The organism is Paenibacillus agilis (assembly GCF_007786455.1).
GTDB classification, from domain to species: domain Bacteria; phylum Bacillota; class Bacilli; order Paenibacillales; family Paenibacillaceae; genus Paenibacillus_B; species Paenibacillus_B agilis.
The window spans coordinates 114733-172403 of record NZ_VNJK01000005.1 but is presented as its reverse complement, the minus strand read 5'-3'; the positions used below and the strand labels follow the sequence as shown (position 1 = coordinate 172403).

Sequence of the window (57671 nt, the reverse complement as noted above, 5' to 3'; positions counted from 1 at the left end):
TTCTTACCTGCAGAGAGAAAGTTATTGCTCAAATCAGTATCACTAACAGTCCGTGCAAGAATAAGAGAGCCGACCATGGAACTGAATAGTGAGCTGCCTTTGACTGTGTCAATTTCCGCTAGATTAGAAATAAAAGCAATCATCCGCTCCAACTCATAGGTGAATACTTGGCGAATTTCTTCTGAAGAACGGGATATCTCGCCAGAAAGGGCAGGAATAATACAACCCATCTCTGTGTTGTCGCGATGATACGGACTTAAATAATAGTCAATGACTGTATTGATCTTCGAGTTCTGTTTCTCCTGGTCAGCGTCAGCGGCTTGCTGCAAAAGCGCAATGGTGTCACTGATGGCATACCGGCATGCTTCGGCGACCAGCTGTTCTTTGTTGTCAAAGTGTGAATAAAACCCTCCATGAGTCAATCCGGCCCCTTTCATAATGAACGGAACACTTACATTGTGGATACCATGGGTGCGAAAAGCCTTGGCAGCACTTTCGACGATCTTATTCCGCACTTTTAGCTTATGTCCTTTGGGATACGGTATTGTAATCACTCCACAGCTTTATCATTCTATTTTTAAAATATTATAGGCGTCATAATAAAGCCTGTCAATTTAGCAATTCGGTAGTTGTTAGTTCAAGAAAGGCTAAACACAGATGTTGACGTTTATAAAATATGATGACTATAATATATTATGATCATCATATTTTAAAAGCAACTTCAACTGGAGGTATTAGGATATGAGTAAGCTTGAGTCCGTAGAAACATTGGTCATTGGATCTGGTCCGGGAGGCTATGTGGCAGCACTGCGATCTTCACAGCTTGGCATGAAGACGGCGATTGTTGAGCGCGGTCAGCTTGGTGGAGTATGTACGCATGTTGGGTGTATTCCATCCAAAGCATTAATTGCAGAATCGCATCGTTATAGTTTGCTCAGACAGTTCAATCATGAGGATCCGGCAGTGTCATTTAAGACAGCTCAGGATTTCAAGCAAGGGATCGTGAATAAGCAGGCTGGTGGGGTTCGTTATTTATTACAGACTGCTGGTGTAATCATTCTAGAAGGAGAGGCTGGTTTCGTTGATGAGCATACGGTTGTTATCGAACAAAATGGTCAGAAGCAAACCATTTCTTTTAAGCACGCCATACTGGCAACGGGATCTCGTCCCATTGAGCTGCAAGCATTTCCGGTTGGAGGGCGTATTTTGTCTTCGACAGAAGCATTGTCGCTCCCTGACGTTCCGACCAGCTTGGTCGTTATAGGTGGCGGATATATAGGGGTCGAGCTGGGGCAAATGTATGCGAAATTCGGAACAAAGGTAACGATTCTGGAGGGAGGCAATCAAGTGCTTCCAGGATTCGAGGCGAATATTATGGCCCCTGTTGTACGTCAGTTGAAAGCCGATGGTATTACTATTATTACCGAGGCAACGGCAGAAAAAGTAGTACAGAATGCGAATGAAATTACTCTGCATTATTTGAAAAACCAGGAGCGGCATCAGGTTACAGCAAAATATGCATTAGTCACTATCGGTAGAAAGCCAAACACAGACGGAAAGCTAGGGCTGGAGCGTATTGGCTTACGAGTAACGAGCAGGGGACTAATCGAGACAGACAAACAGTGTAGAACTGCTATCCCGCATATATTTGCGATTGGAGATGTTACGGCTGGTCCGGCTCTCGCTCACAAGGCGTCCTATGAAGCAAAGATTGCGGCAGAAGCTATTACAGGTCTTACCTCTGAGATTGATTACAAAGCTATTCCTCTTGTTGTCTTTTCTAATCCAGAGCTAGCCAGCGTTGGCTTAAGTGAAACGGAAGCAGAGGCGAAAGCTATCCCGATCGTTATAGGGAAAGCCTCTTTTGCGATTAACGGAAGAGCATTGGCGCTCGGGGAATCCGAAGGATTCGTCAAGATTGTGGCGGACCCGACCTCGGGCATCGTGATCGGTGCACAAATTGTTGGGGTAGAGGCATCAACACTTATATCGGAGCTTGCACTTGCTATCGAGATGGGCGCCACCGTAGAGGACTTGTCTATGACCATTCATCCTCATCCCACATTGGGTGAAGTAATTATGGAGGCTGCCGAAAACGCGGCAAGAAAAATGAAGTAGAGAATGGGAATAGAAGAGATGAAGTTGATAGATAGGCGAATAAAATGATATGTATATAGTATTGAGATTTAATAAACGATAGAGGTTCATCTTATGCCAAAAAACGATAATATGCTGGCCATTCTATGGATGTTGAATTCAGGCGGAAAAATAACTGCAAAACAAATAGCCGAAAAGCTAGAAATCAATATTAGGACCGTTTATCGGTATATCGATGCATTATGTGCTAGTGGAGTGCCTATCATATCCGACGCAGGTCATCATGGCGGGTATAGCTTGTTGAATCATTTTATTAAAGCGCCGCTGCTATTTGATATGGAAGAAAAAAAGGCTCTGCTTCATGCTGCTGTATTTGCAAATGAAGCGGGATACCCTTTGACTGAGGCATTAAATACCGCGACATCAAAATTGAAAATGTATTCGAATCAGGAGCAGGCAAGTAACCTTAGCCGTCAGTTAACTGGATTTGAAGTTATAAATCGGACGGCAGCTCCTCCTTCTGTTCAGCCGATATTGATGGAATTGGAGCAAGCTGTAGCGAACGAATATTCTGTTGAGATTGCATATCGAACAAGCCGTGAGGAGCAGTCCAAGAACAGGTTGGTAGATCCTTATGGAATGGTTTACTGGAATCATAAATGGTATACGGTTGCCTTTTGCCACCTTAGAAATGAGATTCGCTGCTTCCGAGTAGATCGGATTCTACAAATCAAGGGTACTCAACACCTATTTAAGCGTTCTGAAGATTTTTCGGCCCGTGCATTTTTTATGCAAAATCTGCTGCCCGATATAATAGGCAAAGACAGCTTAATTTCTGTAACTGTTGGAGGCAGGACAGAGGCATTAGATGATTTATGTCTGCATTGGTACTTGGGGCATCATCTGAAAGAGCGGACATCTGAGCACGCAATCTTTTTGCTAGAGGAAGAAGCCGTTCATGCCTATGTTCCTTATTTGCTCCTATCCTACGGAAAGTCCGTCCAAGTAATCGAACCCCAGAGTGTGAAGGATAAACTTGTTGCTATTGCATCGGAATTAATGGAACATTATCAACGTTAACAGCTTCACTGACAGCAGATGTCAGTGAAGCTGTTTTATTATGAAGATCAATCATTGAGTACTGATGAATGTGGTTGGCATCATCTAATGGATGTGAAAATAAGGGGGATTTAAAAATGAACAATACAGTATATCTTTATGTGTTTGACTCCATGGCGGATTGGGAAATTGGTTACGTAACTGCTGAGCTGAATTCGGGAAGATATTTTAAAAAGGGGCTGTCCCCGATAAAAATCGTTACGGTGGGCATTGATAAGACTCCTATAACTACAATGGGTGGATTAAAAATTCAGCCTGATATCAAATTAGATGAGTGCAGTATGGCTAGCATTGATGCATTGATTTTACCTGGAGGAGATACATGGACAGAAGCTATACACCAGCCCATTATAAAAATGGCAGAGGGTTGTTTAAAGGAAGGTATATTAGTTGCTGCAATTTGTGGCGCTACAATGGGACTTGCTCAAGCAGGAATACTAAATTCACGTTCGCATACTAGCAATGATCTAGAATACCTTAAAATGATCTGTCCTACTTACAAGGGCGAAGCGTATTACAAAATGGGGGCTGCTGTAACAGATGGATCACTGATTACCGCATCTGGAGTAGCTTCGTTGGAATTTTCCGTACATATTTTAAAAGCTCTAGGTGTGTTTTCATCTAAAAGTTTAGAAGCCTGGTATAGTCTTAATAAGACTCGTGAACCCCAGTATTACTATGAATTGATGGACTCCATTCAATGAAGGTATCCTCAAGAACGATAGTAAGAGGAGAAAAAGCAAGGGACGCAGTTGAACGTTGAGTTGAACGATGTGGATGATGAAAGGGTCGGAGAATTTTAGGGGCTAATGTTACCTTTAGATAGGCGAATGCATAGGATGGAGGTAAACGATTCATTCATGAGAGGAACATATACATGAGTATGAATTTGTACTGTAAGTCATGTAATGGCTATCAATGGCATAGCCCCGCGAGCCCTATCAACGGGAGTAACCATCATTCCATCTACAACTGGTATCCTCATCAATATAACTGGAACCATAATGAGCATGCTGCAGATAGACTTATTCAGCTAAAGGACTATGGACCAAATCCTTTTGTCGTGAATATTGATCAAGCTTCTGAGCAAAATCGCAATTATCGTACTGTTCTATGGACGGGGAAACATCTGCAAGTCGCTTTGATGAGCATTAATGTTGGAGATGATATCGGCTTAGAAGTCCATCCTAATACGGATCAATTCATACGAATTGAAGAAGGAGAAGGACTTGTACGAATGGGTGATAGAAAAGATAACTTAACAATTGAACAAAGGGTTGATGATGACTATGCCATTTTGGTCCCTGCTGGGACATGGCATAATGTAATAAATACAGGGAACAAACCACTCAAAGTATATACGATTTATGCCCCGCCAGAGCATCCGTTTGGTACCGTTCATGAAACGAAGGCCATTGCGATGGCTTCTGAGTAAGCGCCACAAGATTCTAACCGAAGCATGGCAAATTGGCAGGAAATCAAAAAGATAAAGAAAGAGGGTCATGGTGCGAGCATGACCTCTGATACAATAGCCGCTTTTAAGGGCGGTTGGCTTAACAAGATGATACTTCTATCTAAAGTAGACCGTATACCTTAGCACAAGGCGGTCTACTTTTTATTTCATATGTGCAATGTGTGGCAAGGAGCTAATCGACGATTAGTTTAGTTTTTCCAAATGTTAAAAGTAGGCCAACGTAGATGCGAAATGGCTTGTATTTATTCCGTGCTCAGTCGTTTATTTCGGCGTGGCAGGATGGTATGGACAAAAGTGCAGTTAATTTACTCGATCAGCCCCTATAAGGGGAAAAGAAACAAAAATAAATGCATTTTTGCCGATATTCTCCCTAAAAGGCCACTTTCAGCTTAAATAACTGCATAATTGTCACTAATCTAACTTGCTTCCACTAATGCAGCTTTGGCTGTGCCGAAATAGTACAGTCGCATGGTTTAACGCGAATGAAAATATAGTTAATGCAGAAGCAATTCGAAGTAGAGCAGCATACACTTTGTTAAGTTGATACATGGGAATGGTGACAGCAGGATGAAGAAAAACATTTACTTCAACCATGACGGTAGCGTTGATGATTTGACTTCGTTATTTTTGTTGCTGCAAATGGACAATGTGAATGTGACGGGGGTTTCGGTGATTCCAGCGGATTGCTACTTGGAACCAGCTATGATGGCAAGCCGTAAAATTATCGATCGTTTTGGTGATGGCATCAATCTGGCTGTGGCAGCATCTAATTCCCGGGGGAAAAATCCTTTTCCAAAGGATTGGCGTATGCATGCTTTCTATGTAGAAGCACTTCCGCTTCTTAATGAGTCTGGCAAAGTTGTTACTCCAGTAGCGAACAAGCCAGCACATCTACATCTTATTGACACGCTGCGTGCAAGGGAGGGTAAGACAACATTGTTATTTACAGGTCCGTTGACTGATCTTGCTCGCGCTTTAGATATCGATCCAACCCTAGAAGAAAAAATTGAGCGGCTTGTGTGGATGGGCGGAACGTTTCGTGAAGAAGGCAATGTGGAGGAGCCAGAGCATGATGGAACAGCTGAATGGAATGTTTATTGGGATCCTGAAGCTGCTGCGCGTGTATGGTCGAGTGGCATCGAGATTGTTCTTGTAGCATTGGAGAGCACGAATAAAGTACCGCTTACGTTAGATGTTCGCCAACGCTGGGCGAAGAAACGGAAGTATACGGGTGTAGATTTTCTTGGCCAATGCTACGCGATAGTGCCGCCACTTGTACATTTCACAACGAACTCTACGTACTTTTTATGGGATGTACTAACGACAGCGTTTATCGGCAAGACCGATCTAGTAAAGGTGCAAAAGGTAAACAGCATTGTCATAACAGAAGGTGCAAGCCAAGGTAGAACAGTTGCAACGGATGTAGGACGGTCGGTACATGTTGTTTATGACGTAGATCGGGATGCGTTTTTTGATTACATAACAGATTTGGCGAAAAAAGCGAAGTAACGAGTTTCCTCATAACCGAGAAAAAGTGAGTTATTTTCTTGAACAAGGTGCTGAATTGAATTATGTATGATGTTAGAAGCTATCGTCTGAAAAATAAAGTGGATAGGATTTCAGACTAGCTCTGATTCCTATCCACTTCTTTGCCGTGGGGAAGTAATAAGAAAGACAATGAGAATATTACCAACATGAATAATGAATAATAATGAAGCTGAATTGATTTAGTGAAATAAATAATGAAATGATTAACGCCCATGTTGAAAAGAGTTGAAATGGTAACAGGAACAGCATCTTGGAGTTTAACTCCGCAGGAAAGTAGGAACACACCACACCATGAAATTATTAGGTCTAGGCAATTTATTTTTGTACAGTATATTTATTGGCGGGATTACAGGACTTCTGACTTGGAGCTTTCTAGCTGTCGTTTCGGTTACAACTCATCTTATCTGGTCTGATATACCGAAGATGATGGATATGAAATACTGGACGATCCTCATTTGTTTAATTGGAGGAGTGTTGGTTGGCTTATGTCAAAAGTACTTTGGCAATTACCCCCGTACGATGGATCAGGTAATGGCGGAATTTAAGACGACTAAAAGAATCGATTACCGTTCTTTATATAAAAGTGTAATAACGGCTATATGTGTGCTTTCATTTGGGGCTAGTCTCGGTCCCGAGGCGGCTTTGGTTGGTATTGTTGGGGGACTTGCTACATGGTCAGGAGATGCTATTAAGTCATTTGTGAAGAAAAGAACGGTGCTAAAAGAACATGGTGAAATCGTAATCGAGTATAGTGTTGAAGCTGCTGTCGGTATGATTTTCAGATCACCGCTATTTGGAGCTTCTACATTATTGGAAGATAAAAAAGATTCCAAGCGCATGAAATGGATCAAGACGTTAGTCTATGCCGTTACAACGGCTGCGGGCTTTATTATTTTTATTTTGCTGTCCAAAATAGACAACAGACAGTTTACGTTAGCGGATTTTGGAGCGGCACATGTGGGTGTGAATGAATTAGTAGCGATCATCCCACTAATCCTACTAGGAGTACTGTTTGCAAAATTGTATGAGTGGTTTGGTCATATACTGCATAACGTTCTTAAACCGCTAGAACAGTACAAAGTAATAAAAGCGGTTATTGGCGGTTTGATGTTAGGGTTAATCGGAACGCTCCTTCCGATTACGATGTTTTCCGGGGAGCATGAGCTAACAGAATTAGCTGTAGAGTGGACGCATATGTCTGCTTATTTATTGTTGGGGATCGGTATCGTGAAGTTATTTTTGACTGAGTTTTGTTTAGCCTCGGGTTGGCGGGGAGGACATATTTTTCCCATTATTTTCGCGGGGGTAAGCATAGGGTATGGGATTGCGATGTTATTCCCTGTAGATCCGGTGACCTCTATTACGGTTGTTACGACTGCGTTATCTAGTGCCGTACTTCAAAAACCAATAGCGGTTGTATTACTATTTGTTATGCTATTCCCGATAAAGTTGATCGTATTGATCGTGCTAGCAGCATATTTACCGATGTTTGTGTTCAAATTGAAATGGCGAACACCCAAGGTCTCCTGATGCACGAATAAAATGAAGAAAGAGCCGTGCGTGAACACGACTCCTCGTGGTATCCGCTTAAAAAGAGGGCGACCGCAATAGTGATTATTAGTGATAGACCGTTTCCCTTGCATTGGGCGGTCTATTTTTTGTTTGTTAAGGACTTACACCAACACATGAAAATGTTTGCTAGCATCAAACGCAATAAACTCCTCACCTTGGCTCACTCGGCTTACTAAGTCTGGGTTGGCAAGGAAAGGGCGTCCGAATGCTGCTGCATCAATCGTTTCTGCTTCCACTGCCTGTTCTGCAAGCTCAGGATTTAAATTTCCAACGCCTATAATGATGCCATCCCAATATTTACGGGCAATCTCATGCAGGGTAAGACCGTCGGAAATGACTTGACTAAAGTCCATTGTCGAAGGATGAATCATCGTTAGTCCACTTTCTTTAAAAGCCTCCACAAACGTTTGAATAGCCGCATCGGGATCTTCCCACATATAGTCACGCACATCATCTTTTAAGGCGGAGAAGCGCATAATGGTCCGGTCGGCTCCTATTTCAGCAATGACAGCCTGCGAGACTTCTTTCATAAAGGTTAAGCGCTGGCGCAAGTCGCCGCCGTATTTGTCTTGTCGGTGATTGGATACGTCCGAATTGAACTGGTCAATTAGATAGCCGTGCGCGCCATGAATTTCAACACCGTCAAAGCCAGCGGTTATGGCATTTCGTGCTGCCGCCGCATACTGCTGAATGACTTCTTTGATATCAGCAATAGACATCTCTTCTGGGGTATCGTATGGCTTGCCGAGCCTATGAACATGACCGTCTGCCTGGATGGCAGAAGGTGCTTGCGGCGGAAGTCCGCCTGCAATCTCATGGCGCGTAAGTCTCCCAACATGCCATATTTGCGCAATTATCGTTCCGCCTACTTGATGGACCGCATCGGTGACCTTTTTCCAACTTTTTATTTGTTCCTCTGTATATAAACCAGGTAAACCAATCGTACCCTTTGCACGAGGACTGATCGTAATTCCTTCTGAAATAATGAGCCCAACACCATCTGCAGCTCTTTTGCGGTAATATTCGACCACGTCGGGGCCGACAACTCCTGTCTCATTATCGGCAAAGCAGCGTGTCATTGGTGCCATGACAATACGGTTGCGAAGATTCCATGCTCCCATTTGAATCGGCTGCAGTAATTGCATTTTTCCTATACGCATAAAGGTATCCCTCCGGTTTTATTATCGTCTTTTACGATTTATTTTCCTTACGATTTATGGTAAAGCATTAATACTTATTTTTACAGGTGACATTGAAGGAATTGTGCTATAGTGAACTTGAAATTCAAGTAATTAGGAAGATATTTCTTTTAAATTAAAGGAGTGCTTTCGAATGGACCAAGTGGATAAGGAAATTTTAATAATTTTGCAAGATCAGGCTCGGACGTCGATGACGGAATTGGGGAAAATGATTGGCTTGTCTCAACCCGCAGCTACAGAGAGGGTTCGCAGGATGGAGGAGAAAGGGATCATTAAACAGTATCGAGCTGTTGTTTCTCCAGAGAAGATGCATAAATGCATAAGTGCCTATCTACTTTTTCATACGAAGCGCTGTGAAAAGTTTGTTGAATTTTGCAAGGAATATCCCGATGTTCTGGAACTGCACAGAATAAGCGGACAATATAACTATTTGCTAAAAGTCGTCACGGATACGATGGAAACACTGGAGGCGTTTATTAATGCCAGTGGAGAGCATGGAGATTCTACCACATTGATCGTCATGTCGTCGTTAATTGATCAAAAAAATATCATTCCTTCGATCCAAGAGGATTAAGTTTGTGTAGAGGACGTATATTTTCATTTACCGAGCAAGTCCAGCCAGATAAACCAACATGAGTGAGGACGAGATTATGATACTTATAAATGAACGAAACGAGTGGTTGGCAAGTAAGCTAGTTACGAGTGAGAGCGACATGATGTTCGCAGGTGTTGTTGTTGGCAATAATCCCGGAGAAGTATGGGTGGATGATGCGTTGAACCCTTCATCCGCGTTAGTGTGGTCCAGCGGGTTGGGATGCTTTACGTTCATGGGCAATGCTAACAATAGGGCATTCAATCAGTCTTTGGCAAAGTTGATAGAGGATGAAGTTATTCCATTTTTGAAAAAGAAAGATACTTCTTACTTTGAGTTCTCGGTAGATTCGGAGGATTGGTACTCCACAATCTATCAACATATTGGTAATCGGAAGATAGATGAGAGCTATCAGTATGTATATAAGTCTATTATTTCGCAACATAGTCAGGTATCTTACGATGATAAGATAGGGTCATTTAAGGTTGTAGAGATTGATGAAGCGCTGATGCTTGAGCTGGATAAGCGAGAAATCAATAATGCAGATTTCTTAGTTAATTATATCAAGCAGTATTGGGGCACGGTGAGCAATTATATAGGCAAAGGTTATGGTTATGCCGCACTTACGGAATCTAACGAAGTAGCAAGCATAGCGGTTTCCTCTGCCAAGTTTCAATCGACACATACGATTGGCGTAGAGACACTGGAGTCTTATCGGAAGCAGGGATTGTCCAGCGGTTTGGTTACACGATTGCTGCAAACGTTCCGTGATCACCACATTGATGCATGGTGGGATTGTATGGATAGCAATCTTGCTTCGCAAAAAACAGCGGAGAAGGCAGGCTTAAAGCAAGCCCATCGCTATAAAATTAGTTGGTTTCATTTTTAGTTATGAACGAAATAAGTAGAATGCTAATTTGCGATACTCTTAATAGTAGACACGATCAAATAGTCCCTGTCCATAGAAAGAACGGGAACTATTTGTTGGCTGCGATGTGTTTTTCTTTATCTAATTGATTAATATACGGGGCTGGGAACATAGCATCCTGGAAATGGGTTGATGTCTTGGATCGCGGCAAATGGATATTGTTTCGCTGCAAATTGATTCTGATATAAGTACTCTTGAATCACGACCGTACCTCCGCTAATGCTGCATAAAAGTCCGCTTATACCTTGCCCATTCGCCAATGATACGCCTACTGGCTGACCTTGCAATTGAATCGCTTTTTGATACCAAGGTGGCATTTGTCTCACCTCCTTAGGCATTGTATGCAAATGATGCAGGCTGGTGCAGCAGTTTGAAGATGAAGATGTATGTAAACCTAAAATCGAATCTTCCTGCCTACATAATTGGATGGGCTTGGATTCCTTTATCCTATTTTTATTTGGCAGCAGCTCTGCTATGATCTTGGCGAGATTAGAAGCACTGCGGAGTAGGCGAGTTTAGGGTGGACAGGGGGATATTTTATGGTGAAGTGCAATTCGTCTGAACAGGATGAGAATGCGGAAGAACAAGCGGCATCCCATATGGACACGGTCAATCAGGAGAAAGATGCTAGTCATTCGGTAAAAACAGATAGACAATTTCGTACGCAGGTCGGTGTGGTGGGAGCAGGGCCTGCTGGTCTCGTTCTTGCACTCTTGTTGCAGCAAGCAGGTATTGCATGCATCGTTCTGGATCGCCAGACAAGGGAGTATGTGGAGACACGTGCGAGAGCTGGTTTCCTTGAGCATCGTATTGTGGAGTTTCTCCGCAGGAACGGATTTTCTAAAGGATTGGATCTACGAGGTGTACAGCATACAACATGCGAATTCCGATTAGAGGGTCGGCAGTACATCGTTCCGTATGGAGATATGGCAGGTTGTGCTCATACTGTCTATCCCCAGCAATTCGTGGTCAGTGATCTTATTGAGTTGTTTATTGCACGTGGTGGCACGATTTTGTTTTCTCATCCGGTGGTTAAGATCGAAGGGCTTGAGGATGATAAAGCGGTGATTCATTGTCATGCGCAAAATAATATCGATCATTCACCTGTTGTGAAACAGGTGGAGTGCGACTTTATTGCTGGCTGCGATGGGTTTCATGGTATTGCCCGAGCTTCTATTCCACCAGACCGTTTTTCTGCGGTAACGAGGCAATATGGCATTGGATGGCTTGCGCTTTTAGCCGAAGTCCCGTCTTCGACGGAACGAGTGATCTATGCGCTGCATGAGTCAGGCTTCGCTGGGCAAATGCCGCGTACACCACAAGTGACTCGATTTTATTTGGAGTGTTCTCCACAAGATAAAGAATCTGATTGGCCCGAAGAGCGCATTTGGCATGAGCTGCGCAAGCGCATGGCTGTTAATAGTAATGATGGTGATCGTAGTGGAAATGATGAACTCGTCCCTGGAAAGCTTATCGAGCGCCGAGTACTGGATATGCGCAGTGTTGTCACCGAAACGATGCAGTATGGCAACCTATTTCTAGCTGGCGATGCTGCCCATATTATTACTCCAGTCGGGGCGAAGGGGATGAACCTTGCCATTGCTGATTCTGAATTTCTGGCGGAGGCTTTTATAACTTATTACCGAGAAGGAGATGGAACGCATCTAAGTAAGTACACGGAAACAAGACTGCCTCATGTGTGGCAGACGATTGAATTTTCGGATTGGATGCTGCGCTTAATTCATAACCTTGATGAAAGCGGAAGTCGTACTTTTTCGGATCGTTTACGGCGGGCCAGACTTGAGCGGCTGTGTGGGCAGGGAGATTATGCGAACACATTTGCAGCCAATTATGTTGGTAAGTAGAGGAGCGTTGAGATGTATCAAGGTTGGCAAATCGACACAGATGAAAAAAGACGAGCTGTACTAGCGAGTGTACGAAATGCTGCTTTAGCGGCAGTGCAGCAATATGATCTAGCGTGGAAACGAATTGAGTTTAATAAAATATCTGATACGATTACATTTAAAATTGAAACAGAATTGGATGAGTGCTTCTTGCTGCGCATTCACAATAATAGTAGAGAAAAAGCAGAAATTCGCGCTGAAATGATGCTGCTTCAAGCATTGGGGAGCCGTGGTCTTACTGTTCCTGAAGGACAGGTAAGCCGTAATGGCGAGTATGTATTGGAGCTTGTATCTGATCAAGGCGAGACGCTATATGTAACGCTGATGAATTGGTTGGAGGGAGAATTGTTAAACGAGGCGCCTACAGAATGTCAGGTTAGCAATATGGGCCAGCTGATGGCACGACTTCATATTGCTGCAGCGGAATTTGTTCCTGACACGGATCATTCCTTTCCTAGTTGGGGAGTGGATAGCTTCCGTAAAAATATGGCCAAGCTCGAACAGTACTATCCCTGCTTCTTATCTGAAAAGGGATGGAGTATGTATCAAAGGGCAGCAGACAAAATCATAGCAGATTTAGAGGCGATGGAGAAACATGCGCGTAGCTTTGGCTTAATCCATGCTGATTTGCATATGGAAAATGTTATTTTCAGAGGGGAAGAGGCTTTCCCAATCGACTTTGCAAGATGCGGCTATGGTTATTATTTATATGATATTGCAGGTACGATACTAGGGCTTGGCGGGACATATAGAAAGCTCTTTCTGGAAGGCTATGAAAGTGTTAGAAGGCTGGAGGGGGACTATGTTGGACCGCTTGCGAGTATGTTCGTTATGTTTATGATCGAGAATTACTGCCATCATTCCTCTGATCCTAGAGAAACGGCTGGTCTGAACGCAGAACAGCCGTTTGCACAGGCGATTATTCAGAGCTATTTGCAGGAACGTCCATTTTTATTCGAACCGCTTGAACCGATAGAGGTTGAATAGTCGAATATTGGAGCCTGGGTATTGAGCATTAAAATTTCAAGTTTCTTATTTAGGTCTCATTCAAGCAATAATCATTATTTTCTAACCGCCTCAAATGTATAACATTGTTGGGCATTGCTTGGTTGACGCCCATCTACATAATCTGCGGATACTACGATATCGGTAAAACCAATGCTTTCAAGAACGAGCTTGAATTCTTCTACACCGTACCAACGTATGGCGAAGCGCTGTAATTCCGTTTGGACGAGATTGCCGTTTCGCCATTTTTCATATTTTAGATGAGAGACTTTGAATTGGTTGAATAAATCGGCTTCGACGAGCTTGCTTTCCATCGTAATCAGATCACCATTAGGAAAATGGAACGTTGAGGTTCCTTCGAATGTGCCCAACTCAAAGTTAGCATCAGGCAAGAAGAGATCGAGAATGAGCCTACCGTCAGGTTGAAGGTGCTCATAAAGTCGCTGCAAAGCTTGAATCGATTGTTGACGATCCTCAATTAATAGAAACGATCCGCAAGGAATAATAATGGCCTCGTACTGATTGGGCAGGGAAAGCTGTAGTAAATCGGCTTGAACTAAATTAGCTTGAAGTCCGCGCTCTTCACAATGTTGGCGGCAGACAGCGAGCATTTCTGGAGAGTAGTCCATTCCGTCTACAGTAAGACCTGCTTCGAGTAATGGAATCATGACACGCCCTGAACCGACCATCACCTCTAAAATGCGTCCTTCGCATGCTGCGAGTTTCTGCTTATAAAATTCCAGATCACCATTAATAGAATGTCCGATTGGCTTGGTCAGCTCGTATACTTCTGTACAAAGTTCCCCATAGAAACTAAATGACATTGTAGTTCTCCTTTGTCTGTATGTAAATTTAACCCAGATTATAAGGTTGATATAGATAATGGTCAAGGGGAACAGTGCCAAAGGTAGTTTGAGTTCTTGTATGAAATATTCTCTGAGGTCGACAATAATAGACAAAAAAACGGATAATTCTTCAAAATCTACTTTACGCCAGATCCAACTAAAACTATAATGATTAATAGATTTATGCAAACGTTTTCATAGATTAGACTATCAAGAATAGACAAAAGGGTGTGACTGGCATTGAAAATGATGAAACGAATACTCGTAACATGTTTAGCGCTTGGAATGCTTATTCCTTACGTTTCTACGGGTCAACAAGCAGAAGCAGCAACTAAAGCTCACAACGGAACGATGATGCAGTATTTTGAATGGTATCTCCCTAATGATGGACTTCATTGGAAACGTTTGCAGAGCGATGCTGCGAATCTAGCGGATAAAGGAATTACAGCGGTATGGATTCCTCCTGCCTACAAAGGAACGCAGCAAAACGATGTCGGCTATGGAGCCTATGATTTGTATGACTTAGGGGAATTTAACCAAAAAGGTACGGTTCGTACTAAGTATGGAACGAAAGGCGAACTGAAGTCAGCGATTAATACGCTGCATACGCAAAATATAGATGTGTATGGCGATGTGGTTATGAACCATAAGGGCGGCGCTGACTTTACGGAGAGAGTAACTTCTGTTGAGGTCGATCCTAACAATCGTAACCGTGAGACATCTGGAGATTATCAGATTGATGCTTGGACAGGCTTTGACTTTAAGGGACGCAACAATACATATTCAGATTTCAAGTGGAACTGGTATCATTTCAACGGGACAGATTGGGATGAAGGCAGGGACTTGAATCGTATTTATAAATTTAGAGGTATCGGTAAAGCATGGGACTGGGAAGTATCCAGCGAAAAAGGAAACTATGATTACCTAATGTTTGCCGATCTTGATTTTGATCATCCTGATGTTGCGAATGAAATGAAGCGTTGGGGTACATGGTATGCGAATGAGCTGAATCTGGATGGTTTCCGTTTAGATGCGGTCAAGCATATTAAGCATGATTATTTGGGTGACTGGGTGAACCATGTTAGACAGCAAACCGGAAAAGAAATGTTTACGGTAGCGGAGTACTGGCAGAATGATGTTAATGCGCTGAACAATTACTTGGCGAAAACGAACTACAATCAATCCGTATTTGATGCGCCGCTGCATTATAACTTCCATTATGCTTCAAATGGAAACGGCAATTATGATATGAGAAATATTTTAAATGGAACGGTTGTAGCTAATCATCCTACGTTAGCAGTAACGTTGGTTGAAAACCATGATTCTCAGCCTGGACAAGCTTTGGAATCCGTTGTAAGTCCATGGTTCAAGCCGTTGGCATATGCGTTTATTTTGACACGTGAGTCGGGTTATCCTTCTGTATTCTATGGTGACTACTATGGTACTAAAGGCAGCAGCACGTATGAAATTCCAGCGATGAAAGATAAGCTAGATCCGATGCTGAAAGCTCGTAAAGACTATGCGTATGGTAAGCAGCATGACTACTTGGATCATTGGGATGTAATCGGCTGGACTCGTGAAGGCGAGACCACTCGTGCGAAGTCTGGCTTGGCGACACTTATTACAGATGGTCCGGGCGGCTCCAAATGGATGAATGTTGGTAAGCAAAATGCTGGTGAAGTGTGGTACGACCTTACAGGCAATCGTAAGGAGACGGTAACGATCAACCAAGACGGTTGGGCTGAGTTCCATGTAAATGGCGGTTCTGTTTCTATTTATGTGGAGAAGTAAGAGTTTAAGAGAGTTGTACTGAAAGTAATAATAGAGAGCGTCAAAGACATTAGCAAGTGTCTGTCCCTGTTTTTGAGACAGGGAGAGCTTGGTGTCTTTGACGCTTTTTTTTCTACTATATTAAAATGTGTAACTTAAGGTAAGACTTTAATAGGACGAATTTGTGTAATTCCACTCTTCGGATGAACATGGACCACAGCATCTCCAGGGCTCAACGCGGTAGCCTTCCCGTACTGGTCTAGACTTATTACTCCATGTCCGCTGATCAACTGCGCGCTGAACCCCTTACCAGCAAACTGATACGTCTCACCTACTCTTAACTCAAGAACAGGATGAACGGTACTCGATTGAATTCCAACAGATGATTGACTTACGTTTTCAGCGCCAAGAGCGCCAACGGAGCCTGACAGAAGACCGAACGCTAATACAGTGGACATCAACACTTTGCTCATATATTTCATTTTCAAATACCTCCATAAGTAAAATGATGCCGATGTTCGTGGAGTATGAGCGTTATGAGTGCATCGATCTTCCTACTCGATGCGCAAGAGCAGGAAGATCCGAACTCGACCACTTCATTGTACATCAAAGGGGAGTTTTTACTGCTAAAGAAATGGTAAATATTTGATAAAGATTAGTTATAGATTGATGAAAATGATAGAAGAGCGAAAACGCACGATCCATAGAGTGGCGTACCTTTTGTGCATATTGCTCTTTTAAATTTTGATAGTAAATGTAAAGAACAATTGTAAAAGTCGTTACTCAATGACCTCTAGTTCGATAATCGAGCGAATGGGTGGGTAAGGCTCCAACTGGTCGAGCTCCGCCTTGATTTTCACCTTCTGTCCAATTTCCAACTTATCGTACAACTTCTTATCGACAACATAGTAAGCGATGTCCTGTTTCCCGTATTGTTCGATAAGTTCATTGGGTTTCTTTGTAACAGCTTCTTCTTTGGATAGGTTAGGGATAAGAAGAATAAGAAGAGTATTTTCCCATCTTATCGTTTTCTCTGCAATTCTGCCCTCATAGATACGAAAATCTTTATTCTCAGCGCCCTGTTCATGTTTTGGAGGTTCAGTTCCTTGCGAACTCGTACATCCTGTAACGAATAAAAGAGCAATGAGCAATGCCGCAATCAACCGATTCATCATTTCCTCCTCCTTGTGAAGTAGATCATTAGCAAGATTTATCGTGCGTACAGCAACAAAGTTTCTATTTATTATGACGGAATATATTTCTTCGAGGTTGCAGTTCATTATTTTTAGTTAGCTATGATTACCCTGATGAATGTATTCGAAACGTAAATATTGGGTTAAGTGATGTTGTTGTGGGAAAATATTCAAGGAGGTAGCATGATGAGAATGAATAAGATTCTGTGTTTGGTAGTGTTTCTATTTATAGTGTCTATTTTTGTAGATGATTCCTATGTAGACGCTAGACCTTCTGCGCTAAATGTCGAGCATGAAGTATCCGAGGAACAAATTGCTGAGGAAATGGTTTATCTCATGCAGATGCAGGAGAAAGTTTCTGAGATTTTAGGTTCCTATGAAGCGATTCAAGATTATGGGACAGTGCATATTGACCGCAGCAACGGATTCAAAATTGTAATTGGATTCAAGGTAGAAGATAGCAAAACAGCACGCATCAAAGCGGAACTTGGTGAATTACTCTCTAATCGGGTTGCTTTTGTACCTTCTAAATTTACGTATCATGAACTAAATGAAATAAAGGATCAAATTATAGATCAGAAACAACAGCTGGAGAGCACTGGAACTGTGATAAGTTCTGTTGGGGTTGATGAAGCACAACAACGAGTTAATGTTACGGTGACAGAAGCTAAGGATTTGAAGAGCTTGAATCAATTATCCGAAGTTTCTAAGGCAGGGAATGATGTGATTCATATCGTGATAGATCCTGAAGCCAAGAACTACACAGAGTTCTCAAGAAGAGACAATCATACTATATTGGGTGGCGGGATTGGCTTTCTATTTTCCCCATATGCTACACATAATTATTGTACAACCGCTTTTACTGCTACTAAGGATGAGAAAAAATTTATAGTTACAGCGGGTCATTGCTTAAATGGCAACCAAGCAATTGTGAAGCAATGGGATAATAATGTAGGAAGGGATCATGTGAGTTATTTTTCATCAAAGGGAATAGACGTAGGTTTAATTGATGTTACGAATTCAGGAAGAAAAATTTCCAATTCAATTTTTAAAAATGCGGTTACGAATTATGATGCTAAATATACGCAGTCGGGGTCATTTGTAGCTAATCAGTATGTATGTAAATCTGGACTCACAACAGGATATACTTGTGGCCAAGTACAAGAAACTTCAACTAGTTTTGAAGATAGTATAACCGGAATAACCGTACGCGATGTCGTTAAAATTGTTGCTACAGGAAATTATAAAGATTATTCTCAAGGCGGGGATAGCGGTAGTATCACATGGGCAGGAGATGTATTGTTAGGCATTCATAGCGCAGGTGGAGATTCGCAGAATCAATCATGGGGATATGCAGCTAAAACGAGTAAAATGACGGAATATTTCGGCACAACATTTAAAATTAATAAATCTTCAACGCCATTTTAGATGCACTTTGGTTAATTTCCGTCCTTATCATAAAAAAATCCGTTTTACCGTAAATGCGCTCCGTTTCAAGGTAGCTGCGTTTGCGGTTTTTTTTTATGATCAAAGCCAAGAGAAAGTATCGTTTTCCATTGGAAATGGGAGCAACGACTACATCTAGGGGGAATGAAATATGAAGCGAAAATCTGATCTATCGAATTTACTAAACATAGCGAGTGAGAAAAAGGGGCTTTTGATCGTATCGGTGATATTGTCAGTGCTGTCGAGCTTGCTGCAAATTGTTCCCTTCATCGCTGTTTATAACATCATTAAGGAATTGTTCGAACATGCTCAACATGCTGCGGCTATAGACGGTGAATTGATTGTATATTGGGGAATCGTGAGCCTTGTCAGCTTAATTGCTGCTTTGATTGCGATTTACATAAGTGCAATGAGCTCTCATATCGCGGCCTTTCATATTCTCTATCAACTACGCGTACGACTTGCCGATCATATAGCTAAATTGCCGATGGGCTATCATACGAAAACGGCAACAGGCGAATTGAAAAAAATTATTGAAATTAGTGTGGAAAAGGTTGAGAAGTTTATCGCGCATCAAATACCAGACCTGCTTAGTGCGGTTATCGTTCCTTTATTATTCATTGGCTATTTATTTTGGCTGGATTGGCGTCTGGCATTGGCATTGGTCATCCCGATGATCGTTGGCATGTGGCTGCAAACGAAAATATATGGTGGTGCAAAAGGTCAGCAAGCGTACCGCGACTATCAATATGCGATGGAAGAAATGAATGCAACGGGAGTGGAGTATGTTCGAGGAATGCCGGCCATTAAAGTATTTGGGATAAAGGCAGCTCGATTTTTAACGTTTAAGCAGGCGGTTACGAAATACAGAGATATATCGATCGGCATTACAGACTTATACAAAACACCTTACGGTATATTTTTTATAGTCATCAGTTCTTTATATACGTTCGTTATTCCAATTGGTATATGGCTCATTAGTGGTCATGCTAATGCTGGTAGCCAATCGTTTGCGATTACGTTTATTTTGTTTTTACTCGTTTCACCGAGCTTGTCTGCACCAGTGCTCAAGTTGATGTATGTTGGCTCTGGGTTGAGAGAGATTGTGGAAGGCAATAAGCGAATTGAAGCTGTCTTTTCAGAGGTAGCAGTGAAAGAACCAGCTCATCCCCAAGTTCCAACTACCTATGATGTTGCTTTCCAACAGGTCACTTTTACATACGAAAATAAAGATGATAAAGATCATAACGATGATAACGATGTTAAATATGTGTTAAAGGATGTAAATTTCATGGCGAGAGCAGGGGAAGTAACCGCACTTGTCGGCCCTTCTGGAGGAGGGAAATCTACGATTGCGCAATTACTGCTGCGCTTCTGGGATGTACAGCATGGTGTTATTACGATAGGCGGAGTTCCTATAAGTGAGATGGGGACGGAGCAGTTAATGGATACGGTATCGTTCGTGTTTCAAGATGTTCATTTGTTCTACGATACGATCGAAGCAAATATCAGGATGGGCAATTCAACAGCATCCCAATCGGACGTTATTGCTGCTGCCAAACGTGCTTGCTGCCATGAGTTTATTGAGAAGTTAGAGGATGGTTATCAGACGAAAATAGGTGAAGGGGGCACTCATCTATCTGGCGGTGAAGCGCAGCGTATTGCAATCGCTCGGGCCATTTTGAAAAATGCTCCTATTTTGGTTCTAGATGAAGCAACTGCTTATGCCGATGCAGAAAATGAAAAGAAAATTCAACAAGGGTTGATGGAACTTGTAAAAGGAAAGACCGTGCTGATCATTGCTCATCGATTGTCGACGATACGTTCGGCAGAGCAAATACTTGTTGTGAATAAAGGTGAAATTGTAGAACGGGGAACGCATGATGAGCTGTTGGGGTTAGATGGTTTGTATCAAAAATTGTGGCGGGCACATATAAGTTCAACGACTTGGAAATTGGGCGTGAATAAGAGCATTTCAACGACGAAGGTATAAGGGAGGGAAATCGAAATGATGCAATATTTCACAAACATTTCAGGTGGAAATGTCCGCAGCTTATGGCCAACAGGTTTAGCAGCAATCCTAGATGGAATCGTCAGAGTATTTCCAGCGGTGCTGCTGGTTGATATATTCAATACGATGTACATGTACTTCGCGGAGCCTCAATTCGGTTTGGATACAACTCGATTGTGGACAGTTAGCATTTTGTTATTTGGATGGATGTTTATCTCATATTGGACATTCTCCATTCTGTACGATAAATCGTACTATGTGGCTTATCGTCAGGCAGCATCAGGGCGATTAGAATTAGCAGAGCACATTCGTCGTCTATCCTTAGGATTTTTCAATAGGCGTGATCCTGCTGATATGACGAACTTATTGCTTAGTGATTATACGCAAGTGGAGACGACAATCTCTCACAATGTGCCACAGCTGATCAGCGGCATCATTATGCCTGTATTTGCATTCGCGGGCCTTATGTTTTTGGATTGGAGAATGACGCTAGCAATGTTTGTTGCTCTTCCATTCGGCCTGCTGTTGTTATGGTTAACAAATTCCTTGCAAGAACGGTTATGTGAGAATCAAGTCCGAGCGAGAAATGAAGCAGCCAGCCGCTTGCAAGAATATTTGGGAGGCATACGAGAAATTAAGGCACACAATATGGGAGGAGATCGTTTTCAAAGATTACGATTATCGTTCCAACGTTTGAAAGAAACGTCGATTCAGTTGGAGGCGATTCTTGGTCCTCTTATTATGGGCGCCATGCTGCTAGCTCGTTCAGGCATGACGATTATGATTTTAGTAGGCAGCTATTTACTGTTGGACGGATCGTTAACATTGCCGATATTTTTGCTCTTCCTATTAGTAGGCACTCGAATTTTTGATCCGTTAACTGCGGTGTTAATGAATTATGGCGAGATGAAATATTCTGCATTTAGTGCACAGCGCATTATGGATGTAAGGCGAGAGCAGCCGTTGCAAGGGGATAAAAATATCAATCCGAACGGGTCCATTGTATTTGAACGTGTTACTTTTAGTTACAATGAGCATGCATTACCGGCTTTGAAAGATGTGTCTTTTACGATTAAGCCCAAAACGATTACGGCACTCGTTGGCTCTTCGGGGAGCGGGAAAAGTACGGTGACACGATTGATTTCGCGATTTTGGGATGTGCAGCAAGGTGAAATTCGTATCGGGGGTCAAGCCCTTCACGAAGCAGACCCTGAACGCTTATTGCAGCATATCGCGATCGTGTTCCAGGATGTTTACTTGTTCCAAGATACAATCGGTAACAACATTCGTATCGGAAATATGAATGCGACACAAGCAGAAGTAGAAGAGGCAGCCAGACGTGCTTGCTGTCATGATTTTATAGCTGCTTTGCCGCAAGGGTACGATACTCCTGTGGGTGAAGGCGGATCGACACTGTCAGGTGGAGAAAAGCAGCGTATTTCTATTGCTCGTGCACTGTTGAAAGATGCTCCGATTGTATTGCTTGATGAAGCCACCGCCTCTCTCGATGCCGAAAATGAGTCAGCTGTACAACAAGCGATAAACGAATTAGTAGCTCACAAAACGGTTGTCATTATCGCTCATCGGTTAAAGACGATACAGCATGCTGATCATATTATTGTACTTGAGCAAGGGAGTGTCTCTGAAGAAGGAACACATCAATCGTTGGTCTTAAGTGGAGGTATTTATGCTAAGTTGTGGGGATTGCAGCAAAATGCGGAAGGTTGGAATGTACGAGCTTAAGTTACATTTCGAATTATAAATCGATGATTACAGCATGTTGAGGATAACAAAATAAGATTGTTAGCCAGTCTCTTCTATAAGAGCTGGTTTTTTTGTTGTGAGTACTATTGCTTGGAGGAGACAAATGACTTGCTGGAGTGGGAATAATGCAGTACACTATTTTAGTGAGAATGATTCTCAATTTATACCGGAAACTAGGAGGTGAGGTTACAACCTTGAACATTCAGATCGTAAGCCGTCATTTAGATGACGCATATGTTGAATCTGATTTCACTACGATGTTCAAACGTCAAAGTGAACAAGATCGTTATTTGATTCCATCCCATTTAGGGGAGGGATCGATTCAGAGAATTCCTTTGCGCAAAGGAATGGAGCTAGTTTGGTTCGATACAGCGTTCAGCAATGGTATCCAGTTAGATTTTGATGTTCAATATCCTCATTTGGAAATCTCATATACGGTTTCTGGTAAAGGTGTGTACGAAGCAGTAGCACAAGCGCATGCTTTTCAACTTACTTCGGCTGTTTCCAGTCTTACTTATATGGACGGCACTCGAGTCCACACAGAAATTTCTTCTGAAGAGCGTATACGTCATATGGAACTCCGAATCGATCTGAACGTGCTGGACATGATACTTCCTGAACTTGAACCTATTAAGCAGCATTCATTTTTCTGTCAGCAGTTAGCTGGCGTTCCTGATATCTCTCTCCTAATTGAACAAATGCAAAATTGTCCTTACCAAGGTACCCTCCGCAAACTTTTCTTAGAAGGAAAAGCGCTCGAGTTGTTGGCTCTACATTTGAGTAGACTAGATGACCATCCAGGTGAATGTTATACGACGAAATCTAAATTAAATGCTCACGATATTCAAAGTTTGTACAAGGCAAAGGAAATATTAGATCACACTTGGATACAGCCTCCAATGCTAAGTGAACTAGCTAGAATGGCTTGTCTGAATGACTATAAGCTTAAACTAGGGTTTAAGGAGTTGTTCGGTACAACGGTATTCGGCTATGTGCGTGCCCTCCGAATGAATACAGCAAGAACATTACTTGAGCAGGGAAAAGTAAATATAAGTGAAGCAGCGACTATGGTAGGGTACAGTAATATGAGTCACTTCTCCTCCCTGTATAAAAAAACATTTGGTTATAATCCAAGTGAATGCGGGAAGAAGTAAGCGGAGAGATTCAGAGCAACGTTTAATATACTATGCTAGGTTTTAAGCGGACTGGGCTTTGGGAGTGCTAACTAGTTGCGCACTTGCTATTCAACTCGGACTGTGACAGTATAAGAGGAATGTCATGCAATATCATGTATTTGCTGTAATGCAGAACGATGTATTTGCATATATCATTTGTCATCAGAGTTAGAGTAGAGTGGAGGAATAGCAGTAATGGAATTGCCTAATTGTCCAAAATGTAATTCATCATACACTTATGAGGACGGAATGTTACTCGTATGCCCGGAGTGCGCGCATGAATGGTCCCCGCAAGCAGAAGGGACGCAGAGTGATGGCGAGCGTGTCATCAAGGACTCAAACGGAAATGTGCTGCAAGATGGAGATACGGTATCGGTTATTAAAGACTTGAAAGTAAAAGGTAGCTCTTCGGTTATCAAAATTGGTACGAAGGTTAAAAATATCCGTCTTGTAGATGGCGATCATGATATTGATTGCAAAATCGACGGCTTTGGCGCAATGAAGCTGAAGTCGGAGTTTGTGAAAAAAGTGTAGTTTGCAGCATTTGCAAACCTATAAGATTTCAATCCGTACAAAGAAACCGGGCAGCGCGATAGGCTTCCGGTTTTTTTGGTGTCCCTATTCAACTAGTTACGAGAACATTTACGTGCGCAAAAATAAAATAGCGGCAAAAATGCAGTTATTTAATTTGCATTTCGCCATTTTAGGGGTTTAGTGACAAAACTGCATTTATTTTTGTAACATTTCCCCTTAAAGCACATAATCGGGAAAAATAACTGCACATTTGCCGATATTTACGTCTATACGCTATTTTCGAGAGAAAATAACTGCATATTTGCGCAACTTGGATGGTGTGTAGATTGGTGTGCAGCTTGAAGTATATCGCATCTCAACCAATCTAATCTAATCCAAGCCATCAGCCAATGCTCAATTAATCACGCTGCTTAGAAGGCAGACGCAAAAAGATAAATACGAGCATCCAAAGGATGCAGCCTAATAAAATATAAAGCCCGTTCCCACTTGCAGAAATGCCCATACCTTCAGGGCTAAGCAGGATTCCCGTAAAAAAGCCCAGCACCAAACTAATGATGATCTCCAGCACTTTTAGCCTCATACCAAGTCTCCTTTGCTATAAGTAACACACATCAGCAAATCGATAGCTTCTATATACTATCTATATTCAAAAGTACGGCTACTATTGTGCTCAAAAGCAGGTTTTCTATCTACATATCTACTTATCTATGTTCAATGTACGATTTCTATCTGTTGCTTCCTAATTGGACTAATTGGATTACATACCATTTTCCCATGCCTTTTTCCGATAAACGGCAGGTGTGCATTTCTCAAATTTCTTAAACGTTTTTATAAAATAGCTAGGCTCACTAAATCCAAGTTCATTGCTTATTTGACTAATAGCCGAATCAGTCGACTCCAACATTTGCTTTGCGCATTCCATTTTCAGGCGCGGGACAAACGTGGAGAAGCTTTCACCCGTTTCTTTTGTAAATAGGCGGCTAAAATAGCTCGGACTAACGTGGCAAAGATCGGCCATATCCGTAAGCTTTATTGTGACGCTTCTATGTGTGTACATATAGTCAAAAGCAGGCTGAAGTATGGAGCTAGCTGCCGTCTTTTTAATACCTAAATCAGGAGGCGAAATACATTCAACAACAAGGTCTTCACTTGACGACGGTTCATTAAATAATGGTTTATTTAACAACTGCTCGTTAACTAACTGCTTCATTAACGATTTGTTCGATGTTTGCTCATATTGCTCCGGCAGCCTCGAAGGATTCAATGGATCAGCAGATGGATCTGGCACCACAGAATGACCTTGTAGCCCGGAGGCATTTGCTTGCACCACAGAACGACCTTGCAGCTCGGAGGCATTTGCTTGCACCACAGAATGACCTTGCAGCCCAGAAGCATTTGCTAGCACCGCAGAATGCTCTTGCACCACAGCAGCATTTGTCTGCATCGCAGAAGAGTTCGCCGTTAACGCTTGGCGGTAGCTCTCAATCACTGCATTTTTATCAATCGCTTCTTCCACCATATAATTGCACAAATGATACAGCATATCGGAAATCGTCGTTACCTCGTCATAGGTCAGCACGGGAAGCGCAGTATAATCTTGCTCTAAGCTGCGGAATTTTTCATCTGTAACCTTACTAGAAGGACGAGTTACGATCTGTTCCAGCTCAACCGAATCATCCTTCAGCAGCACTTGCCCTGCCATAATCGCACCGACATATTGATTGTGTACAATGATTGGAATAGCGATATCTATAATATTAAAGTGGCATCGATAAATGTAAGGCTTATTCAGCCGCACGGCATCCAGCCCGCCCCTGGCATCACATTTTTGACAGTAGGGTGACAAAGTTTCATCTTGGCGTACTGCCTTGCAGAAGCTTTGGCATTGGCTGTGCTGAGAGACAGGGACGCCTTTGTAGTCGGTCGTAATGATGGCCATTTTTGTGACAAGAGACAGGGAATCCTGCAGCTTCTGCCACTTTTCTAGGTCGATAATGTTGTCCAATTGAAATTGCTGCGTGCTCATGCTGTTCACCATCTTCCATTTATGCGCTTGAAATAAGTATAGCATGATATTCCTATGGAAGGACATGATAGTCCTATTTGCCAGTGAGATCTCCTAAAACAAGATATGAAAACGCTTTATTTAGACTTCATTATTCAATGACCTTCGGATTGGGTAATCCTATAATAAAAGTACATACTATTTAATCGTATTAACGAATGACGGTGTAATGAAATAGTTTATGCATCGACTAAAACGGTTTGTACTATATCGCGTGCCAAATTGCGCAATTTACATGTATTACCTACATTTCACTTGCTAACTAACTTTTAAATAACAATAATTTTTTACTACACAGGAGGATAAATAACATGAGAAGAGCGTTTATTAGTCCGGCTAAATATGTTCAAGGTGAAAATGAAATTTTGAATCTAGGGTATTTCATCAAAACATTTGGTGAATCCGCTTTATTGATTGCAAGTAAAGATGACGCAGCACGTGTTAAAGATAAATTAGTACACACAATGAAAGAGTATGGCGTTACGATTGTTGAAAGCGGTTTTAACGGGGAGTGTTCTCGCCAAGAAGTTGCTCGTTTGCAGCAGTTAGCGAAAGAGCATAATTGTGCTTGTACGATCGGTCTAGGTGGAGGAAAAGCGATTGATGCGGCGAAATGTGTAGCTGAGGGCGAGGCGCTTATTATTGTACCGACGATTGCAGCAACAGATGCGCCAACGAGCCATTCCGCTGTATTGTACACGCCAGAAGGCGAGTTCGACGACTATGCTTACTTCAAGCAAAGTCCAAGTGTCGTATTGATCGATACGACAGTTATCGCGAATGCACCAACGCGTTTCCTCGTAGCGGGCATGGGTGATGCGCTCTCTACGTATTTTGAAGCAAGAGCAACGGCGAAATCCTACTCCAACGTAAATGCGGGACTCCCTTGCGGACGTATTGAAGGTGTAGGCGAGCCTGCTAAAGGAACAAAGGCTGCACTTGCATTGGCTAAATTGTGTTATGAAACACTACTTGAGGATGGCTACAAAGCGAAGCTGGCTTCAGATGCAAATATCGTGACTCCAGCGCTTGAAAATATTATCGAGACGAACATTTTGTTGTCTGGTCTAGGGTTTGAGAGCGGCGGTTTAGCAGCTGCACATGCTATTCATAACGGCCTTACAGCGTTGGAAGGCGCGCACCATTTCTTCCATGGTGAAAAAGTTGCATTTACGACAATCGTCCAATTGGTACTTGAAAATGCACACAAAGAAGAGCTAGACGAAGTATTGGGCTTCTGTGTATCGGTAGGATTGCCAGTATGTCTCGCAGATATCGGTGTCCATGAAGTGACGAGAGAAGAATTGATGAATGTAGCTGTGAAAGCTTGCATTCCAGAGGAATCTATTCATTCGATGCCATTCCCGGTAACTCCAGATGACGTGGTAGGGGCAATGATCGTGGCGGACCAACTAGGGCAACAATTCAAAGCAAGAATATAGAGCAAGAGGGTGAATGTGATGAAAAAAATTATGAACCAACCAGAAACGCTCGTACGTGAAATGTGTAGAGGCATCGTGCTGGCGCATCCAGAATTGGAGTTCAATAGCAAATATAAAATCATCAAAAAGAAAGATATTAACCAAGACAAAGTAACGTTAATTAGTGGCGGCGGCAGTGGACACGAGCCTGCGCATGCGGGATTTGTCGGTCAAGGCATGTTGGATGCAGCGGTATGCGGCGACGTATTTGCTTCCCCTTCCCAAATACAGGTGTATCAAGGTCTGAAAGCTTCTGCTAGTAAAAAAGGGACTTTGATGATTATTAAAAATTACAGCGGCGATATAATGAACTTCAAAAATGCTGCGCACCTTGCAGGTGAAGACGGATTGCTTGTCGACTACGTTAAAGTCGATGACGATATTGCGGTAGAAGACAGCTTGTACACGGTTGGCAGACGTGGCGTAGCAGGTACAGTATTCGTACACAAAATTGCTGGCGCAGCTGCGGAAGAGGGCAAAGAGCTGAGCGAAGTGAAAGCGATCGCACAGCAGGCAATTGATAACACGAGAAGCATTGGCTTTGCGTTTACTTCTTGCACGGTTCCAGCGAAAGGCACGCCAACGTTCCAATTAAACGATGACGAGATCGAGTACGGCGTAGGCATTCACGGTGAGCCAGGCATTCGCAGAGAGAAGATTGCATCTGCTGATGTACTTGCGAACAAGATGGTAGCGGATCTCCTTCGTGATATGAAGCTTAGCGACAGCGACCATCATGAGATTGCGTTGCTTATCAATGGATTCGGCAGCTCGCCATTGCAAGAACTGTACTTGCTTGCTAATTCCGTTGTGAACGCGTTGAAAGATAAAAATATTACGATCTTTAAAGTGTTCGTCGGCAACTATATGACGAGTATCGATATGGCAGGCGCTTCTGTTACGTTTATGAAGCTGAACGACCAGCTGAAACATTACTTGCAAGCTAGCTGTTATACGCCAGCACTTCAAGTGAACGGTGAGTTCTTGCCTGTGCATATTGAGGTAGCAGAAACGTTGGAGTCACAGTCCGATGCGGAGGTATCGTTCCGCTGTGAGACAGATTCGAAATATGCAGTTGTACAAGACAATAAATTCTCCTTGAACAACTTGATCTACCTCGTCGATAAGATGAGCGAGATCATTATTGAGAACGAAGTTCCATTCTGTGAGCTGGATTCGCATGCAGGTGACGGCGACTTCGGCATGAGCGTAGCGAAAGGCTTCCGCCAATTGAAGCGTGAATGGGCGGAAATTATGGAACATCACACGACGAATATCGGTGATTTCCTGCATGCGTGCTCGCTTATCATTATGGAGCACTGCGGCGGCGCTTCCGGCCCGATCTGGGGATCGGCGTTCCGTGCGGCGAGCAAATCAGCTGGAGACAAGGCAGAGCTGTCTGCTCCAGAATTTGCGGCGATGATGCAAGCCGTTGTGAAAGGCATTCAAGACACAGGCGAGCGTTCCTTCGGACGCGGAGCTGTTGTAGGTGATAAGACGCTAGTAGATGCGCTAGCTCCGTTCGCGGATGCTTGGGTGCAAAGTGCGGAAGCGGGCGATGACATCAAGACAGCGGCAACGAAAGCGGCGGAAGCAGCTGTGCAAGGTGCGAAGCATACGGAGACGATTGTAGCTCGTATGGGACGCGCAGGTACAGTGGGTGAGCGCAGTCTTGGTTACCCAGATGCGGGAGCTTACGCGTTGGGAGTTATCTTTACAGAGTTGGCTCAAGTGATCGAAATAAAATAGATACTAAAAGTGAACCCCTCTGGCTAATTTCAGTCAGAGGGGTTTTTAAGTTTATTTCGCAGCAGTGATAACCAATTCGATTATTTAATCATATCAGGTTCTGCTGAGCAATTCATGAACCATGTGGAAGTAGAAGGTTCTTTTTATCCCCATGAAATTGTAAGGACAATATTTGTAGGCAAGTGTCTCTGAATACAATGGAATCATATTATCGTTGGAGGTGCTGCTATGACAGAACAATCCACACAGTCCCAACCCTTTATCGGGGATCGATTTCCGAGCATATCGGTTCATACGACCATTGGCCCTCTTTCCCTCCCAGATGCTTATCAAGGCCGTTGGTTTATTTTATTTAGCCACCCTGGTGATTTCACGCCTGTATGCACAACAGAATTTGTTGCCTTTGAACGGTTAAAGCCTGAATTTCAGCAGCGCAGCACCGAATTAATTGGACTATCGGTGGAGCAAGTTTCCTCTCATATCAAATGGATCGAATGGATCAATCAGCATCTTGGCGTCCAAATCACGTTCCCGATCATTGCAGATGGGCTTGGTGCAGCAGCAAAACGTCTAGGCATGATTCACCCCATCCACGGTACACGCACAGTACGCAGCGTCTTTTTCGTCGATCCAGAAAGTACGATTCGACTTATACTTACCTATCCAGAATCGGTAGGGCGCAACACGTATGAAATATTGCGTGCACTGCAAGCTTTGCAAACAACAGATGCGCACAAAGTGGTCACACCTGCTAACTGGCCCAACAATGATATGATCGGCAGCAAGCTGCTGCTGCCTGCAGCCCGGACGGTGCAAGCTGCGCAAGAGCGAATGGAGAAGACGAACGCAGGTCAGATGGATTGCCTCGATTGGTGGTTCTGCACGAAAAAGGTATAGGACATTCTGTCTTGTTCATAGCGTAAATCATAGAAGCAGGTAAAGAGAATAACAGCTAGGAGGATGACGATGATGGCCCAAGCAGGTGAGCCAGATAACCGCTCGAAGAAACCAGAAAATGCAGCTCTCTTGCCGCAATCGAATAACAGTGTCGCTCCGTATCAAGAAGTTCGCAAATATATCCCATTTCGTGGATTGTATGATCCATGCCCGCCACTACCCTATAAGTCCTATGTAGTTCCGATTAATCAATTCATTAACTTTCAACCACCTAATTGGCCTCAGTTTACATTAAGCCAAGCTTTGACGCACGGTACCTTGTGGCCAGCCCTGTACAGCTCGTACCAATCGCAGCGGGGAGGGAACGGGACATGAACCTAGAACTTTTCCAAACGCCAGAATATCATCGGGATTTAAGGCAGCTGCAAGAGGTCGATTTTGTACTGCTGGAGTTGAATTTATATTTGGATACGCACCCTGGTGATGCTCAGGCTATTCAGCAATTTAACCATTATGTGGTGGAACGAAAAAAAGTAGCTGATGCCTTCCAAGCACGCTATGGTCCGCTGATGAACTTTGGACATTCTGCTTCTGGCACCCCATTTACATGGGTAGAGACGCCGTGGCCATGGCAAATATAGAGACCGAGAAATAGTGCAGGTATGAAAATACCGAATAGGTGAGGTGACTACCGTTGTGGGTATATGAAAAAAAGCTGCAATACCCTGTGCGAGTAAGCAAATGTGACCCGCGCATGGCGAAGTTTTTGTTGGAGCAATACGGTGGAGCTGATGGAGAGCTGGCGGCAGCTCTTCGTTATATGAATCAGCGCTATACGATTCCGGATAAAGTTATCGGATTATTAACGGATATCGCAACTGAAGAATTTTCGCATCTGGAAATGATTGCTACGATGGTGTTTAAGCTCACGAAGGATGCGACTCCGCAGCAAATGGAGGAAGCGGGACTAGGGGCAAATTATGCTTCGCACGATAATGCGCTGTACTATAGTAACGCTGGGGGTATCCCTTGGTCGGCTACCTATATTCAAGCTAAGGGTGATCCGATCGCAGACCTCTATGAGGATATTGCCGCAGAGGAAAAGGCTCGTGCTACATATCAATGGCTAATCAACATGACCGATGATGTTGATTTACAGGATAGTTTGAAATTTTTACGTGAACGTGAAATTGTCCATTCATTACGTTTCCGTGAAGCGGTAGAAATTTTAAAAGGTGATCAAGGGGCGCAAAAAGTATTTTAATGCAAAGATAGGTAATGTTCATATAACATATAGACCCGCAGATGAGCGTTTGAGAACATCTCTGCGGGTTCTTTGGGTTTGACTGGTATGTAGGATATTTAGGCATGATGAACAGTATTCAAAACTTTCAAACAGTTTTGAATAATTTAGTATATATTTAAAAATAAGTATTTTTATGTTTGGACAAGATACGGCATATTATCTATACTTAGATGGCTAACATCAATTACTAAAGGGGAAATAACTTTGAAAAAAATAATAATTTTATTATCAGTTGTGGTTCTTTTGTTTGTAGCAACTCCAATTTCTTCAATTTATGCATATCAAGGAGGTTTATTAGATAATAAGCCTATGGGAATTGGGACGGGTACGGGATTAGGTACAGGGAAAACTACAACAATTACAGATAATGATCCGAATACATATTTTGAATTAGCACGAAGTGAGGGGACATTTACAGATAATGATACATTATGGTATGAATTTGATTGTTCGAAAAATATTACAGGGTATCGCTTAAAAGCAGATTCGTCGAATCCTGCAATCTATTTAAGAAAAGCCGACAATACATTTATCGAGTTACAGCATGCAAAAAAAGACGAGAGTTATGTAAGTATTGATTATAAAGACATCACTGCAGTTAGTATCCAAACACTAGGTGCGAAATCTAAAATATATGAACTAGATGTCTTTGGAACTGATGGCTCTAACTGTGAAGCAAAGCCTGAAATCGGAAATCGCGCCATCTTAGTTGTAACCATGATGACAGGACTCGAGAAAGAATACGATCTATCTATGGATGAAGTTAATGCATTTCTGAACTGGTATGAAGCGAAATCTAATGGAGTAGGTTCTGCAAAATTCGCAATTGATAAGCACGACAATAATAAAGGTCCATTTAGTAGCCGAAAGGATTACGTCATCTTCGATAAAATTCTTACCTTTGAGGTAAGTGAATATACAACGAAATAGTAGATTAAGAGCCTCGGGAGTTATTCCGAGGCTAATTTTTGCTTTGCATTACGTTCGACTTGAACTGAGAGTATATACGATTAGTGAAGCAGCGGTTAATTGTTTATCGAGATAAGAAGATATACTCGATATCTCTGTCCGATATGTTAGCGAGCAGCGTTTTATATAAGTCCGTTTAGCATGATATACTAGCTGATGAAGGGGATTTTATTTCACACTTAACTCCTTCTAATCTAATTTTCGGAGATGCTGTTACTTATGATCATCAAATTCATTCGTTTGCGTTAATGAGAGGTACAGAGATATAGGCTCGAGTCATTTTTAAAGGATATGACCTGAGTTTATTTAACTGTGCCTTTTTCATTCTCTCAAATTGAATGAATGGGGTGTTTTTTTGTGCTTACAAATAAAACGAAATTAGATGACAGTATCTGTTTGCTTACTAATCATCAGCATATTTTTGCATGTCCAATTTGCTCGCAATCGATGATGGTACAATCTCGAAGCTTAGTTTGTGGGAATCATCATAGCTTTGATATTGCGAAGCAAGGCTATGTGAATTTGCTTTCCCGTGCCCATACAACGAAATATGACAAGCAATTGTTCACAGCTCGCTCGGCAATAAGCGCAGATGGATTTTTCGAGCCGATGCTCGAGGGAGTACATGCGGCGATTAAACGTGCAATTAGATCAACAGTTGGCGGGGTGAAAATACTAGACGCAGGCTGTGGCGAAGGCTCACATTTGTCCGAGATACTTTTTAGATTGAATGAGCATTCGAATGATAAACATTTCGGAGTTGGCATCGATATTGCGAAGGCAGGAATTAGCCTGGCTTCTAGAAAAGGAGCACGAGATTCAGGCACTTCAAGAACGCTTAAAGGTTACGGAGAATATGGAACTCTGGATACAATCTGGTGCGTAGCCGATCTTGCCAAGTGTCCATTTGCAGATCAATCGTTTGACGTGATCGTAAATGTAATGTCTCCTGCCAAATACACGGAGTTTCAACGGTTGCTTGCCGATGAAGGATTAATTATAAAGGTGGTTCCGGAGAGCCACTATTTGAAGCAGCTCAGAGGCGAATTTTACAGCCAAACGGATAAAGATGTATATTCGAATGAACAGACGGTAGAGCTGTTTAGACATCATTTTGAATTGTTGGACATTCAGCGTGTTCAGTATGAAGCAACCTTAAATAAAGACCAACTCCAGCAACTGATTCAAATGACGCCATTGTCGTGGGGCGCGCCTGAAGAGACTCTAAGGAAGATGACGGATCTACATCAGTCGGAGGTTACGTTTGATTATTCTATTTTGATAGGATCGAAAAAAGAGAGGGAATAACTCCCCTCTCTAGGCTGCCGAGCATAATATCGGCAGCTATTTTTATATCCGACCATGCAGTATCATACGCTTTTCGATCATCACTTACAGCTAACGACAAGCCTCTATTTGTATGAATTCAAATTTATTTTTTCATAAGTAGTTTTTTCCCTTCAGCCTGGATTTGATGCAGGGCTTCATCAGTAGTAATCTTACCTTCGAGGACTTGTTGCGTTTGAGTATTGAACAGTTCCGAAAATGTGGTGTGAAATGGGTAGAGCCAGTTTTTCCATACCGCTGATCTACCCTCTCTGCCTGCTTTGAGCATATAGTAAGTGGCGGAGCGCGTAGTATCTTGCTTATTAATCGACTGTGGCAGTGTAGGAATTGTTAAGGAAGCATAATTTGAATTAGCCTTAGCGTATTCATCACTATTTACAAATTGGATATAAGTCCAGGCTTCGTCCACATGTTGAGATGCTGCATGAATGGAAGTGATATCCGTTGGTTGTATTTGTGCTGAAGAATTTGGATAGGCTTCGCTCGTTGGGATGGTTACGAATCCCCATTCAAATTTCTTTCTACTTTTTCGGGAAAGCTCTAATTGGCCGCTCAGACTCGCAGAATCAATCTTCATCGCAGCTCGGCCTTCTTCAAACATATCTTCTATAGACTCCCCAGGGGGCTTACTATTAATCGTGTTGGACTTGATTGCATCGATAGTAATATTGTAGACATTCTTCCATTCTTCACTGTTTAAGAATAGCTGCTGCTCCTTCGTATCGAAAAGTGAAAGCCCTTTTGCTGCTCCAATCTGAGAAAAAAGATCAACTGGTCCATAAAAGCCAGTAATTCCAAATATACGATCAGTGTCTGAGCCTTCTGTAGGAAAACGTTTGGCAAGCTGTATGAGCTCTTCCCACGTCATTTTATGCTGTGGTGGATCAATGCCAAACTGCTGGAACAAATCTGCGTTATAGTACAGCACACTAGTATCAAAAAAAGGTGCTAGACCGTAAATCTTTCCGTCGGATTCGGATTTCAAATTTTCCACGATATGTGATATTTGTTCGAGCTTATATTCACTATTTTTAATGTGTATATCCAACTCCAGCAGTTTGCCTTCACGGGCAGCCCGCTGATAATCTTGGGGATTTTCAAATACTACGAGGTCTGGACGCTGCTCATCGATGAATTCCATCCGCTGCTTAGCTTGCTGTTCACGCGTTGCGTTAAAGTCGAACGGCAACTCAACAACTTCGAGTTCTATATGTGGATGCTTGATTTTAAACATCGTACTGAACTGATTATTGAACCCGTCCGCATAATCGACGAGTATTTTCAATGTTACTTGTTTAGGAGCGTCAGGGCTATTACTCCCGCATGCACTAATGATGATTAGAGTGAGCAAGAGGATACCAATGAGTATTTTTCGATATTTACCCATCATAATCACATCCTTATCGATTCGAATTGTTCTTTTCAGTAACGTAATACTCGGTCATTTTCTCTGTTAATTGATGCTGGAGATTTAGAATTGTTTCATGCAGAGTAGATGGATTCGCAGTTATTTGTTCAATCTTCTCATTAATCAATGCTTCAAGATTCCAAGCAGCATAATGCTCGGCTGCCGAGGGTTGATTCGGATTAGGTTTTAACTTCGTTAGCGCTTCTAATTCCTTGCTAGGAATTGCTTTAATATAGGCTGTTCGAGTAGATATGCCATAATAGGTGAGATACGTTTGGGATTTTGCCATAACATCACTGTTAAAGTATTTAATAAACTCCCACGCCGCTTGTTTGTGAGCTGATGTTCTGGAGATGGACCAAATGCTCGTTATTTGCATCCCACTTGCTATATCTGGATTGGAAGAATGGACGGGCATCGTTACCATTGACCATGAAAAGCGTTTGTTCTGATCTTCGAATGCGCGAGAGCTCTCACTTAGAAAAGATGCGAAATCAGAAACTCTTTCCATAGCAACGTTTCCCTCTAGGGTTTTAAAATAATAAGATGGCTCTTCTTTAGGAGAGTAGACCCCACCCTTTAAATAGGCTTGAATCGCTTCTTCAAAAAGTTGCTTCCATTCCGGCGTATTTAACCGTGGCTGTCCAGTGGCCTTGTCAAGAAAGGCCAATTGGTTTGTTCTGCCCATCTGAACAATGAGCTTGCCAAGCTGCTCTTGATAACTGATCGACAGTCCATCCACTGAGTCATTGCTCGCAAGTTCCATTTGATGAGCCAATTGAAGTACTTGCTCCCATGTCATTTGATGATGCGGAGGTTCAATTCCATACTTTTTAAACAAGTCAGCATTATACAGCAGAGCTTCGGTCTTGAAATAAGGAGCCAGACCATATAATTGCCCACCACCTTTTAGTCGTAGTTCCTCAGTAATGGAAGGTAAAATATTTTGTACATCAAACTCATCTTTCTTAATAAGATGTTCGATTGACTCTAGCAGTCCTTGGGATGCAAGCTGCTTATATTGTGGAGTACTAAGTATAATAATGTCAGGTTTATACGTTTGTGTGAGTTGTTGGAGGGCTTCATTATCCAATGGTTCTGTGTAATCCATACCGATTTCTTCTCTATTAATAAGCTCGAATTCTACGTTTGGATATTGCATGCTGTATATTTTTGCGTAGTCGTTCCAGAATTGATATTCACGCTCCACAAGTACCTTCAACTTCACTTTCTCGGCTTGTTGCTGAGGTTTATCTGGGATTATTAAGCATCCACTAAGCAGCATAGATAGAACGATGAAAGTACAAAATGAACGCTTATACGTAAAGAGGAGGTTTATCATAAAGGGTTATCTCCTTTTTGGATTACTTTTGTAGTCCGTTAATGCATACGAATGGCTTGTTTGGTTAGACTGAAGCAAGGTCGATCGTTTCTACTATAAAATAGTTCGACCTTACTCCGTCTAAAGCTACTTTTTGCTTGGATCAATTGGGATTTCCCAATCGACGTCCTCGTACGTGTTTGCCAATTGATTCATTTGAAATGTAATCTGAGTTGTATCTTTCAGATCTTTAAAGTAATAGTACGTAGTATGTTTAGTTGAATGGACTCCTTTTTTCCAATTCTCCAAGAATAAATCTGATGAGTACAGCATATTACCTTGGATATCTTGTAGATAGGAATTGGTCCAAGTATCTATTGGGTATTCTTGCTCGATCTTCAACACGTTTAACTTATCAGGAAGTTTAGGTGTAAGCATTTTGTTTTTGATATCGTCAGCGAAGAATCGTTCAGCTTCTTCTTTTTTCATCTGAACGGTGCTTAATTTGATTTGAACGCCATGCTTCTCCGTTTGTACGGGTTCATGCTGAAGTTTTGCGATACTAGTAGGTATTTGGAAATTAATCGGTTGAACGGTCATTATGCTCTTTAATTCCAATGTGAATGGTTCTGTAAGCCACTGTTTCATAGGATATATGGAGCCGCTCCATTTTTGTGCGGGTTTGAGCTTTTTATTTTGTATTTCAAAAGAATAATAATCTGTTGTCGAAGTATTTAATTGGGTTCTAACTTTACCTTGCTTATCTTTTACATCAAAAACGGTGTACAAATCGATAAGCTCTTCGCCTACATTTTGCAACTCAAAGTTGAATTTTGCGGAACTTGGGAGCAGGTCCACCGCATTTATTTTCATTTGAATGCCACTTTTATGTGTATAGCTGTTACTAACAGGAATCGTACGAGTGGAGGATGCAGCTAAACTGCGATCAATGGAAAAGCTTTTCTTCCAAGTTCCTTTAACATGCCCGATACGAGTTAGGTTTACATGAAAGAGCAGTGGATCGGTTGAAGCTTTGTCTGACACAGTTAGGAAGATAACACCCTCATTTTTATCTTGATATTGACTGTGACCGACTATTTCTCCAGTCGTATTAGCCAAGTAGAACGGGCCTCCTTTGATACCACGTTTCCAATCCCAATAAGTTAATATATTTACCTCTCCTTGCTCGCCATAGTACCAGATTTCTTTTCTCATCTTGGAGGGATCAAAGTTCTCAAAGGTTCCATACCAACGGTCTATGACTTCTTGCTCCACTAGTTTTAGCCCTGTCGTATCATATTTGACAGGCAGTAGTGTTCCGTCTTGTTGCTCCACTCGATAATGCAGTCCAACGACGTTGGCATCGGCATAAACTTCCTTGAAGCGTAAAGTAACTCCTTGATCGGTTATTGCTTCATTTATTGGAATAGACAAGCCAGCAGCAGCGCCTAATCGCACACTTTCATGCTCTGTATTGAGCTTTTTATCAGCTAGCCAAGAGGTGAAGTTACGGTTGATGGAATCTTCTTTTGATGTACTAATTATGTCCTTGGTCTGTAATAAGTTTCTATCCACATTAGCAGTTACATTGGCATTCGTAAGTGTAAGAGAGCAGATCAGTACTAATGTTATTACACCTGCCAAAGAGCGCCGATTGGATGGCTTATAATTCGCAATCGTTAATATTCGTTTCTTTAGTTCCTTTTTATTACCGGACAATTGTGTCAAGTTAGATAGGCGAAATGGGCGAGGTTGCAGCAAACTAATGATGGTGTGGCCGTATTCAAATTTTTGATCTTCTCGGATATAGGAAAGAGCAAGTGAATCACAAGCCATCTCTTGATCTTCGCGCATTCGTTTGTATGCATACCAGAGGATCGGATTGAACCAATGGAAGATGAGCATGACGTACATGCAAGCATTGACCAATATATCTTTGCGCTTCAAATGAGCTAATTCATGTAGAAAAACAAAGGGAAGCTGTGCAGTGTTAAGGCTGTCTATCACATTTTGATTTAAAATAATATGCGGCCGAATAAAGCCAAACAAAGCAGGACCTGGTAACTTTTCTGATAATACTAATGGAATATTTCTTGAAATGGACATCTTTTGCTTGCATTCCTCTAATGTGCCAACGAGCTGTGCGTCCGTAATTACAGGCTGCTTATAAAGTAGTCTATAGATGCGTACATTCGCGAAAACAAAAAAGCTAGCAAACACAGTTACTCCGCTCAACCATAGGAAAAAAGCAACATCGAACCAGGAAAACGGAATGGATTCAGACTCGATTGCTGACGGTAGAGAAGGTACGGAAGGCAAAGAAGTAGGGACGTGATGAGGATCTTCTTCTAGAGATGTGGATTTTGTTACTATACTTGTTGGTTCAGGAGCAGGAGCAGATTCTGGAGATGTGATATCAGGTGATGTTACAGTTGGGCTCTGATTATTCGCTTCGTGTGTGATAAGCGGAACGGTTGTATTCGTAGTAATGGTTGCATGTGAAGAATCTTTACTACTTTCCATACTTGATGGGTTTGCAGCTGGTGTTTCGATAGTATTATTGAATACGAGCAAATTATAAATGCTAAATGAACTTTCCGGAGCCCAAGGTAGTATAAGTCGAAGTCCTACGGCAAGCCATATTAGGTAATGCCATCTTGGGCTTAATTTATTTCGCAGCATGGCTTTAATAAAGACAATAAGAATAACCAGCAAGCTCGCCATAATCGTCGTTTCTATAATCCATTCAAAGGCTTGCTGTATAAGGAGAATGAATTGACTCATAGACAATGATTCCTTTCCTAGTCAGATGAGGAGCCAGATGATGGTTTTTCTTTCTCATCTAGTAGTTGCTTTAGTTCCGCGATATCTTCGGAAGATAGCTTTCGTTCGTTGATAAAGTTCACCAGTAATGGTTTAATGGCTCCACCATATAGACGCTGGAGAAGAGAATTCGTAACCTCCCGTACACACTCATCTTCCGTAACCAATGGATAATAAGAGTAAGAGCGATTGGATTCTTGCTTAAAAGTGATCACTTCCTTCTGAACTAAGCGACTGAGCAACGTACGGATCGTTTTAGGGCTCCATTCCTTTGGCTTAGCCAGTGCATCGATAATTTCCGCTGACGTTCGTGGTGATCCTGCCCACAGCACCTTCATTACTTCCCATTCTGCATCGGATATGTGAGGGGTTTGCTTCATGACAATCAACCGACCTTTCTGTGAAAATGGATTACATAAGTAGTCATGTGATGTATTCTAAATGTAAAATAATCACATGTCAACAAATGGATTTAACAGATGTGTTATCGAATGAAATATCTGTTGCTGATTGCACGTTTTCTCTCTCTAGGAATTGGGGTTGGTTCGGCTCTTGGCTGAGTCGTGCTGGAATACAATTCGATCTCCAATCCTGGATATAAGCAGTCTTATGCAGCTTGCTGCCTTAATTACTGTATTGGTTCATAGTAAATTACTAGCGCGAAATAGAGTGAATGGGTGATCGTTAACTTTAGCAAAACTTTATGTAATTTAATTAACAATCTTAAGCCGTGTTCGGGCAAAGCTTAGTATAATGTTAATGCGCTTTAACTAAAGGAGGCTAAGCGTGTGTAGTAGAGAGCAATTAGAAAGAGTAGAAAAAGATCCATGGCAGTGAAAGATGTACACTATTCGTAGAAATGGGAGTGACCATGAGATGAGAAAAATGATAACCGTTCTAACTACGCTTGTTCTTCTGCTATTTGGTGCAGCATCTGCTTTTGCTGTAAGTCCAGGTACTAGTACTTCGAGTAGTATCGTGAATGACCCTGCATTTGGAATAACGGCTACCTATACGGGTAAAGATGCGAATGGCAATCATCATGTGCAATTGTCTTGGGACAATCGTGGCAGCAACGTTAACTCCTACACGGTGTATCGTTATCCGACTTTATATCCATGGGGTGGAGAAGTCGCGGCAGGATGCTCGAACTTGACGACGACAAGCTGCGAGCATGTTAGTGCGGCATATGGTCAATATGGCTATGTAGTAAGAGCCTATTATCAGGATGGTAGTATTGTTCAATCCAAACCAGCAATCGTTAGTATTCATAAATACTCAGGTCCTCCAGCAACGCCTATCATCTACGCAACTGAGCCTGTGAATGGCAGCTTTACCGTTGGTTTCAACATCGCGTCCGGCAACAACGCCGATAGATGGGAGTTGAAAGAGAACGGACAAGGTGTCCTCTTATCTCCTAATTACACCGGCTCATTGATTGAAAATGGTCAACAGCCACAGCATGCTTCTAATCATTTTTACAACAAGCCCCCAGGAACTTATGTATATCAAGTAAAGCTAGTTAATTCTTATGGAACTTCATTATCATCGACGATAACAGTAGTTGTGCCTTAATCAAATCGTTTTCTTGCTGCATGTTTGTTGTATGGAATGCAATTAGTATGAGACAGTTCCTGCCTAGGCGGGGACTGTTTTTTGTTGATGCACAATTACGTTCATGTTCGTGCTTGCAGTGCGCTATAATGAATGAAAAGATTCCATGTATTTCATTTGATGTGCAATCGAATAGAAAGATAAAGGAGCCTTCTATGCATTCGATAATAAAGAGTATACAGAACGAAGACAGTGTGAATCACATACATATCGTTTCCTTGGGGGATCGGGCGCTGCTCGTCGATTGGGGTGGTGGCATTGAACGAAATACTCATGAGCAAATTCGTGCCTTCTGTTTGCAGTTAGAACGTGCTGATATATCAGGCATTATAGAACTTATACCTTCCTATACAACGGTTACGGTAGTCTACGATCCGATGGAGCTACGCGATCCAGCGACTGGTGCATGCTGTTATCATCGTGATGGTCAACTCACATCTTCTCCGTTTGAACTCTTAAAGGGGATTATTGAGGGAATGCATAACTCGCTGGACCCGAAGGTGGAGACCATCACTGCAAACATAGTGGACATCCCTGTTTGTTATGGAGGAGAGTTTGGACCAGATTTGCAAGAGGTAGCGGAGCATACGGGATTAAGCTCGCAGGAAGTTATTAAGCTTCATTGTGGTCAATCTTACTTGGTTTACATGGTCGGCTTTGCACCAGGTTTCCCGTATCTCGGTGGCATGTCTGAAAGGCTCAGCGTCCCACGGCGTAGTTCCCCACGGACAGCTATTACGCCAGGTTCAGTTGGTATTGGCGGCAGTCAGACGGGAGTCTATCCATTGGCTACTCCAGGCGGATGGCAGTTAATCGGCAGGACGCCGCGCAAGTTGTTTCGCCCGCATCACGCAGAGCCTAGTTTACTGAAGATGGGCGATATCGTTCGTTTCTACCCGATTGAACCAGAACAATTTGCGGAATGGAAAGAGGATGAGCAATGAGCCTTTTAATCGTTAAGCCAGGTTTGCTTACAACTGTGCAAGACTTGGGCAGGTATGGTTACCAGCAGCAAGGTATAATTGTGAGCGGAGCCATGGATACATTTGCGCTGCGGGCAGCGAATATATTGACAGGCAATGCACCAGATGCAGCTGCATTGGAGATTACGCTGCGCGGGCCAATGATTCGTTTTGAGGCGGATGTGCTTATCGCGATTTGCGGCGGGGATCTATCACCGACGATTAACGGGAAGGATGTACCTTTGTGGCGGCCAATTCTCGTGAGGGCAGGTGAGATCTTGGAATTCGGCGAGTGCCGCTCAGGTGCACGGGCGTATTTGGCTGTAGCGGGCGGTATTGATGTGCCGATGGTGATGCATAGCCGCAGCACGTATTTGCGTGCAGGTATTGGGGGCTTTGAAGGCAGAGCTTTGCGAGCGGGAGACACGCTGCCTATTGGTGAAGCTTCAAATGTTGCTGTTTTTTATATGGAGGAACGTCAGGCTGAACTGCAAGCAGTCTCATTCCTTGCTTCTTCATGGTTTATTGGCTATACATCTCACCCAGCTTATCGCTCTGACCCCGTTATTCGTTTTGTACGAGGACGTGAATTCACGAAATTCACGCCAGATAGCAGGGAAGAACTGGTCAATCGAAGGTTCCGTGTTACGCCCCAATCTGATCGGATGGGATATCGCCTCGAGGGATCGGCCCTTCGCTTAGAAGAACCTGTTGAGATGCTGTCAGAAGCCGTAACCTTCGGAACGGTTCAAGTCCCGCCAGATGGGAATCCGATTCTATTAATGGCAGATCGGCAAACCGTAGGTGGCTATCCGAAAATAGCACAAGTAGCAAGCGTAGACCTTCCGATACTCGCTCAAATAAAGCCTGGAGAACGAATCCGATTTACCGAAATTTCAATGGAAGAAGCGCAGCAGTTATACATATCATCGGAGCTGCTGCTCGCAAGGGTAGCAGCATCCGTTCAGCTATATATGAAGACAGGAGGACCCCGTTAAATGTATACAATTGACTTGAACTGCGATATGGGAGAAAGCTTTGGCGCCTATACGATTGGCAATGATGAAGCCATTCTTGATCTCGTCACATCTGTAAACATCGCTTGCGGCTATCATGCGGGTGATCCGCGTACGATGCGACAAACGGTAAACATGGCACTGAATAAGCAGGTAGCGATAGGAGCGCATCCAGGGCTGCCCGACTTGGCGGGCTTTGGTCGCCGCAACATGGCGATTACACCAGCAGAAGCGTATGATATGACCGTTTACCAGATCGGCGCCCTAGATGGATTTATTCGTGCAGAAGGCGGAACGATGCAGCATGTGAAACCGCATGGAGCACTTTACAATATGGCGGCTCAACAGGAGAAGCTTGCGGAGTCGATTGCCGAAGCGGTGTATCGAGTGAATCCAGAACTGGTTCTGTATGGGTTATCTGGTAGTCGATTAATTCAAGCTGGTGAACGTATTGGATTGCGGACAGCGAGCGAAGTGTTTGCGGACCGCACCTATTGTCGAGATGGGAGCCTTACACCAAGAACAGAGCCAGATGCACTGATTAGTGACCCAGCCCAAGCGGTGGCTCAAATTCTACAAATGGTCACATCAGGTACAGTTTGCTCGCGTGATGGTGTAGAAGTAAAGTTGAAGGCGGAGACAATCTGCATCCATGGCGATGGGGAGCATGCGCGAGTGTTTGCCAGCCACATTCGGGACATGCTGATAGCGAAAGGGATTCAGCTGCAAGCTGCTGGGCATCGTGCGAGGTATTAAAAGCGTTAGGCGAGCAGCATGTGGCACGTTAGTGCTAGCGGAACGGAATCGTTTTGAAATTAGCATTGAAGTTCGCATGAGCATTTTGTGAGCAAACATCATTATTTTCCTCATTCTTATTGACATGGAAAATTAGGGTGTGTTATATAAAAAAGAGGGTTTAGCACTCTTTGTTATCGAGTGCTAACAGAGACGAGATGACGAGTTGATCCGCATCTAAGATTGAGAGCTTCTATATCTGCTCGCAGCCCTATACAACGAACAAGACAACTACATACACATATACATTTTATTTCTAATTTGAAAGGGGACTTCTTACATGGCAAAAAAACAGTTCAAAGCAGAATCCAAGCGCTTGCTGGAAATGATGATTAACTCTATCTACACGCAGCGTGAAATCTTTTTGAGAGAGCTAATTTCCAACGCAAGTGACGCAATCGACAAGATGTACTACAAAGCACTTGCTGACGAGTCCGTCGTATTTGAAAAAGAAAACTATTACATCAAGGTCTCAGTAGATAAGGACAAGCGCATATTGACGCTTACCGATACAGGTATCGGGATGACGAAGGAAGAGCTGGAGAACAACTTGGGCGTTATCGCGAAGTCTGGCTCGCTTGCATTCAAGACGGAAAATGAAATCAAAGACGGACACAACATCATCGGTCAATTTGGTGTAGGTTTCTACTCTGCTTTCATGGTAGCTGATGTTGTAACTGTAGTGAGTAAAGCAATTGGCAGCGAAGAGGCATTCAAGTGGGAATCCAAAGGTGCAGACGGTTACTCAATTGCAGCAGCCGAAAAAGCGACTGTAGGTACAGAAATTACGCTTCGCATCAAGGAGAACACAGAAGAAGATAACTATGATGAGTATTTGGACGAGTACCGTTTGAAGGCGATCATTAAGAAGTATTCTGATTTCATTCGCTATCCGATCAAAATGGATGTGACGAGCCACCGTCCAGTTGAAGGCAGCGAAGATAATGAGCTTGAGACGTACACAGAAGAGCAAACGGTTAACAGCATGGTTCCGATTTGGCGTAAAAATAGAAGCGAGCTGACGACGGAGGACTACGAGAATTTCTATAACGAGAAGCGTTATGGCTTCGACAAGCCGTTGAAGCATATTCACATTAGTGCAGATGGTGCGGTCGTGTATAATGCAATCTTATTTATCCCGGAAAACACGCCGTTCGATTACTACACAAAGGAATACGAGAAAGGTCTTGAGCTCTATTCCAATGGTGTACTCATCATGAACAAATGCGGGGACTTGCTGCCTGACTACTTTGGCTTCGTGAAAGGTATGGTCGATTCCGAGGATCTGTCGCTTAACATTTCCCGTGAAATGCTGCAGCATGACCGTCAATTGACGCTAATTGCGAAGAACATTAAGAACAAGATTAAAGGCCAATTGCAAAGCTTGCTGAAGGATGAAAGAGAGCAGTACGATAAGTTCTATCAAGCTTTCGGCAGACAGTTGAAGTATGGTGTATACAGCGACTACGGCATGAACAAAGACGTGCTGCAAGACTTGCTTATGTTCCACTCTTCTACAGAGAAGAAGTTAGTTACATTGGATGAGTACGTGGCGAGAATGCCAGAAGATCAAAAGTACATTTACTATGCTTCTGGCGAGTCCGTTGAGCGTATTGAGAAATCGCCACAGACTGAGCTTGTATCGGATAAAGGCTACGAGATTCTCTATTTCACAGACGATATCGATGAGTTCGCGATCAAAATGATCATGAGCTACAAAGAAAAAGAGTTCAAAAACGTATCGAGCGGAGATTTGGGCATCGAAGCGGACGAGAACGAAACTTCTGCGGAAGAAGAGAACGACAACAAAGATCTGTTCGAAGCGATGGCTGGCTTGCTGTCAGGCAAAGTGAAGAGCGTTAAAGCATCCAAGCGTTTGAAGTCCCATCCAGTGTGCTTGTCCACGGAAGGTGAATTGACGATTGAGATGGAGAAAATATTGAAGGCTATGCCGAACAGCCAAGATGTGCAGGCTGACAAAGTGTTGGAGATTAACGTCAACCATGACGTGTTCGCGTCTTTGAAAGCTGCGCATACATCTTCTGACCAAGAGAAGCTGGCATTGTACACGAACTTATTGTACAGCCAAGCTCTACTGATCGAAGGCTTGCCGCTGCAAGATCCTGTGGAGTTTACGAACAACATCTGTAAAGTGATGGTTTAATACAGTCATTAAGGTATAATAAAGATAATCCGTGTCTGGTACATAACTGGGGGCGGATTATCTTTTTTCTGTACATATGGTATAGGATGAGGTATATTTCAACATGCTTGGATTAAGAGCATAACAGCATGGATTTAACGTAATGAGTCTACATGAATGGACGTTTCCGTCGATTCAAAAAGGTAACGGAGTGATCATTTGAGTAAAAGCAAAGGTAAGGGCGGAACGGGCAGAGGAACAGGCAAAAAGGGCTGGAACCGCTGGCAGGCTAGTGAGAAGCGGAGACAGAATGCGCCAAAGCCTTATAAAAGTAAGGGCACTAAAAATGCAAGTGAAAATAATGCTAGCGCTAATAAAGGTGACTAATCTGATATAAAAATCAATTTGCGCTCTCTTTATGTGTAAAGAGAACAAGCATATTTTGATACAGCAGTAAAAGGAGATGGAGTAAATGGAAATGGAATTGGACAACCAAGAATTGCAACAAGATGCAGCTTCAAAATATGAGGAATTAAAAAAGGCGGCAAACCGTACATCTAACTGGAGAGAGCGTTTGGATGCTGTTGAACAATTGGGTCAATTGGACAACCCTCAAGTCATTGATGTACTCAAACATAGATTGATGAATGATACGGTGTATCAAGTTCAAGAAGCGGCTTACCGTGAACTGAAGAAACTTGGTGAAGATGTTCAGTTGCCTCCAAGAAAAAATGGCGAGCTCGTTAAAGGACTTACGAAATTATTGGTCCGAATTAAGAAGAGCTTGCCAGCTGATCATACGTATGAGCAATTCAAAGAGAAGCTTCAAAAGATGCGTTCCGATGTATATGATATGTACGAGGGCCAAAAGGGCGATGACTTTGATCAATGGCTGGAGAGCACGTGGGATTCGCTATCTAAAAAATAAGCTGTCTCCACGTATGTTATTTTACGAACATATGAAATAGAAAGAAGAACGATTGCATACAGCTGCAATCGTTTTTTTTATGGACTACCATCAAATGTATTCCTTTAAGGATGGGAGTCCCGAACAGGGCTGTGGAAGAAGTACTTCTCCATAATCAAACGGGTTATATTTGTCGGTATTATGGTATTTTTTACTTACTATTTTGTTGAGTTAGCGCTATAATATAACATTGTGTGGAAAATTTATCATATTAATTGGGGGATATTCATGAAGAAAGTAATCGCTTTGATCGCAATGTGTGTATTTGTACTAATAGGATGTGCTGAAAAAGAGCCGAGTGCACAAACTTCTCCCCCTCCGAAAGGGAGTAAGCAATTGGAACAGAGGCAAATCCTTGATAATAAAGTTAACGTGCTAGTTCCAACAGGATTTGAAATTATGTCAGAAGAGATGGCTGCAACGAAATACCCTGGCGAAAATAGACCTACGTTAATTTTTTCGGATGAAGACGCTTCTATAAATGTAGCATTTAATCATCTGCCTACTTCTATCAAAGAAGATGAGCTGGATGAATTTATAGCCGCTACGAAAAAACAATTTGAGCAAATACATCCAAATGCTACATGGTACGATGATGGTGTAACTACGATTAACAACAAGACCGTCGGCTATTTAGAGCTGCTTACACCAGCGGTAGATACAAACGTATACAATTTAATGTTCGTAACGGAATTAGACGGCAGAATTCTACTGGGGACATTTAACTGCACCGAAGAACAAATGAAGGAATGGCAGCTAAGTGCCAAGGAAATTATGCATTCCTTGCAAGTGAAGTAACTGTATAACATTTTATAATTAAGTACATTTATGGCATGCCGCGAATCGGCATGCTTTTTTTAATACGCTCAGCACCTATATGACATATGTCATGTCCCCTTATGACGTTTATGACTATTGCCCATGACACCTTTTTTCTATAATGACTATAGATAAATACGTCTATTGAGAATAGGTTCGTTATGCGTCATATATAGGAGGAATACATGCGATGACTCAAGCTCAACAAGCGAAGTTAAGAAAAGACATGATGCCTTATGAAAAATCAGATACGAAAAAAAGTATCCGACAAATGATCAACACACTTGTTCCTTTATTTGTACTCTGGTATGCGGCATACGCAAGCTTGTCCATATCGTATTGGCTTACACTGCCGATCACGATCATTGCAGCGGGCTTTGTCATTCGGACGTTTATCATTTTTCATGACTGTTGTCATCAGTCGTTCTTTAAGAGCCGCAAAGCGAATGATATTATCGGCAACATTACCGGTGTAATAGCCTTGGTTCCTTATCAACAATGGAAAAATTGTCATGCGATTCATCACGCGACGAGCAGTAACCTTGATAAACGTGGAGTCGGAGATATGTGGGTGCTGACGGTCGAGGAATATGAGGCAGCTCCATTAAAGACGAAAATAGCTTATAGAATATATCGCAATCCGTTCGTGATGCTCTTCATTGGGCCCATCGCTATCTTTTTAATTGCTTATCGCTTTAACCGTAAAGGTGCAAGAACGAAGGAAAGAATAAATACGATTTTGACGAATGTCTCCATCATAGCTTTATATGCATTTATGTGCTGGCTCATTGGTTGGCAGGCATTTGTTCTTGTTCAAGCACCAGTCTTCTTTTTCTCCGGGATGCTTGGCATTTGGTTGTTCTATGTGCAGCATCAATTCGAGGAGTCTTACTTCGAGCATGAAGATGAGTGGAGCTATGTATTGGCTGCGGTAGAGGGTAGTTCGTACTACAAGTTGCCGAAATTGCTGCAATGGATTACAGGAAATATTGGATTCCACCATGTGCATCATCTAAGCCCGAAAGTACCTAACTATAACTTGGAAAAGGCTCATGATGAGACGCCGCCGCTTCAACGTGCAACTACAATTACGCTGCGAACAAGTTTAGCTTCCCTTCGTTTCAGCTTGTGGGACGAAGAGAGCAAGACCTTTGTCAGCTTCAAAGATCGCAAGCGCATTATGATGCGTAAGAGTGTTTCGATGAAGTAGCAGCTTTTTTAGAACCAATTATAATAGTCAAATACAATTGAATATGGACAAGTTTCATCATGAATATGGTACGATACAAGTAACATTAAGCAGCTCAGAGAAAGGGAGGGTTAAGATGCAGAAGTGGTATCATATTTTTCAAAGAAGTACGGGTCTTAGCCCTTATGTATGGGTTATCTTCTACATCCTCCCTTTCTACTTTATTTTTAGTTCTACTTCTATGTACGAGAGCATCATTGGCATCGCTCTGGTGTTGATGTTCTTTGCTTGCTATGTACTTTCTTTTGTTTCAAAAGGGCGGATCATGTACTTCTGGACAGCGGTGCAAATCTTAATTTCGGTTACGATGACGGTGCTGTTCGGCTATGTGTATTTTTCGCTCTTTTTAGCGTTCTTTATCGGAAATATTCAGCATAAAGTAGGTTTTATTACTATGTATTGCATTCACCTCGTGACGACTTTCGTGACGATTAACTACGGATTTTTAACAATGAATCCAGTCATGCTCTCTCAGATACCCTTTATCCTTGTCAGTGTGCTTGGTGTCGTGCTCCTTCCGGTTACGACGTACAATCGAAATAAGCGCGAGAAGCTGGAAGTGCAGCTAGAGGATGCCAATAAACGTATCTCGGAATTGGTGAAGTTGGAAGAGCGTCAGCGAATTGCACGTGATCTGCATGATACATTAGGACAGAGGCTCTCGCTAATTGGCTTGAAAAGCGATCTGGCAAGCAAGCTTATTACGAAGAATCCGGTTCAAGCACAAGCTGAGATTAAAGATGTTCGACAGGCAGCTCGCAGCGCGTTAAAGGAAGTCCGCGAGTTGGTTACGCAAATGCGTGGAGCTAGATTGGACGAAGAAATGTTCCGAGTGGAGCAAATTTTAAAGGCAGCCCAAATTGAGTTCTCGCTTAAGGGAAATGTGAAGCTGCCGAACACGTCATTATTGAATGAAAATGTGCTAAGCATGTGTGTGAAGGAAGCCGTTACGAATATCGTGAGGCATAGTCATGCTGCAGCATGTTCCATAGAGATCGAATCATCTGCAACGAAGGCAACGATCAAGATCGAGGATAACGGGGTAGGATTACCGAAGTCCTTCAATCTTTCAAAAGGGAACGGGCTTCAAGGGATGAAAGAGCGTCTCGAATTCGTCAATGGAACGATGGAGATGATAGTTGATAAAGGAACGACGCTCGTTATTAGTGTACCGAACGTATTCAAAGCATCTGAACAGGAGGTAGGGAAATCATGATTCGTATCGTAATAGCTGAAGATCAGCGGATGCTGCTTGGTGCGCTTGCTTCCCTGCTTGATTTGGAAGAGGATATGAGTGTCATCGGTCGAGCGAGCAATGGTGAGGAAGCGGTTGAGCTAGTGCGCCAGCATAAGCCGGATATTTGCGTCATGGATATTGAGATGCCGGGCATGAGCGGGCTGGAAGCGGCAGAGGAACTGAAAGGTTCTGGCTGCAAAGTGCTTATTTTAACTACATTTGCTCGCACTGGGTATTTCGACAGGGCGCTCAAGGCGGGGGCAAATGGCTATTTGCTCAAAGACAGTCCGAGTGAAGAGTTGGCGAGCGCGATTCGCAGCATTATGGCGGGGCGACGTATTTACGCATCGGAGCTTGTTGATGAGTCTTATGGAGAAACGAATCCGTTAACAGAGCGTGAGAAAGAAGTTCTCGAACTCATTGCAGACGGCAAAAACACAAAAGAAATTGCAAACCAGCTGTATTTGACAACAGGGACGGTTCGTAACTATATTTCGGTGATATTAGATAAGCTCGACGTCAGCAACCGGATCGAAGCGATTATGCGCTTCAAGGAAAAAGGCTGGTTTAAATAGTTTGAAACGAAAGAAGACCGTCTAGAGGTGAACAACATCTCGACGGTCTTTTCTCGTTTTATAAAAATCAAACTAATCATACCTTTTAACTATGGTATAATTGTGTTTAAATATGGAAATGAGGTGCTGCAATGCCAGTTGAAACGTTTAAAGCTACTGCACATTTGCAAGATGGAATGGTTGTAAAAGCAAAATCAAGACATTTTGAAATCACCATCGATGAGCCTCGATCCTTAGGCGGAACAGATACAGGAATGAATCCCGTAGAATTGATACTCTGTGCTCTGGGTGCCTGCCAATCCATTGTCGCTAGAGCGTATGCAACTAAGTTCAACATTGAATTAGAGCAATTTTGGGTTGAGGTGGAAGGGGAGCTGGATACCGACGGATTTATGAATAAATCCGATGTACGACGCGGTTATTCAGAGATCCGGTATGACATCCACGTCAAAAGCAATGCTTCTTATGAACAACTAGAGGAATTCGTAGCATTTATAGAGCGTACTTGTCCTGTAGGCGATACGATTCATGATCCGGTGAAGCTTGTATTGAATAAAATTATCGCGGAGTAGAGTGCAGTCTCTGAACGTATAAAGGCAGCAAAAAGCCTCCATTTCCGCGTCTAAGCGGATTTTTGGAGGCTTTTCTACCTGTTTTGCCTACCCGATGAAAAAAAATTGGACATGCCGCATTTTCTATTCGTCCTGATACTCCTGCTCAAAATATTCAAATTGCTGCTCTTCTTCTGCAACGGCTTGAATTTCTTCTGAACCGATAGCGAGGTAGCGATAGCCGTCTTCCGCGTGCTTTTTTAGAGCTCGTTCCTTCACAAACTTAGGGCTGGCCTCTGCTGCCTCTTCGTCATACACAAGCAATATCCCATCTGTTTTGCGAAATAACAAATCATCACGCGCAATGAACTGCCATTTTCCAATATAGGGCCCGTTGCTTACTGCGGCATAATGGTCAACTTGCTGCAGAACCTGCTCGTAGGCTGATTTTTTGTCATCGCTCCATTGAGGATCGGGCTGTATGAATGCCGTAATAATAGAGCATTTCAAATGGGGGTACTGCTGCCGAAGTGAAATTGCAGCTTCAATGGCCCATAAATCGACACCATGCTGTCCTGGGGTGATGACCCACTCTAAGCCTTCTTCCACCAGTGGGATTAAACGGTTTGTAATCGCTTTGCGAATATAAGCGATTCCTTTATGTTTCTGACTGTAAATGCCAAGCTCGTGAGCACGATAGCCAGTAATAAGTAGGTTTTTCACTACAAGTTTCCTCCAACTTAACGATCGATTTCATCTACTAAACTTATATTATTATAATGTACTGCAAACAGCAGTATACAATTTATCCCCATTAGATTGGGGTAAGGTAGGATAAGTGATGCTTTAAAGGTAACAAAGTGTATCGATATTCAGTTCTTTAGCCCATATGAAAATTGTAGAATGAGACAATTAGTTCCAAATAACTACATATTTAGTACTCGGATTTTGTCTTGTTGGGCCTTAATTACCTGTGTTCCTATCGAAAGATTGGGTAATATTAGGTGAATACAATTCTTGGGAGGAACTTGTTTTGAAGAAATGGACAGTAGCACTACTTAGCGCAATTCTCGTATTAGGTATTACGGCTTGTGGAAATGATAAGGGGGCAACTGGCAGCACAACTACAGACAATAAGCCAGCTGCGACAGAGACACAACAGCAGCCAGCTGCAGCACTACCAACAGCTGATGAACTTATCACGAAGACAGTTGAAGCAGGTAAGACATCCAAGAATTTTGCAATGGAAGGTACGATTAAGCAAAATATTACCGTTGGTGAAGGCGATCAGAAGCAAGAGCAAAAGGTCGAAATCTCGTTGAAGAGTGAGATTACAAAAGAGCCAATGCATCTCTATCAAGAAATGAAAATGTCTATCGCTGGTCAAGAGCAAAATATTAAACAATATATCGCTAAAGAGGGTATGTTTGTAGAAGTAGATGGTGCTTGGGTGAAGCTTCCTAAAGATGCTGAAGCTGAATTGTTGGCTCAAGTACAAGGACAAATTAGTCCGGAGCAGCAGTTTGAAGCTTTCCGTTCCGCTGCAAAAGATATGAAAGTAACTGAAGAAGGCGATCAGTATGTTATGAATGCTGACTTGTCCGGTGACGGAATGAAGGAAATGGTTAAGAAAGTAATGAGTCAATCTGCAAGTGGTAAAGATCCGCAAACATTAGCAATGATCGAGCAAATGAATATTAAGAGTGTAAAGCTTTCATTTGCTGTGAATAAAGAAACATTCTTGCCCACAAAATCTGACATGGTTATGGATTTGACAATGGAAGAAGGCGGGCAAAAAATGAGCTTGGTGATGGATATGAAATCAACGTTCTCCAAGCATAATGAGATTGGTGAAATCAAAGTGCCGCAAGAGGTTATTGATAGCGCGAAACAATAATAAGACGAACGAGACCGCTGAGCCTATCAGGCTTGGCGGTTTTTTGTTTGCCAAATTGAATGTAACACTTACTTTTAAAGAGAAAGAGAAGGTAATAGGTGGGGTTTTTGTATTTAAATTCATTAAATTCTTTTGTGAAGCCGATATATGTAAGGATAAGTTTGGTTGTGATTAGGTTAAAACAGATTCCAAAAACGGAGGTATTCAGATGACTCGAATTGATAACTTTTCTAGTAAATCATCGTATCGAACGAATACATTGAGTATGGCGGACAGAGAAATTCAAGCTCTAGTGAGGCAGAAGAATAATATTCATGAACAAATAGCTGAAGTGAAAGCGGACCAAGAGTTGGATGATAAGCTGAAGACGCAGCGAGTTGAGACGCTAACAACTCAACTACAAACTATCGAGGCGCAAATGACACAAATAAGAATGGAACAGGCCGAAAAACGAAAAGAGGGAGCCTCGTCTTCATTCCCCCAGAGCAAATCGTCCAATGAGGTAAATATGGAGCCATCATCCACTCCGGCTATGGAGCATCTAATAGAAGTGGGTTCCTTATACAATAGTTTAGGACAACTTACAGGTGTTCGAACGAAGCTGCATGGGGAAGCGACCAATTTGAAAGGTGAGGTTAGGCTAGGGCGGTTGCAGATGAAAGGCGGAGAAGCAGGAGAAGAAGCTGCCACTAGATCGGAAATGAGAGCAAATGCAGAAATGACGATATTTAAGCAAAAAACGGAAGAAGCGCTCGAAGTCGAGTCTAAAATAAGGAGCCTAGATCAGAAGATCTCCAAGACGATGGCAGACATTCAAGAAGCTTTGCAAGAAAACGGAGATAAGAATACTGAGCAAAATAATCAAATGGATAACTATCAGGTTGGAGGAACGGAGCAAGCTCAGCTCTTAGATCAGAGTAATTCATCAACAAAGAAAAAAGAAAACAATATCAGTCACGAGCAGGATTCTGCAAAAGGGAGTCTTGATATTCGTATATAAATTTTAAAATGATATAGATAATTAAAAGGGGATTTATCATGAGAAAGTTGTTTCGTATGTTTCGCACAGGATTGACTTTGTTATTAGTTGTAATAATTTCCTTCATTGTACCTATAGAGTTGGTAAGTGCGAGTAGTAAGGGAGGAGCGGGTGCCTACACTTTTTTGAAGCCTGATGGTTCAGGGAAGATGAAGGCCGCTGCCTACTCCACTGCTTGGAAGATTCCAATTCCGGAAGGCTGGAGTATTACAGATACACTTGTAGATAAGAAGCTCAACATCGTAATGGTTATGTACGATACGGAAAGCCAAGATCACGGTTTAGTTGTTTATGATCTTACAACAGGCAAGCAGAAATGGAAAAAGTCATTAGTAAACATTTTTAAGGGAGATTACGAAACATCCACAGAGACATTAAAGCTTGAGTCTAATGGAGAAGTTTTTATCACAGGCGATATCTATGAAGAGCGGACAGTATTCGCTAATACAGAGTATGCCTTAGAAAATCGGACTCGGGTTAGCAAAACAGTGTTAGCGATACAGGTAACAACAGGCAAGATAATAAGAAAAATTACTTATCCAGCACCGGACTATACTCCTAAATTTTTAGAGGTAGGTCCTTGGCTTTTACCCGACGGGAGATTAATGGTGGCGGGTTTGACGAGTGGAACATTGAATAATACAACATTAGGATACTATGATGACAAAGGAAATCTGCTGAAAGTAGTAGAGCGTGATGGTCTGCTAATGCATGTTTCTGCTAATGAATATGTGTATTTATTAGATACAGACAAATACAGCTCGACAGATGCGATAATAGTGAAAAATGAGGCGGGCAAAGTTCTCCGTCAATATACTTACAAGTACAAGCAAGGAAAATTACAAAAGAATGAAGAAGAAGAAGTAAGCGGACCATTTTTCATGCCAGATGGACGATTTTATTTGTATGCAGAGATCTCTGACAAGACAAAAGAAAATGCACGACCAGATTCACTAATATATATGTTTTCAAAACAAGGTAAATTGTTATGGATGCATAAAACGAAATCAGCCTATCTAACCTATAAGACTATAGGCACTCAATTGTACGCTATTAACCATATCGCTGAAACGATAGTGGAGATAGATAATGGGAAAATGTTGGGTCCGGCCAAACTTGCAAATGAAGGAATTAGGGAGTTGGAAATTCTCCCTGATGGCTCGTTCTTCGGACAGGGACTTGAAAAATATAATAGCGGTGCAGATCAAAATGACTACTATATTGGCGCAGTTAAGCCATCGTATTACCTTTATAAAGCGACAGTTCCAAGTGAAATAGAGCTGGCGTGGGCTGATAAGGATAAGGTATTGTTAATCCATTATAATAATACTATCCAGATTAGCTTGCTTAGGATTGCGAAGTAAGGTAGCATTTGCCACAAGTTGAGCATACTAGCTCGCAAAAAAGAGGAAAAGCTCAAGCGTAAAACAATGTGTGGTCATGCCCCTGTCAAGTAGACATTAAAAAAGCTATGCCGCCAACGCGCACCGGTATTCGTACGGTGCGCGTTGATTCATCCAATGGCCAAAAGGCGTGCAATGCTGTGCTGATGTCGTAGCCTTTCGATTATTTCATAGTTCTCCCTCTAAGTTCACTCGTTACTCATGATAACATGCGGTTTTTTTACAAAATGGAAGTGTAGGAGAAGTGAACCAGGCGTTTGAGTTGGTAGGACATAGCGGGACAAATACCAAAGAGATTAACAGAGTGAAGCACCAAGCACAAGAGGCTATTTGAACTAGTATCGATGTTCGAGTGTAAAAAACCAAGCAGTGCCACGGGATGCGGCATCCTATGATATAGATCACAACTAGATTATGTGCCGCATTAACTACTATAATGTTCATTCTATTTAACCATTGATCTAATAATAGTAGGTCATAAATAGGCCAAAATGAGGAATTAATTATCTAATGCTGAAATACTATTGTATATTATTTGCAAATAGATATACTATGATCACGGCTCCACTAATTAGGATTTTTGTTTTAATTTTGTATTAACAAAACTAATATTCTAGGAGTGTGTATCTATGGCTATTTCTAAAAAGTGGAAAGCTACTATGGTAGCAGCAGTTGTATCTTTAGTTTCTGCAACATCTATTTATGCAGCAGCGGGATGGTACCAAGTAAATACGAATTCCGGAACCCCAGTTAATCTCCGGTCAGGTACAAATACGAGTGCAGGAGTAGTTACATCTGTTCCTAGTGGACAAAATGTTTACCTCTATTGTTATGACAGAGGTCAAACAGTAACTGGTAAGTACGGCACAAGCAACGTTTGGAACTGGGCATATTACAATGGTAAATTCGGATACATCTCAGACACATACGTGTATACAGGCTCTGACCAACCAGTTGTACCTAAGTGCTAAATCTCCTCTTAGAAAAACCTTCTTATCCTTTCTTCTTTAACACTTTACTTCTTTAACTTCTTTCATTCTCATTATTGTAAATTCTATGGTGTGGGGCCGTAGAGTAAGACATGGTTTAAAAGGCTGGAAATGAGATGCAGAGAAATCTGTATGCTTATTTCTGGCTTTTTTATATAGTAACTATATTTTGCGAAATAAAACCGATATATTAAGAGTTGTGAGTTAAAAATATCCAAATGAAGTTGTAGTTCAGTCACATCATGAGTGAAAAGGGGATGCATCATGAGAAAGTTACTTCGTAGGTTTCGCACAGGATTAACTCTGTTATTAATCGTAATTATTGCTACCTTTGTACCTGTAGAGTCAGCAAGTGCGAGTAGTAAGGGAGGAGCAGGAGCCTACACTTTTTTGAGGCCTGATGGTTCAGGTAAGATGAAACCCGTCTACTATTCCACAGCATGGAAGTTCCAACTTTCAAAAGACTGGCAAATTGAAAATACGCTTGTAGATAAGAAACACAATATGTTGGTTGTCATGTACTCTGTAGACAATGAAGAATACGGATTAGCAAGTTATGATTTTACAACGGGCGAGTTAATATGGACAACATCTTTAACAGGAATTTTTGAGGGAGATTACGAACCATCTACAAAAGAATTGATCATTCAGCGTAACGGAGAAATATTTATATCCGGTGTCATTTTTGAGATTCTTTCTAAAGGGACTAACGAATTTGGAAATGAATTCGCCCATATTAAAGAGGTCAATGATGCGCTGCTAACGATACAGTCATCAACAGGTAAAATTACAAGAAAAATCATATCTCCATTATCAAATAAAATCTATTTTGATGGAGCAGGACCAGGACCATGGTTATTATCTGATGGCAGT

Annotated in this window: 53 protein-coding genes and 1 pseudogene (2 of these 54 only partly in view); 41 read left to right on the top strand and 13 right to left on the bottom strand. The window is 42.3% G+C overall.

Annotated elements, in window-relative coordinates:
- Positions 1-545, bottom strand: partial view of a TetR/AcrR family transcriptional regulator gene (locus FPZ44_RS23400; RefSeq protein ID WP_144994624.1) — the 5' portion only. The gene continues 28 nt to the left of window position 1, outside the view; 545 of the gene's 573 nt are visible here — the first part of the coding sequence; the start codon lies at positions 543-545; its stop codon lies off the left edge, out of view.
- A 196-nt stretch (positions 546-741) separates the two neighbouring features.
- On the opposite strand from FPZ44_RS23400, the gene lpdA reads away from it, so the two are divergent.
- The 6 genes from lpdA (at position 742) to FPZ44_RS23370 (ending at position 7768) form a co-directional block, all read left to right on the top strand.
- Positions 742-2118 (top strand): dihydrolipoyl dehydrogenase, encoded by a 1377-nt coding sequence (gene lpdA, locus FPZ44_RS23395; protein WP_144994505.1) that lies wholly within the window; start codon positions 742-744, stop codon positions 2116-2118.
- A 93-nt stretch (positions 2119-2211) separates the two neighbouring features.
- Entirely contained in the window at positions 2212-3177 is a 966-nt protein-coding gene (locus tag FPZ44_RS23390; RefSeq protein ID WP_144994503.1) for a helix-turn-helix transcriptional regulator, read from the top strand.
- A gap of 116 nt (positions 3178-3293) precedes the next feature.
- Complete coding sequence (locus tag FPZ44_RS23385) at positions 3294-3920, top strand: type 1 glutamine amidotransferase family protein (RefSeq protein ID WP_144994502.1); 627 nt, start codon at positions 3294-3296, stop codon at positions 3918-3920.
- 185 nt (positions 3921-4105) lie between these two features.
- On the top strand, positions 4106-4651 hold the full coding sequence (locus tag FPZ44_RS23380) for a cupin domain-containing protein (RefSeq protein WP_144994622.1): 546 nt from the start codon (positions 4106-4108) through the stop codon (positions 4649-4651).
- Between the two features lie 606 nt (positions 4652-5257).
- On the top strand, positions 5258-6199 hold the full coding sequence (locus tag FPZ44_RS23375) for a nucleoside hydrolase (RefSeq protein ID WP_144994501.1): 942 nt from the start codon (positions 5258-5260) through the stop codon (positions 6197-6199).
- Positions 6200-6529: 330 nt separating this feature from the next.
- The gene (locus FPZ44_RS23370) at positions 6530-7768 is read left to right on the top strand and encodes a chloride channel protein (protein ID WP_144994500.1); all 1239 of its coding nucleotides are present in this window, start codon (positions 6530-6532) and stop codon (positions 7766-7768) included.
- A gap of 143 nt (positions 7769-7911) precedes the next feature.
- Here the strand turns inward: FPZ44_RS23370 and FPZ44_RS23365 are convergent.
- Positions 7912-8973: pseudogene (locus tag FPZ44_RS23365) on the bottom strand (oxidoreductase); the annotation flags it as partial.
- Between the two features lie 169 nt (positions 8974-9142).
- Here FPZ44_RS23365 and FPZ44_RS23360 point away from each other — a divergent pair.
- Positions 9143-9583, top strand: coding sequence for an Lrp/AsnC family transcriptional regulator (locus FPZ44_RS23360; protein WP_144994498.1), 441 nt, complete (start codon positions 9143-9145; stop codon positions 9581-9583).
- A 76-nt stretch (positions 9584-9659) separates the two neighbouring features.
- Complete coding sequence (locus FPZ44_RS23355) at positions 9660-10490, top strand: GNAT family N-acetyltransferase (protein WP_186786214.1); 831 nt, start codon at positions 9660-9662, stop codon at positions 10488-10490.
- A 128-nt stretch (positions 10491-10618) separates the two neighbouring features.
- On the opposite strand, the gene FPZ44_RS23350 is transcribed toward FPZ44_RS23355, so the two are convergent.
- The gene (locus FPZ44_RS23350) at positions 10619-10846 is read right to left on the bottom strand and encodes a hypothetical protein (RefSeq protein ID WP_144994496.1); all 228 of its coding nucleotides are present in this window, start codon (positions 10844-10846) and stop codon (positions 10619-10621) included.
- A 222-nt stretch (positions 10847-11068) separates the two neighbouring features.
- Between FPZ44_RS23350 and FPZ44_RS23345 the strand changes: the two genes are divergently transcribed.
- Both FPZ44_RS23345 and FPZ44_RS23340 read left to right on the top strand, forming a co-directional pair.
- On the top strand, positions 11069-12394 hold the full coding sequence (locus tag FPZ44_RS23345; protein ID WP_222429834.1) for a 4-hydroxybenzoate 3-monooxygenase: 1326 nt from the start codon (positions 11069-11071) through the stop codon (positions 12392-12394).
- A 12-nt stretch (positions 12395-12406) separates the two neighbouring features.
- Positions 12407-13420, top strand: coding sequence for a phosphotransferase enzyme family protein (locus FPZ44_RS23340; RefSeq protein WP_144994495.1), 1014 nt, complete (start codon positions 12407-12409; stop codon positions 13418-13420).
- A 74-nt stretch (positions 13421-13494) separates the two neighbouring features.
- Here the strand turns inward: FPZ44_RS23340 and FPZ44_RS23335 are convergent, their stop codons facing one another.
- Positions 13495-14262 carry a class I SAM-dependent methyltransferase gene (locus tag FPZ44_RS23335; protein WP_144994494.1) on the bottom strand — a complete coding sequence of 256 codons (768 nt, stop codon included), beginning with the start codon at positions 14260-14262 and terminating at the stop codon, positions 13495-13497.
- 267 nt (positions 14263-14529) lie between these two features.
- Between FPZ44_RS23335 and amyS the strand changes: the two genes are divergently transcribed.
- Positions 14530-16074, top strand: a complete 1545-nt coding sequence (gene amyS / locus FPZ44_RS23330; RefSeq protein WP_144994618.1) for an alpha-amylase — start codon at positions 14530-14532, stop codon at positions 16072-16074.
- Positions 16075-16208: 134 nt separating this feature from the next.
- On the opposite strand, the gene FPZ44_RS23325 is transcribed toward amyS, so the two are convergent.
- A complete protein-coding gene (locus tag FPZ44_RS23325; RefSeq protein WP_144994493.1) occupies positions 16209-16535 on the bottom strand; it encodes a BLB8/JUQZ-1 family protein in 327 nt (108 codons plus the stop codon).
- A 297-nt stretch (positions 16536-16832) separates the two neighbouring features.
- A complete protein-coding gene (locus tag FPZ44_RS23320; protein ID WP_186786213.1) occupies positions 16833-17228 on the bottom strand; it encodes a DUF3221 domain-containing protein in 396 nt (131 codons plus the stop codon).
- 210 nt (positions 17229-17438) lie between these two features.
- Between FPZ44_RS23320 and FPZ44_RS23315 the strand changes: the two genes are divergently transcribed.
- The 5 genes from FPZ44_RS23315 (at position 17439) to FPZ44_RS23295 (ending at position 24176) form a co-directional block, all read left to right on the top strand.
- Positions 17439-18674: a S1 family peptidase gene (locus FPZ44_RS23315; protein WP_186786212.1), complete on the top strand. Its 1236-nt coding sequence runs from the start codon at positions 17439-17441 to the stop codon at positions 18672-18674.
- 169 nt (positions 18675-18843) lie between these two features.
- Entirely contained in the window at positions 18844-20685 is a 1842-nt protein-coding gene (locus FPZ44_RS23310; protein ID WP_144994489.1) for an ABC transporter ATP-binding protein, read from the top strand.
- Positions 20686-20700: 15 nt separating this feature from the next.
- Positions 20701-22446: an ABC transporter ATP-binding protein gene (locus FPZ44_RS23305; RefSeq protein WP_144994487.1), complete on the top strand. Its 1746-nt coding sequence runs from the start codon at positions 20701-20703 to the stop codon at positions 22444-22446.
- 215 nt (positions 22447-22661) lie between these two features.
- The gene (locus FPZ44_RS23300; protein ID WP_144994485.1) at positions 22662-23621 is read left to right on the top strand and encodes a helix-turn-helix transcriptional regulator; all 960 of its coding nucleotides are present in this window, start codon (positions 22662-22664) and stop codon (positions 23619-23621) included.
- 216 nt (positions 23622-23837) lie between these two features.
- Positions 23838-24176, top strand: a complete 339-nt coding sequence (locus FPZ44_RS23295; protein ID WP_144994483.1) for a zinc ribbon domain-containing protein YjdM — start codon at positions 23838-23840, stop codon at positions 24174-24176.
- 397 nt (positions 24177-24573) lie between these two features.
- On the opposite strand, the gene FPZ44_RS23290 is transcribed toward FPZ44_RS23295, so the two are convergent.
- Positions 24574-24756 carry a hypothetical protein gene (locus FPZ44_RS23290; protein ID WP_144994481.1) on the bottom strand — a complete coding sequence of 61 codons (183 nt, stop codon included), beginning with the start codon at positions 24754-24756 and terminating at the stop codon, positions 24574-24576.
- A gap of 177 nt (positions 24757-24933) precedes the next feature.
- Positions 24934-26202, bottom strand: coding sequence for a PocR ligand-binding domain-containing protein (locus FPZ44_RS23285; RefSeq protein ID WP_144994479.1), 1269 nt, complete (start codon positions 26200-26202; stop codon positions 24934-24936).
- A 350-nt stretch (positions 26203-26552) separates the two neighbouring features.
- Here FPZ44_RS23285 and FPZ44_RS23280 point away from each other — a divergent pair, with 350 nt between their 5' ends.
- From FPZ44_RS23280 to FPZ44_RS23245, 8 genes are all read left to right on the top strand, one after another.
- Entirely contained in the window at positions 26553-27683 is a 1131-nt protein-coding gene (locus FPZ44_RS23280) for a glycerol dehydrogenase (RefSeq protein WP_144994477.1), read from the top strand.
- 18 nt (positions 27684-27701) lie between these two features.
- Positions 27702-29471, top strand: a complete 1770-nt coding sequence (dhaK, locus tag FPZ44_RS23275; protein ID WP_144994476.1) for a dihydroxyacetone kinase subunit DhaK — start codon at positions 27702-27704, stop codon at positions 29469-29471.
- Between the two features lie 228 nt (positions 29472-29699).
- Complete coding sequence (locus FPZ44_RS23270; protein WP_144994474.1) at positions 29700-30368, top strand: peroxiredoxin; 669 nt, start codon at positions 29700-29702, stop codon at positions 30366-30368.
- Positions 30369-30437: 69 nt separating this feature from the next.
- A complete protein-coding gene (locus tag FPZ44_RS27175; protein ID WP_418789207.1) occupies positions 30438-30743 on the top strand; it encodes a spore coat associated protein CotJA in 306 nt (101 codons plus the stop codon).
- The gene (locus FPZ44_RS23260) at positions 30740-31009 is read left to right on the top strand and encodes a spore coat protein CotJB (RefSeq protein WP_144994472.1); all 270 of its coding nucleotides are present in this window, start codon (positions 30740-30742) and stop codon (positions 31007-31009) included. Before FPZ44_RS27175 ends, FPZ44_RS23260 begins: the two co-directional genes overlap by 4 nt.
- A 53-nt stretch (positions 31010-31062) precedes the next feature.
- Positions 31063-31632, top strand: a complete 570-nt coding sequence (locus FPZ44_RS23255) for a manganese catalase family protein (RefSeq protein ID WP_144994470.1) — start codon at positions 31063-31065, stop codon at positions 31630-31632.
- A 246-nt stretch (positions 31633-31878) separates the two neighbouring features.
- Positions 31879-32604 carry a hypothetical protein gene (locus FPZ44_RS26960; protein WP_261378509.1) on the top strand — a complete coding sequence of 242 codons (726 nt, stop codon included), beginning with the start codon at positions 31879-31881 and terminating at the stop codon, positions 32602-32604.
- A 396-nt stretch (positions 32605-33000) separates the two neighbouring features.
- On the top strand, positions 33001-33951 hold the full coding sequence (locus FPZ44_RS23245) for a putative RNA methyltransferase (RefSeq protein ID WP_261378508.1): 951 nt from the start codon (positions 33001-33003) through the stop codon (positions 33949-33951).
- 124 nt (positions 33952-34075) lie between these two features.
- Here FPZ44_RS23245 and FPZ44_RS23240 read toward each other — a convergent pair whose 3' ends face one another.
- The 4 genes from FPZ44_RS23240 to FPZ44_RS23225 all read right to left on the bottom strand — a co-directional run bounded on the left by FPZ44_RS23240 (position 34076) and on the right by FPZ44_RS23225 (position 39922).
- On the bottom strand, positions 34076-35380 hold the full coding sequence (locus FPZ44_RS23240) for an ABC transporter substrate-binding protein (protein WP_144994467.1): 1305 nt from the start codon (positions 35378-35380) through the stop codon (positions 34076-34078).
- Positions 35381-35390: 10 nt separating this feature from the next.
- On the bottom strand, positions 35391-36740 hold the full coding sequence (locus tag FPZ44_RS23235; protein WP_144994465.1) for an ABC transporter substrate-binding protein: 1350 nt from the start codon (positions 36738-36740) through the stop codon (positions 35391-35393).
- A 126-nt stretch (positions 36741-36866) separates the two neighbouring features.
- A complete protein-coding gene (locus tag FPZ44_RS23230; RefSeq protein WP_144994463.1) occupies positions 36867-39503 on the bottom strand; it encodes a M56 family metallopeptidase in 2637 nt (878 codons plus the stop codon).
- 17 nt (positions 39504-39520) lie between these two features.
- The gene (locus tag FPZ44_RS23225) at positions 39521-39922 is read right to left on the bottom strand and encodes a BlaI/MecI/CopY family transcriptional regulator (protein WP_144994461.1); all 402 of its coding nucleotides are present in this window, start codon (positions 39920-39922) and stop codon (positions 39521-39523) included.
- A gap of 496 nt (positions 39923-40418) precedes the next feature.
- On the opposite strand from FPZ44_RS23225, the gene FPZ44_RS23220 reads away from it, so the two are divergent.
- The 12 genes from FPZ44_RS23220 to FPZ44_RS23165 all read left to right on the top strand — a co-directional run bounded on the left by FPZ44_RS23220 (position 40419) and on the right by FPZ44_RS23165 (position 51491).
- Positions 40419-41117 carry an early set domain-containing protein gene (locus FPZ44_RS23220; RefSeq protein WP_144994459.1) on the top strand — a complete coding sequence of 233 codons (699 nt, stop codon included), beginning with the start codon at positions 40419-40421 and terminating at the stop codon, positions 41115-41117.
- A 194-nt stretch (positions 41118-41311) separates the two neighbouring features.
- Positions 41312-42100, top strand: coding sequence for a 5-oxoprolinase subunit PxpB (gene pxpB / locus FPZ44_RS23215; RefSeq protein ID WP_144994457.1), 789 nt, complete (start codon positions 41312-41314; stop codon positions 42098-42100).
- Complete coding sequence (locus tag FPZ44_RS23210; RefSeq protein ID WP_144994454.1) at positions 42097-43116, top strand: 5-oxoprolinase subunit C family protein; 1020 nt, start codon at positions 42097-42099, stop codon at positions 43114-43116. The genes pxpB and FPZ44_RS23210 overlap by 4 nt, the downstream gene beginning before the upstream one ends.
- Positions 43117-43890 (top strand): LamB/YcsF family protein, encoded by a 774-nt coding sequence (locus tag FPZ44_RS23205; protein ID WP_144994452.1) that lies wholly within the window; start codon positions 43117-43119, stop codon positions 43888-43890. It abuts the gene before it with no gap.
- Between the two features lie 319 nt (positions 43891-44209).
- A complete protein-coding gene (htpG, locus tag FPZ44_RS23200) occupies positions 44210-46093 on the top strand; it encodes a molecular chaperone HtpG (RefSeq protein ID WP_144994450.1) in 1884 nt (627 codons plus the stop codon).
- 198 nt (positions 46094-46291) lie between these two features.
- The gene (locus FPZ44_RS23195; RefSeq protein WP_144994448.1) at positions 46292-46459 is read left to right on the top strand and encodes a DUF3934 family protein; all 168 of its coding nucleotides are present in this window, start codon (positions 46292-46294) and stop codon (positions 46457-46459) included.
- Between the two features lie 97 nt (positions 46460-46556).
- The gene (locus FPZ44_RS23190; RefSeq protein ID WP_144994614.1) at positions 46557-47000 is read left to right on the top strand and encodes a HEAT repeat domain-containing protein; all 444 of its coding nucleotides are present in this window, start codon (positions 46557-46559) and stop codon (positions 46998-47000) included.
- 267 nt (positions 47001-47267) lie between these two features.
- The gene (locus tag FPZ44_RS23185; RefSeq protein WP_144994446.1) at positions 47268-47837 is read left to right on the top strand and encodes a hypothetical protein; all 570 of its coding nucleotides are present in this window, start codon (positions 47268-47270) and stop codon (positions 47835-47837) included.
- A 211-nt stretch (positions 47838-48048) separates the two neighbouring features.
- Positions 48049-49068 (top strand): Delta(5) desaturase DesA, encoded by a 1020-nt coding sequence (gene desA / locus FPZ44_RS23180; protein WP_144994444.1) that lies wholly within the window; start codon positions 48049-48051, stop codon positions 49066-49068.
- 115 nt (positions 49069-49183) lie between these two features.
- Positions 49184-50323 (top strand): sensor histidine kinase, encoded by a 1140-nt coding sequence (locus FPZ44_RS23175; RefSeq protein WP_144994442.1) that lies wholly within the window; start codon positions 49184-49186, stop codon positions 50321-50323.
- On the top strand, positions 50320-50919 hold the full coding sequence (locus FPZ44_RS23170; protein WP_144994440.1) for a response regulator transcription factor: 600 nt from the start codon (positions 50320-50322) through the stop codon (positions 50917-50919). The genes FPZ44_RS23175 and FPZ44_RS23170 overlap by 4 nt, the downstream gene beginning before the upstream one ends.
- Positions 50920-51050: 131 nt before the next feature.
- The gene (locus FPZ44_RS23165; protein ID WP_144994438.1) at positions 51051-51491 is read left to right on the top strand and encodes an OsmC family protein; all 441 of its coding nucleotides are present in this window, start codon (positions 51051-51053) and stop codon (positions 51489-51491) included.
- 123 nt (positions 51492-51614) lie between these two features.
- Here FPZ44_RS23165 and FPZ44_RS23160 read toward each other — a convergent pair whose 3' ends face one another.
- Positions 51615-52193 carry an SLOG family protein gene (locus FPZ44_RS23160; RefSeq protein WP_144994436.1) on the bottom strand — a complete coding sequence of 193 codons (579 nt, stop codon included), beginning with the start codon at positions 52191-52193 and terminating at the stop codon, positions 51615-51617.
- A gap of 310 nt (positions 52194-52503) precedes the next feature.
- Between FPZ44_RS23160 and FPZ44_RS23155 the strand changes: the two genes are divergently transcribed.
- From FPZ44_RS23155 to FPZ44_RS23135, 5 genes are all read left to right on the top strand, one after another.
- Positions 52504-53367 carry a DUF6612 family protein gene (locus FPZ44_RS23155; RefSeq protein ID WP_144994434.1) on the top strand — a complete coding sequence of 288 codons (864 nt, stop codon included), beginning with the start codon at positions 52504-52506 and terminating at the stop codon, positions 53365-53367.
- 208 nt (positions 53368-53575) lie between these two features.
- Positions 53576-54367, top strand: a complete 792-nt coding sequence (locus tag FPZ44_RS23150) for a FlxA-like family protein (protein ID WP_144994432.1) — start codon at positions 53576-53578, stop codon at positions 54365-54367.
- A 38-nt stretch (positions 54368-54405) separates the two neighbouring features.
- Complete coding sequence (locus FPZ44_RS23145) at positions 54406-55770, top strand: hypothetical protein (RefSeq protein WP_144994430.1); 1365 nt, start codon at positions 54406-54408, stop codon at positions 55768-55770.
- Between the two features lie 668 nt (positions 55771-56438).
- Positions 56439-56780, top strand: a complete 342-nt coding sequence (locus FPZ44_RS23140) for an SH3 domain-containing protein (RefSeq protein WP_418789206.1) — start codon at positions 56439-56441, stop codon at positions 56778-56780.
- Between the two features lie 282 nt (positions 56781-57062).
- A protein-coding gene (locus FPZ44_RS23135; RefSeq protein WP_144994428.1) for a hypothetical protein crosses the window boundary here: on the top strand, positions 57063-57671 show its 5' end (the start). 768 nt of this gene lie beyond the right edge of the window; only the first 609 of its 1377 coding nucleotides appear in the window; its start codon is at positions 57063-57065; its stop codon lies beyond the right edge, outside the window.

Excerpts from the sequence above, each read along its gene's own strand:
- FPZ44_RS23360 (WP_144994498.1), top strand. The coding sequence starts at position 9,143 with ATGGACCAAGTGGATAAGGAAATTTTAATAATTTTGCAAGATCAGGCT.
- FPZ44_RS23145 (WP_144994430.1), top strand. The coding sequence starts at position 54,406 with ATGAGAAAGTTGTTTCGTATGTTTCGCACAGGATTGACTTTGTTATTA.
- FPZ44_RS23325 (WP_144994493.1), bottom strand. The coding sequence starts at position 16,535 with ATGAAATATATGAGCAAAGTGTTGATGTCCACTGTATTAGCGTTCGGT.
- lpdA (WP_144994505.1), top strand. The coding sequence starts at position 742 with ATGAGTAAGCTTGAGTCCGTAGAAACATTGGTCATTGGATCTGGTCCG.
- FPZ44_RS27175 (WP_418789207.1), top strand. The coding sequence starts at position 30,438 with ATGATGGCCCAAGCAGGTGAGCCAGATAACCGCTCGAAGAAACCAGAA.
- FPZ44_RS23140 (WP_418789206.1), top strand. The coding sequence starts at position 56,439 with ATGGCTATTTCTAAAAAGTGGAAAGCTACTATGGTAGCAGCAGTTGTA.
- FPZ44_RS23340 (WP_144994495.1), top strand. The coding sequence starts at position 12,407 with ATGTATCAAGGTTGGCAAATCGACACAGATGAAAAAAGACGAGCTGTA.
- amyS (WP_144994618.1), top strand. The coding sequence starts at position 14,530 with ATGATGAAACGAATACTCGTAACATGTTTAGCGCTTGGAATGCTTATT.
- FPZ44_RS23305 (WP_144994487.1), top strand. The coding sequence starts at position 20,701 with ATGATGCAATATTTCACAAACATTTCAGGTGGAAATGTCCGCAGCTTA.
- FPZ44_RS23240 (WP_144994467.1), bottom strand. The coding sequence starts at position 35,380 with ATGATGGGTAAATATCGAAAAATACTCATTGGTATCCTCTTGCTCACT.
- FPZ44_RS23345 (WP_222429834.1), top strand. The coding sequence starts at position 11,069 with ATGGTGAAGTGCAATTCGTCTGAACAGGATGAGAATGCGGAAGAACAA.
- desA (WP_144994444.1), top strand. The coding sequence starts at position 48,049 with ATGACTCAAGCTCAACAAGCGAAGTTAAGAAAAGACATGATGCCTTAT.
- FPZ44_RS23170 (WP_144994440.1), top strand. The coding sequence starts at position 50,320 with ATGATTCGTATCGTAATAGCTGAAGATCAGCGGATGCTGCTTGGTGCG.
- FPZ44_RS23270 (WP_144994474.1), top strand. The coding sequence starts at position 29,700 with ATGACAGAACAATCCACACAGTCCCAACCCTTTATCGGGGATCGATTT.
- FPZ44_RS23290 (WP_144994481.1), bottom strand. The coding sequence starts at position 24,756 with ATGAGGCTAAAAGTGCTGGAGATCATCATTAGTTTGGTGCTGGGCTTT.
- FPZ44_RS23285 (WP_144994479.1), bottom strand. The coding sequence starts at position 26,202 with ATGAGCACGCAGCAATTTCAATTGGACAACATTATCGACCTAGAAAAG.
- FPZ44_RS23230 (WP_144994463.1), bottom strand. The coding sequence starts at position 39,503 with ATGAGTCAATTCATTCTCCTTATACAGCAAGCCTTTGAATGGATTATA.
- htpG (WP_144994450.1), top strand. The coding sequence starts at position 44,210 with ATGGCAAAAAAACAGTTCAAAGCAGAATCCAAGCGCTTGCTGGAAATG.
- FPZ44_RS23225 (WP_144994461.1), bottom strand. The coding sequence starts at position 39,922 with ATGAAGCAAACCCCTCACATATCCGATGCAGAATGGGAAGTAATGAAG.
- FPZ44_RS23385 (WP_144994502.1), top strand. The coding sequence starts at position 3,294 with ATGAACAATACAGTATATCTTTATGTGTTTGACTCCATGGCGGATTGG.
- FPZ44_RS23315 (WP_186786212.1), top strand. The coding sequence starts at position 17,439 with ATGAATAAGATTCTGTGTTTGGTAGTGTTTCTATTTATAGTGTCTATT.
- FPZ44_RS23235 (WP_144994465.1), bottom strand. The coding sequence starts at position 36,740 with ATGATAAACCTCCTCTTTACGTATAAGCGTTCATTTTGTACTTTCATC.
- FPZ44_RS23175 (WP_144994442.1), top strand. The coding sequence starts at position 49,184 with ATGCAGAAGTGGTATCATATTTTTCAAAGAAGTACGGGTCTTAGCCCT.
- FPZ44_RS23335 (WP_144994494.1), bottom strand. The coding sequence starts at position 14,262 with ATGTCATTTAGTTTCTATGGGGAACTTTGTACAGAAGTATACGAGCTG.
- FPZ44_RS23350 (WP_144994496.1), bottom strand. The coding sequence starts at position 10,846 with ATGCCACCTTGGTATCAAAAAGCGATTCAATTGCAAGGTCAGCCAGTA.
- FPZ44_RS23320 (WP_186786213.1), bottom strand. The coding sequence starts at position 17,228 with ATGATGAATCGGTTGATTGCGGCATTGCTCATTGCTCTTTTATTCGTT.
- FPZ44_RS23205 (WP_144994452.1), top strand. The coding sequence starts at position 43,117 with ATGTATACAATTGACTTGAACTGCGATATGGGAGAAAGCTTTGGCGCC.
- FPZ44_RS23310 (WP_144994489.1), top strand. The coding sequence starts at position 18,844 with ATGAAGCGAAAATCTGATCTATCGAATTTACTAAACATAGCGAGTGAG.
- FPZ44_RS23375 (WP_144994501.1), top strand. The coding sequence starts at position 5,258 with ATGAAGAAAAACATTTACTTCAACCATGACGGTAGCGTTGATGATTTG.
- pxpB (WP_144994457.1), top strand. The coding sequence starts at position 41,312 with ATGCATTCGATAATAAAGAGTATACAGAACGAAGACAGTGTGAATCAC.
- FPZ44_RS23150 (WP_144994432.1), top strand. The coding sequence starts at position 53,576 with ATGACTCGAATTGATAACTTTTCTAGTAAATCATCGTATCGAACGAAT.
- FPZ44_RS23295 (WP_144994483.1), top strand. The coding sequence starts at position 23,838 with ATGGAATTGCCTAATTGTCCAAAATGTAATTCATCATACACTTATGAG.
- FPZ44_RS23355 (WP_186786214.1), top strand. The coding sequence starts at position 9,660 with ATGATACTTATAAATGAACGAAACGAGTGGTTGGCAAGTAAGCTAGTT.
- FPZ44_RS23210 (WP_144994454.1), top strand. The coding sequence starts at position 42,097 with ATGAGCCTTTTAATCGTTAAGCCAGGTTTGCTTACAACTGTGCAAGAC.
- FPZ44_RS23390 (WP_144994503.1), top strand. The coding sequence starts at position 2,212 with ATGCCAAAAAACGATAATATGCTGGCCATTCTATGGATGTTGAATTCA.
- FPZ44_RS23185 (WP_144994446.1), top strand. The coding sequence starts at position 47,268 with ATGAAGAAAGTAATCGCTTTGATCGCAATGTGTGTATTTGTACTAATA.
- FPZ44_RS23220 (WP_144994459.1), top strand. The coding sequence starts at position 40,419 with ATGAGAAAAATGATAACCGTTCTAACTACGCTTGTTCTTCTGCTATTT.
- FPZ44_RS23370 (WP_144994500.1), top strand. The coding sequence starts at position 6,530 with ATGAAATTATTAGGTCTAGGCAATTTATTTTTGTACAGTATATTTATT.
- FPZ44_RS23165 (WP_144994438.1), top strand. The coding sequence starts at position 51,051 with ATGCCAGTTGAAACGTTTAAAGCTACTGCACATTTGCAAGATGGAATG.
- FPZ44_RS23280 (WP_144994477.1), top strand. The coding sequence starts at position 26,553 with ATGAGAAGAGCGTTTATTAGTCCGGCTAAATATGTTCAAGGTGAAAAT.
- dhaK (WP_144994476.1), top strand. The coding sequence starts at position 27,702 with ATGAAAAAAATTATGAACCAACCAGAAACGCTCGTACGTGAAATGTGT.
- FPZ44_RS23260 (WP_144994472.1), top strand. The coding sequence starts at position 30,740 with ATGAACCTAGAACTTTTCCAAACGCCAGAATATCATCGGGATTTAAGG.